This window comes from Mycobacterium sp. NGS40, assembly GCF_059812735.1.
The window spans coordinates 221,454-277,391 of the sequence record NZ_JCALDG010000007.1; the positions used below are offsets into that span (position 1 = coordinate 221,454).

Here is a 55,938-nt window from a genome sequence, read left to right on the forward strand (position 1 = left end):
CCATGGTCTTGGGTGACGGCCTCGCCGACGCCGCCCCCGCGCATCGGATCAACCCAAATGAGCCTGGTACCGGATACGTCATCGCCGAAGACGGGTCAACGATGCGAGTACGCGCCGACTTCTGGCCCGATTCGCTAATCCGTTCTGTCGCACAAGAATACGGGCCTACAAGCTCAAGTCGCGCTGGTTCAGCAGAGAACTGAGGACATCGGCATGACAACCCTCGGCATCAAAACCAGCGCCACCGCGACAGCGACCTTTCCAGAGCTTCTAACAGCGGAGCAGGTGGCCGAGCTGCTTGGCGTGTCCGCTGCGACGGTGAGTCGATGGGGCGCATTGCGCGAACACGGCGCAGACGTGGGACCGCCCTGCTACACGCTATCTGATCGCGTAAGACGTTGGGACGCAGCTGAAGTCCGCGCATGGCTTCGTAAGGTGCGTCGCTAAGTGGCCGGATCGGTCCCGCGCGGTATCCGAAAGCGGATCAATTCGGCCGGTCTGCCGCGCTATCAAGTGCGCTACCTGGTGCGTGATTCAGACTCCCCGTCGGGATGGGCTGAGACGTCGTCGACGTTCGCCACCTTGCGAGAAGCGCGGGCATTCAAGGCCGACCGGGATGGCGAAGCGGCGATCGGCGCCAGACGCTTCGACCCCCGACTTGGCCGGGCCAAACTCGCCGCTGTCTGGACGCAATACAGCGCGTTGAAACGCCCCGCAGTGTCGCCCAAGACCTGGAGCGGCTACACCCAGCATTGGGAACTACGCATCAGTCCGCGTTTCGGCCACGTCCCGGTTGATGAAATCAGCCGAAAGGATATACAGCAATTCATCGATTCCATGACCGTCGGTCCCTGGGCCAAACTCGCCACGCTGCGGCTGCTGCGGTCGATTCTCGACATGGCGCGCGAGGACGGTCGAATCCACAGCAACCCGGCTGACGGGGTGTCATCCGGGCGGATACCCACCCGAGAACGCCACCGCTATCTGACCGCCACCGAAGTCGCCGCCCTGGCAGCCGCATGCGGCGACCACGGCGACGTGGTGATCATCCTCGCCTTCACCGGCCTGCGCTGGTCCGAACTCGTCGGCCTGCGGGTCGGCGACATCGACCTAACTGCGCGTCGGCTCTATGTCCGCCAGGCCGCGCCAGAAGTGGAAGGCCGGATCATCGTCGGGCCGCCAAAAACTCGCGCCGCCGCCCGAACCGTCCCACTCCCCCAAATCGTCATCGACGCGCTCAAACCAAGGATCGATAATCGCGCGCCCACAGAACATGCAATCACCTCGCCAAATGGCGGGTTCCTCAGATCAAACAACTGGCGCCGGCATACCGACTGGAACGAAGCCCTAAAGAAAACCGGACTGGTGCCGCTGACGATTCACGACCTGCGCCACACCTACGCCAGCCTGGCCCGGGCCTCCGGCGCCGACCTCCGCTACGTCCAGAAGACGATGGGGCACTCGACGCCGACCGTCACCGCGAACATCTACAGCGACCTCTATTCAGACGAACTCGACCACGTAGCCACGAATCTCGACCGGCTTCAGGACGTCGCCAAAAACCGGGCGAACGGACAGGAACCGGACACACCGAACCATCCATAGAGTGCCATCACCGCGTCCGTGCAGCTCAAGACTGGTGGCCAGGGGCGGGATCGAACCGCCGACCTTCCGCTTTTCAGGCGGACGCTCGTACCAACTGAGCTACCTGGCCCGGAAGGCACCGATAACGTGCCTCGCCTTAAGGGCGACCCTGACGGGACTCGAACCCGCGACCTCCGCCGTGACAGGGCGGCGCGCTAACCAACTGCGCCACAGGGCCTTGCTGTACTGCTCGCTCCGACGTTACCGCCGTTGCGTGTACCCCCAACGGGATTCGAACCCGTGCTACCGCCGTGAAAGGGCGGCGTCCTAGGCCACTAGACGATGGGGGCCCGAACCGAATCACTCCGGGGTACTCGCAACGCAACTACCGTTGGAAGCCACGCTAGCTTAGGTCACCGCAGGCCTAATCCTCAAACGAGCGCCGTTCGAGTCGCGTTTCGAGCCCAAGTATCCTGAACGTTCGCCGCCCCTATAGCTCAGTTGGTAGAGCTACGGACTTTTAATCCGCAGGTCCTAGGTTCGAGTCCTAGTGGGGGCACAAAAACGCTGTATTACCTCGGCTGATGCGTGACATTTCTCCTTCGGCTGATGCGCGACAGTGTTTCGGCTGATGGTTGACAGTTACTTCGGCTGATCCTGACACTCCCGAGATGAGGGAGTTGAGTCTGGCCGAGCAACGGTATGCGGCCGTGTTGGCGGTGATCGGCGACGGTTTGTCGGTGTCGCAGGCCGCGGAAAAGGTCGGGGTGGCGCGTCAAACGCTGCACCGATCGCTGGCCCGTTACGAGGCTGAGGGCTTGCCGAAGTCCTCGTTTGACCCTGACCCGACTTGGCTATGCTTCGCGGGTGAGTGTCGATCCGGCCTGGCAAAACGCGCCCGCAGCCCTGGTAACGATGGAAATCCGTCACCCCGCAACGGATTCCCTCACCGAATCGTCGAGCCGGGAGCTCAAAAGCCTGCTCGCCGACGACCTGCCCATCGAACGCCAAGCTCAGGACGTCGCCTGGGCGATGGCTCCAGGGGGAGGCCCTGCGCCGACGGCGGAACAGTTCGCCCGCTATGTGAACCGGGACGGCACGCTGGCCGCCTCGATCAAGAACCAGGCAATCGTCATCGAGACCACCGCCTACTCCACCTTCGATGCGCTGTCAGACGTCGCGATGCGCGTCATCGAGGCTCGTTCCCAGGTGTCTTCGATCGTCGGCGTGGAACGCATCGGTCTGCGCTATCTGCTGGAGATCCGCGTCCCGCTGGGCGCCGACGGTCGCATCGACTGGGCCGAATGGATCGCCGAGCCGCTGCTCGGCCCGCAACGCATCGCTCCCGGCGGCCTGACCCTCACCGAATGGCAGGGCGCTGCGGTCTACCGCGAACAGCAACCGGGCAAATCGATGATCGTGCGCTACGGACCGGGCATCGGCCAGGCCCTGGACCCCAACTACTACCTGCGCCGCACCCTGCCGGCGCAGCCCGGACCGTTTTTCCAGCTGGACATCGACAGCTTCTGGACCCCGGCCGCCTCGATCCCCGAATACAACCGCGATGCGGTCCGTGCGACGTTCCACAATCTCTACGAGCCGGCCCGTGCGGTGTTTCAGGAAATGCTCACCAGCAGCCTGAAGGATGACCTGCAGGCCTGAGCCCTAGCGGGTACGCACAGCCCTGCTGTAGGTCACATCGGCGAACGCCTGCGCGACGTCGTCGTCGGGGTAGTGAAAGCCGTTGGCCGCGTGCAGTTCCTTGACCGTCTGTGACGACACGTCCCAGCCACGCTGCTTGAGGTGGTCGACGAGGTGGCTGCGGTGCCCGTGGTAGACGAGATCGTTGAAGTCGACTTCGAAGCCGAGTTCGCTCATCCGGTCGTGGTGTGCGCGCCACCGCGGATCCGCGAAAATCGCTGTGTCGGGGACGAATTCGAAAGCCAGCTGGCTGCCCGGGGCGCTGAGCTCGGTGATGTGGTCGAACAACGTGTCCTGAGCCTCGTCGGGCAGGTACACCAGCAAGCCCTCCGCGCTCCACGCCGAGGGCGCCGTCGGGTCGAATCCCGCGGCCTGTAGCGCGCCGGCCCAGTCGTCGCGCAGATCGACCGCGACGGCGCGCCGCTGCGCGGTCGGCTGTGCGCCGAGATCACCCAGAGTCAGGGTCTTGAACTCGATCACGTCGGGCAGGTCGACCTCGTAGACGACGGTGCCCGCCGGCCACGGCAGACGGTAGGCGCGCGCATCCAGACCCGAGGCGAGAATCACCGCCTGCGCGACGCCGCTGCGTGCGGCTGCCAGGAAGTACTGGTCGTAGAACCTGGTGCGACACGCCATCCCCTCGGCCGTGCGGCGAGGGTCGAATTCGGCATCCCCGCCGACCGGAATCTGCCCGTCGACCATGCGGACGTACACATCTATCCCGACTGCCCGCACCAAAGCCGCGGCGTACGGGTCGTCGATCAACTTCTCATCGTGGGACAGCGCCCGGTGGGCGGCAACCATGGTGGCTGTCGCCCCGACGCTCGTCGCGAGGTCCCAGCGATCGCTATCGGTGCGCGCCACAGTGCTCCCCTGAATCCGTATCTCCAACAAACATAGACAAGCTAGTTATTACCACGACGGGCGGCCGCTGCACCGGTCGGGACTACTCTCCGACTTAACTGCCCGCCCGCGCCGGAGGAACCGTGACCGATTTTGCCCGACGGACCATCGAGCTGGCCCGCCGAAACGTCGCCGAGGGCGGCCGGCCGTTCGCGACCGTGATCGTCCAGGACGGCCAGGTGCTCGCCGAGAGCGCCAACAAGGTCGCCCAGTCCAACGATCCGACCGCCCACGCCGAGATCCTCGCGATCCGCGAAGCCTGCATCAAGCTGGGCACCGAGCACCTGGTTGACGCCACCATCTACGTGATGGCCCATCCGTGCCCGATGTGCCTGGGCTCGCTGTACTACTGCTCGCCTGCGGAAGTCGTCTTCTTGATCACCCGCGAGTCCTACGAGCAGTACTACCTCGACGACCGCAAATACTTTGAGGTCTCGACGTTTTACGACGAATTCGCGAAAAGCTGGGACCAGCGGCGGCTACCCATGCGATACCAGCCTCAAGACGCCGCGGTCGAGGTCTACCGGTTGTGGAACGAACGCAATGGCGGCGAGCGTAAATCGACGGTCGTCCCAGCCTCGCCCTAGGAAACGTTGGGGCAGTAGTGCATTGGGTTGTCCCGCTCGTCGACGGGCGGCAGGTTGCGCGCCGGGGTGTGCACCAGCGGCGCGTCGGCCGGGATCCGTCCAGACGCCCGATCCAACCCCGCCCTGGCCCGCGGGTGCTTTCTGAATCGTGCTGGCACACAAGCGAACACCAGACGAACCAGGTCACCGAGGCGCCGGTGCAGCCATTCGTCACGGCGTGACCATTGGTAGCCCATCAGCTGCCGCACCGGCGGGTCGTACAGACCGACGGTGAACCAGACGAAGAACGGCGCCAGCAGTTTGCGTTGCGCCGCCCACAACCAATCCGGAACCTTGCCGGCAAACGGCGGCTTGGGCAGGTCGGTCAGATCCAGCACCGCACGTGCGGCCTCGTGGTCCTCTAATACGTTGCGGCACATGTGATCCCAGTAAACCTGGAAGTCCTCCCAGGACGCCGGGACCGGTCGCATGCTCATGCCGTACATCCGGTACCAGTCGATGTGTTCGGCGAACAGCTGCCGCTTCTGATCCTCGGTCAGCCCGCCGCAGAACCGTTCTGCCACATGGATAGTCCCGACGAAGAAGGTGGCATGCGCCCAGTAGAAGACATCGGGATTCAGCGCGTGATAGCGGCGACCCTGCTCGTCGACACCCTTGATGTTGACGTGATAGTCGCGCACCTCGGCGCCGGTGGCCGGAGCGCGGTCCCCGTCGAAGACGACGCCGCCGATCGGATACAACGACCGCAACAGCCGGGGCCAGCGTTCCCGGAAGAAGGTCGAGTGGTCGCTGACCGCAGCGCCCAGTTGCGGGTGCATGTTCTGCATGGATCCCGCCCACGGCCCCTGCAACATGCCGCGCCAATCCCCGAAGTAGCGCCACGTCAGGGAATCGGGACCCAGTGGTAAAGCGTTATATCCGAATTGTGATACCGGACACCCGCTCGCGACCCCGTCAGAGGCGCGGTCAGACATTGCCAACTCGTCGAGAGTGGTCGCGCCGCTACCAGCTTCGGCGCTGGTCAGTGGGCAGGCTGCGGACGTATGTTGGGTCACTATTGGGTTTCCTATAGCTAGCCGAGATTCTGACTACGTGCGTTGTCATTTTAGAGTTTAGGAGCGATGTGCAGACCGGTCAACGACGGGGCCGTTGGTCAGGCGTTCCCCTGGAAAGTCGCCACGCTCTGCGACGCGACAACCTGATCGCCGCCGGCGTGCAATTACTGGGCAGCGAGCGTGGTCCAGCGCTGACCGTCCGGGCCGTCTGCCGCAAGGCGGCGTTGACCGAACGGTACTTCTACGAGAGTTTCTCCGACCGCGACGAATTCGTGCGCGCGGTCTACGACGATGTTTGCGCCCGGGCCATGACGACCCTTACCTCCGCGGACACCCCACGGGAAGCGGTCGAGCAGTTCGTCGAGCTGATGGTCGATGATCCGGTGCGCGGGCGCGTGCTGCTCTTGGCGCCGGCCGTCGAGCCGATCCTGACGCAATCGGGCGCGGAGTGGATGCCAAGCTTCATCGGCCTACTGCAGAAAAAGCTGTCCAACATCGGCGACCCGGTGCTGCAGAAGATGATCGCCACCAGCCTGGTCGGCGGCCTGACCAGCTTGTTCACTGCCTATCTGAACAGGCAGCTCGGGGCCACTCGCAAACAGTTCATCGACTATTGCGTGAACATGCTCTTCAACACGGCGGCCCCGTATGTTCCGCCCCTGGACGGGGTATCCGAGTAACGCGTTCGCCCGCGAAAAGCCGTCCAGACTAAGTAGCCAAGTTGTTACTCGGCGCGCCCGGGGCGGAACTTGATGCTACTGATCGACACAGATATATTGACTGCAACTATTAGACACAGATAACTGGGGGTGTCATGCCAGCGACAGCCGACCTGACGGACTTGCAGCTTTTGCACGAACTGGAGCCGGTCGTCGAGAAGTACCTGAATCGGCACCTGAGCATGCACAAGCCGTGGAACCCGCACGACTACATCCCGTGGTCGGACGGCAAGAACTTCTACGCGCTCGGCGGGCAGGACTGGGACCCCGAGCAGAGCCAGCTCTCCGACCTCGCCCAGGTGGCGATGGTGCAGAACCTGATGACCGAGGACAATCTGCCTTCCTATCACCGCGAGATCGCGATGAACTTCGGTCTCGACGGCCCCTGGGGTACCTGGGTCAACCGATGGACCGCCGAAGAGAACAGGCACGGCATCGCGCTGCGCGACTATCTTGTCGTGACCCGCGCGGTCGACCCCGTCGAGCTGGAGAAGCTGCGCATCGAGGTCGTCAACCGCGGCTTCAGCCCGGGCCAGAATCACCAGGTCCGTGACGATCTGTTCGCCGAGAGCCTGTTCGACTCGGTCATCTACGTGACCTTCCAGGAGCTGGCGACCAGGATTTCGCACCGCAATACCGGTAGGGCCTGCAACGAGCCCATCGCGGACCAGTTGCTGGGCAAGATCTCGGCCGACGAGAACCTGCACATGATCTTCTATCGCGATGTCAGCGAGGCCGGCTTCGAGATCGACCCCAACCAGGCGACGAGGTCGCTGCACAAGATCCTGCGCAACTTCCAGATGCCCGGCTTCCAGGTGCCCGAGTTCCGCCGCAAGGCCGTCTACATCGCCGTCGGCGGCGTCTACGATCCGCGCATCCACCTCGACGAGGTCGTGATGCCGGTGCTGAAGAAATGGCGCTTCTTCGAGCGCGAGGACATCACCGGTGAGGCGGCCGCACTGCGCGACGACCTCGGCCTGCTGATCAAGGAACTCGAGGATGCCTGCGACAAGTTCGAGGTGTCCAAGCAGCGCCAGCTCGAGCGGGAAGCTCGCACGGGCAAGAAGGTCACCGCGTTCGAGCTGCACCAGACCGCCGGCAAGCTGGCGATGAGCAGGCGGTAACCAAGCAGTGCGCATCGGCTCCATCGAGCTCGCCAGCCCGGTGGTCTTGGCACCGATGGCAGGCGTGACCAACGTGGCATTCCGGACACTGTGCCGGGAGCTGGAGTTGACCCGGGTCGGCACGGTCAGCGGGCTCTACGTCTGCGAGATGGTGACCGCCCGGGCCCTCGTCGAGCGGCATCCGGTCACGATGCACATGACGACGTTCGCCCCGGACGAATCGCCGCGCTCGTTGCAGCTGTATACCGTCGACCCGGCCACCACCTACGCGGCGGCCAAGATGATCGCCGACGAAGGCCTGGCCGACCACATCGACATGAACTTCGGCTGCCCGGTGCCTAAGGTCACCAAGCGCGGCGGGGGTGCGGCACTGCCGTTCAAGCGGCGCCTGTTCGGCCAGATCGTCGCCGCGGCGGTGCGCGCCACCGCAGGCACCGACATCCCGGTGACGGTGAAGTTCCGCATCGGCATTGACGACGACCACCACACCCACCTCGACGCCGGCCGCATCGCCGAAGCCGAGGGCGCGGCCGCGGTCGCGCTGCATGCCCGAACCGCGGCGCAGCGTTACTCCGGCACCGCCGACTGGGAGCAGATCGCTTTGCTCAAGCATCATGTCACGACGATTCCGGTGCTGGGCAACGGCGACATCTACGACGCCAGCGACGCGCTGACGATGATGGCCAGCACCGGATGCGACGGCGTCGTGATCGGCCGCGGTTGCCTGGGCCGGCCCTGGCTGTTCGCCGAACTGTCGGCCGCGTTCACCGGCACCCTGTCCCCCACCCCGCCGACGCTCGGTGAGGTCGCCGACATCGTGCGCCGGCACGGCGAGTTGCTCACCGCGCACTTCGGTGAGGACAAGGGCATGCGGGACATCCGCAAACACGTCGCCTGGTATCTGCACGGTTTCCCGGCCGGATCCGATCTGCGGCGCGCGCTGGCCCTCGTCAACACGCTCGACGAGCTCGACGCGCTGCTGGACCGGCTGGACCGCACCGTCGAGTTCCCGGAGGCGGCGACCGGGCCACGCGGGCGCCAGGGTTCACCGGCCCGCGTCAGTCTGCCCGAAGGGTGGCTGAAGGACCCCGATGACTGCACGGTTCCAGCGGGGGCCGACGTCATGCACTCCGGCGGCTGAGCCGAACCCGCTCGAAATCGCGTCTGCGGCGATAAGTCAGTACGATGTGGACCTTGCTTGATTGCGTTTGGGTAGCGGTCGGTTTAACCCGCTGCCCAGGGGCTGTGGATTACGGCGCGACCCACGGGGTGGCGAAGCTGCAGCGCTATTAGCGTGGCGCGGCGGTGAATTGGCGCACGGACATCACTGACGGCGGCATCAGGGCTTCGGAGGCGGGTAGGACATGAGTGACGGCGAGGTGGACGCCACTCTTGACCATCGCCGTGGCCCCCGCGACCGTCATGCCTCCCCGAGTTCGGCCGGCTCGAGCGCCGCACCGTGGGAGCGATTCTCCGAACCACTCGCCGACGACAGCGTCCACCGATGGCAGATCGAGCCGCCCGCCCAGACATCCGACCAAGAGCCGGCCGAACCTGTCGAGCGGTCGGCCCGCAGCACGGAGCGAGGCGGTGGAAGCCATGCCTCCGGTGCGCTCAGCGTCGCGGACCTGATCGCCAAGGTCGGCGCAACCAACGCCGGCACAAGGCACCGCCGGGCGGCCCTCGACGAGGGAGCCGACGAACCCGAGCCGGACCTGCAGGACACCCAGGTCATTGATACCCCGGCCTACTTGCTCGACGTGGTCTCGGAGGTTCCCGACCTCGGGCTGACGAACTATCCGCATGGCGACGAGACCGAGCTGGAACTCGCGGTCGAGGAACCCAGCGATGCGCGTCCGGTGAAGCCGAAGCGGATCCGCCGACCGAAATCTCCCGCGAACTCGGCGCCGAAACGCAAGTCCCGCCGTCGGCCGATACTGCTGGTCGTTCGATCGATGGCCGCGCTGTGTGCCGGGGTGGCGCTGGCCGTGACCGGCGGTGCTTACCAGTGGAGTGCGTCGAAAAACCATCGCCTCAACGTCGTCAATGCGCTCGACCCGGACTCCGGCGACATCGTCGACCCTGGTGGCCAGTACGGCGATGAAGACTTCCTGATCGTCGGCATGGATTCGCGCTCCGGGGAGAACGCCGACATGGGCGCGGGTGACACCGAGGACGCGGGCGGCGCCCGGTCGGACACCGTGATGCTGGTCAACATCCCGGCGAACCGCAAACGCGTGGTGGCGGTCTCCTTCCCCCGCGACCTGGCGATCACCCCGATGCAGTGCGAAGCGTGGAACCCCGAAACCGGTAAGTACGGCCCCCTCTACGACGAGAAGACGAAGACCTGGGGTCCCAAGATGGTCTACACCGAGACCAAGCTGAACTCGGCGTTCTCCTTCGGCGGCCCGAAATGTCTGGTGAAGGAAATTCAGAAGCTGTCCGGTTTGAGCATCAACCGGTTCATCGCCGTCGACTTCGCCGGGTTCGCCAAGATGGTCGAAGCCCTCGGCGGCGTGGAGGTGTGCAGCAAGACCCCGCTGCACGACTACGAACTCGGTACCGTCCTCGAGCATTCGGGACGCCAGATCATCGATGGCCCAACGGCGCTGAACTACGTGCGGGCCCGCCAGATCACCACGGAATTCAACGGCGACTACGGGCGCATCAAACGCCAGCAATTGTTCTTGTCGTCGCTGCTGCGTTCGCTCATCTCTGAATCCACGCTGACCGACCTCAACAAGCTCAACAACGTCGTCAACATGTTCATCAGCAACAGCCGCGTGGACAACGTCCAGACCAAAGACCTTGTTCAGCTGGGTCAGTCGCTGCAGGGCATGGCCGCCGGGCACTTCACCTTCGTCACGGTGCCCACCGGTGTGACAGACCAGAACGGCGACGAACCGCCGCGGACCGCCGACATGAAGGCCCTGTTCAGCGCGATCATCAACGATGATCCGCTGCCCGAGGAGAACGACCAGAACGCGCAGAACCTGTCGACGACGCCGAGCTCGGGACCGACGACCGCACCCACCACCAAGAAGTCATCGCCGCCGAGCGCCGCACCCGAGGGGCGACGCGAGCAGGTGACGACGACCTCGCCCGACGAGGTCACTGTGCGGGTCTCCAATGCAACCCCGCAGAGCGGACTCGCCGCCACCGCCACCAGCCAACTCAAACGCAACGGGTTCAACGTCATGTCACCCGATGACTATCCGAGTTCGCTGAACGCCACGACGGTGTTCTTCTCGCCCGGCAACGAACAAGCGGCCGCGACGGTGGCATCGGCATTCGCCAACTCGAAGGTTGCCCGCGTTTCCGGCTACGGACAGGTCGTTCAGGTAGTGCTGGGCCCGGACTTCAAGTCGGTGAGCACTCCGGCGCCCAGCGGCTCGTCGTTGTCCGTCCAGATCGACCACAGTCCGAGTAGCACGCCGACCAAATTGCCGGACGACCTGACGGTGACGAACGCCGCCGATACCACCTGTGAATAACCGTATTTCGGCTCAGTAGATCGCCGATTACCACGCTGAGTCAGTAGGCTTGGCGATATGCGGACCGCCTATCATGAGCAACTCTCGGATTTGTCCGAGCGCCTCGGCGAGATGTGCGGGCTGGCGGGGGTAGCTATGGAGCAGGCAACCCAGGCGCTCTTGCAAGCCGATCTCGTCCTGGCCGAACAGGTGATCTCCGGCCACGAAGAGATAGCCCAGTTGAGTGCGCGCGCCGAGGAGAGCGCCTTTGTCCTGCTGGCGTTGCAGGCACCGGTGGCCGGCGATCTGCGGTCCATCGTGAGTGCCATCCAGATGGTGGCCGATATCGACCGGATGGGCGCGCTCGCGCTGCACGTCGCCAAGATCGCTCGTCGACGCCACCCTCAGCATGCTCTGCCCGAAGAGGTCAACGGCTATTTCGCTGAAATGGGCAGGGTCGCAGTCGAATTGGGCAACAGCGCGCAAGAAGTGGTGTTGTCTCGCGATCCGGAGAAGGCCGCCCGTATCCGCGAAGAAGACGACGCGATGGACGATCTGCACCGGCACTTGTTCTCGGTGCTGATGGACCGCGAATGGAAGCACGGTGTGGCGGCCGCCGTCGACGTGACGCTGCTGGGCCGCTTCTACGAACGCTTCGCCGACCATGCGGTCGAGGTGGCCAGGCGGGTGATCTTCCAGGCGACGGGCAAGCTACCCGAAGACGAGGCGGCGCAGACGTCGCCGTAACCCGTTAGCCGAAGCGACCGGAGATGTAGTCCTCGGTGGCCTTCTGTTTGGGGTTGGAGAAGATCTTCTCGGTGTCGTCGATCTCGATGAGCCGGCCGGCCTTGCCCGCGGCTTCCAGGTTGAAGAACGCCGTCTGATCGCTGACACGAGCGGCCTGCTGCATGTTGTGCGTCACGATCACGATCGTGTAGTCCTGCTTCAACTCGCTGATCAGTTCCTCGATCGCCATCGTCGAGATCGGGTCCAGCGCGGAGCACGGCTCGTCCATCAGCAACACATCGGGCTGAACGGCGATCGCGCGCGCGATGCACAACCGCTGCTGCTGTCCGCCGGACAGACCACCACCGGGTTTGTGCAACCGATCCTTGACCTCATCCCACAGGTTGGCCCCGCGCAGCGAGTGTTCGGTGACTTCGTCGAGCAGCTTGCGATTGCGCACGCCCTGCAGCTTCAGCCCCGCCACCACGTTGTCGCGAATAGACATGGCGGGAAACGGGTTTGGCCGCTGGAACACCATGCCGATCGCCCGTCGTACAGCAACCGGGTCGATGCCGGGGGCGTAGATGTTTTCATCGTCAAGCATCACCGCGCCCTGGACCCGCGCACCCGGGATGACCTCGTGCATCCGGTTCAGCGTGCGCAAGACGGTCGTCTTGCCGCAGCCGGATGAGCCGATGAAGGCCGTCACACTCCGCGGAAGAATCGACAGCGTCACGTCGGCGACCGCCTGAAACGACCCGTAGTAGATGTTGACGTCTTTGAGGTCCAACCGCTTGGCCACCGGTACTCCTGCCTAGGACTTCTTGGGAGCAAACATCTTCGAAACCATTCTGGCTCCGACGTTGATCGCGGCAATCATCACGATCAGGGTAAGCCCCGCGCCCCAGAGCCGCTCGGTGGGAACCGGGTTAACGCCTGCGCCCGCTGCTGTCTCGTTGAACATCATGCCAGGCAACGTCCCCATGAATCCCTTGAAGAGATCGAAGTTCATCGCCTGCGAATAACCGACCAAGACAAGCAGCGGCGCCGTCTCGCCCATCACCCGTGCCAGCGCCAACATGATCCCGGTGATAATGCCCGGCAGCCCGGTCGGAATCACCACCCTGACAATGGTTTTCCACTTCGGCACGCCCAACGCGTAGCTGGCCTCGCGGAGATCCATCGGCACGATCCGCAGCATCTCCTCCGTCGATCGCTCGATCACCGGCAGCATCAACAAGACCAGCGCCAACGACACCGCGAACCCGGAACGGCCAAGGCCCAGCGTGGCTACACACGACGCGTAGATGAACAATGCGGCAACAATTGATGGCACACCGGACAAGATGTCCACCATGAATGTGGCCAGTCTGCCAAGCCGTGTTCCGCCCCCGTACTCGACCAGATAGATCGCGAGCATGACCCCGATCGGGACGGAGATCGCGGCGGACATCAATCCCTGCAACAGGGTGCCGGCGATCGCGTGGTAGGCACCCCCTCCGCGCGCAAACGGCGTCGTGCCCGCCTGCGAATGCGTCCACCACGACGTGGACGCGATCGCGTTGAATCCCTTGACGACAACCGCGCCCAGCACCCACAGCAGGGGCGCCAGCGCAATCAGCATCGACAGCGAAACCAACACCGTCGCAACGATGTTCGAAGCCCGGCGGCGCCGTCCGAGTCCGGACAGTGTGCGAGCCTTGAGCGGCCGGTCGTAGATCGAGGTCATCGCGCGCCCTTGCGGATCCCGGCGAGGGCGCCGCGCGCCAGCGCATCGACGATGAAGGTCAGCACGAAAAGCACCAGTCCCGCCGCGATATACGCGCCGGCTTTATATCGGTCGTTGAATTCCCACGCGGTGGCCGCGATCTTTGTCGCGAAGGTCGAGCCGCCGTCGAATAGCGACCAGCCGAACGCCTTTTGAGTGCCGCGCAAGATGATCAGCAGAGCGACCGTCTCGCCCAGGGCGCGGCCCAGCCCGAGCATCGCGCCGCTGATGTACCCCGACCTACCGAACGGCAACACCGTGGTGGTGACGACCTCCCAGCGGGTGGCACCGAGGGCCAGCGCGGCCTCGATCTGCTCGTTCGGCGTCTGCACGAAAACTTCCCGGGTGACCGCGGTGATCAGCGGCAGGATCATCACCGCCAGCACGATCCCGCCGGTGAAGATGGTGCCGCCGCCGGCGGGAGACGCAGTGCCGTCGGCGAACAGGAAGAACCAGCCCAGCGACTGGTTCAGCCAGGTCGCGACCGGCCGCAGCTGCGGCGCCAGCACATACAGGCCCCATACCCCGTAGATGATCGAGGGCACCGCGGCCAGTAGATCGACCGTGTAGGCCAGCGCCCCGGCGAGCCGCCGCGGTGCGTACTGGGTGAGGAAGATGGCGACGCCCAGCGCCACGGGCATCGCCAGGATCAATGCGAACACCGAGATGAACACTGTCACCTGTAGCAGGTCGAGGATGCCGAAGTGCATCGCCGAGGTGTTGGTGGTGACCCAGTTGCCGCGGTAGGTGAAGAAGTCTTCCTGGTTGCGCTTGAACGCCGGTACGGCGCGCATCAGCAGAAACCCGCCGATCGCGATGACGACGGTGGCGACCAGGACCGCCGAGGTCTCCGCGAACTTGCGAAAGACCCGGTCCCCGAACCGGGATTCGACAGCCTTCCAGGAGCGGATGGGCACGACTGGCGCCTCCGGAAAGGACGCGGCGACAACCGCCCCCGAACCCGCCTGGGATGGATCTGGCGTAGTCATTGTCAATCCGTCACTGCTGGTTTTGGTGTGCTCCTGGGGCCCGCGGGCTACTGCATCGCATTGATCGCGGTGATCAGTCGCTCCTTGACCTTATCGGTCAACGGGATGTAGCCGGCCGAGGAAAGGTTGGCCTGGCCGGTGTTCGCCGCCACGCTCAGGAAGGACTTGATCGCCTTGGCGGTCTCGGAGTCATAACCCTTCGAGCAGACGATCTCGTAGGTGGCCAGCACCAACGGGTAGGCGCCCGGCTGCTGGGCGGCATACATCGAATTCAGGTTCAGCACCAGGTCGTTGCCTCCCGTCACGAAGGTGGCCGTGTCGATCGCGGCACTGGCCGTCTCGGTGGTCAGCGGGACCACGCCGGTGGCCGTGGCGAGTTGGGCGTAGGGAAGGCCAGCCTGGTCCGCGAAACCCTTCTCGACGTATCCGATGGCGCCATGGGTGGCTCGCACCGCCTGGATCACACCGGAGGACTTCGTCGCTCCTTCGCCGACACCGCCCAGAAATTCGGTACCGACTCCCTGCGACCAGCTCTCGGGCGCTGCGGCGGTCAGAAACTTCTGCACGTTGTCGGTGGTACCCGACGAGTCCATCCGGTAGATCGGCGCGATCCTGATGTCAGGCAGGGCGACACCGGGATTCAGCGCCGTCAGGACAGGGTCGTTCCAGAAGGTGATCCGGCCGGTCAGAATCCTGGCCAGCGCATCGCTGTTGACGATCAACGTCTTGGCCTCGGGCAGGTTGTAGACCAGCGCCACCGGGCCGAACACCAACGGCAGGTCCCACGCGGGGTTTCCGTTGCAGCGCTTGGTGGCGGGCAGGATCTGGTCGGCGATCAGCGGCGAGTCCGATCCGGCGAAATCGACGTGGCCGGCGATGAATTGCTCGCGGCCCGCTCCCGATCCCGTCGGGTTGTACGACACCGACTTGCGCGGGCAGTACTGGCCCCAGACATGGCCGAACACCGCCATCGCATTCTGTTGGGCGGTCGACCCTTCGGCCGTCAGTTCGTTTTTGCCGCCGCAGGTCGGCGTGCCGGCGGGTCCCGAGGACGCGCCCGAGGCCGGGTCGTGACGGTTGTCATCGCTGCCGCAGGCCGTCAGGCCCGCACTGGTCATCGTGATCGTCAGCACCGCTGCCGCCAGCGCCTTGCCCACGTTGTCCAGGCTCACCGATCTCGCTTTCTGACACTGTTTCGACGCATGCGGCCGCCGCCGCTCGAAACTATGCGCTGACGCACCGTTCACAAGAGTGCCTAGGTGGTGAACGTGCGGTGAATTGTCAGCTGGCACGCCACTTCTGCCTGCGCTTTCTTTCAGCCGGTGGTGGACGCCGGCGCATAGGCGGTGTCGACGCTGTGGGTGGTGAATCCCTGTCGCTGATAGGTCCGAACCGCAGCGACATTGTCCGATTCGACGTAGAGCAACACGGTGACGCCGCCCGAGTCCGGCGACCCGAGGAGCCGGCGCGCCAGCGACTCGATGCCCACGGCCGTTAGCATCTGCCCCAAACCGCGGCCCTGCGCGGACGGGTCGACACCGAGGACGTACACCTCGCCGAGCCGCGGCTGGTCGAGATGCACCTTGGTCCAGTGGAAGCCCAGTAGCGCATCGCTGTCGTCGAACGCCAAGAACAAGCCAGCCGGGTCGAACCACGGCTCGCTGCGCCGCTCGGCCAGGTCGGCCGCGGTCCATCCGCCCTGCTCGGGGTGGTCGACGAACGCGGCGTTGTTGACCCGCAGCAGCTCGGCGTCGTCGTCGGTACCGGCATAGGTACGCACCCGCACGCCGGGCAACGGGCTTACCGGCCCGGGGATCTCGTGCAGCGAGAGCCTCATCTGGACGAGTTCCCGCACCGCGATCAGCCCCAGCGCAGCCGCGGTCGCGGCGGCCGGCGCCAGCGTGCCATGGGCCCAAAAACGGTTATTCCCAAGGGTTTTGGCGATTGCCGCGCGCCCCATCGCGGTGCCGATACCGCGTCGGCGCGCCTGCGGGTGGACTACGAGCTCGGCCATCCCGTCAACGCCGTCACGCGGCGGACTGAGATTCAGGTAGCCCTGGATCGTGTTGTCAGCGGTGACCAGCAGGTGATCCGTGCGGTCCTGCCCGAGTTCGCGAAGTACCTGTTCACCGACGGGTGCTACCCCATCCAATTCGGTTGCCGCAGCGACCAGTTCACGCACCTGCTGCTGCTCTTGCGCGGTCAGTGCGGAGCGCCAGTCAGGCGCGATCACTGACTGCGCAGCGGGTCGGCCAGTGGATCCTGTAGATTTTCGGAGTCGGCCTCGTCGCTTTCGGGCTCGTCGTCGGGTTGGGGAATCGGCGCTCGTCCGCGCGCCGGGCGAACCGCCTTGTAGCCCACGTTGCGAACCGTGCCGATCAGCGCCTCGTACTCGGGTCCGAGTTTGGCCCGCAGCCGGCGCACGTGCACATCGACCGTGCGCGTGCCACCGAAGAAGTCGTATCCCCACACCTCGTGCAGCAGCTGGGCGCGGGTGAACACCCGGCCCGCATGCTGGGCCAGGTACTTCAGCAGCTCGAACTCTTTGTAGGTGAGGTCCAGCGGGCGGCCCCGCAGCCGCGCGGTGTAGGTGCCTTCGTCGATCACCAGCTCGCCCAGGCTGACCTTGCCGGCGCTTTCCTGGTCGGCCAGCCCACCGCGGCGACCCACCACCAGCCGTATCCGGGCGTCAACCTCGGCGGGTCCGGTGCCGGGCAGCAGGATTTCGTCCAGCCCCCAGTCGGCGCTGACCGCGACCAGCCCGCCCTCGGCCACCACCGCCACCACCGGCACCGACCGGCCCGCGGTGCTCAACAGACGGCAAAGCCCGCGCGCGGCCGACAGATCGGTGCGCGCGTCCACGAGCACCGCGTCCGCGGTCCCCGCCTCCAGCAGGGAAGAAGGCTCGGGCGGCGCCGTCCGCACGGTGTGGGGAAGCAAAGACAACGACGGCAGGACTGGGTCCGGGTGCAGCTCAGAGGTGAGTAGTAGTAGCTCCAACAAGCCCCTCCAGCTCGTGGGAAAGGCATCTCCCAGATTCATAAAGCCACGCGGCGTTAGTGGCCAGGCCATCTAACGATAACGTGCTACCTGGCCTTTGTGCGTGTCCTTGCTGACGACTGTGAGCCCCGCCACGAGGCAATCCAGACCGGAATCCGCCGCCGCGCCACGCGGCGAACTACGCCACAATATGCGCATGCACAGGGTGCTGATCAGTGTGATCGCCTCGGTTTCCGTCGTGGCGGCCATCGTCGTCGGCGCCGTCGGCGTGGACTACGGCGCCAGCATTTACGCCGAATACCACCTCTCGCGCACCGTACGCAACGCGGCGGATCTGGGGTCAGACCCCTTCGTGGCCATCCTGGCCTTCCCGTTCATTCCGCAGGCCATTCGCCGCCACTACAACGAGCTGGAGATCAAGGCAAACGGCATCGAGCACGCGCCGACCGGCAAGGCCACGCTGGAAGCCACCATGCACTCGATCGACCTGACCTACGCATCGTGGCTGATCAGACCCGATGCGAAGCTACCGGTGGGCAAGTTGGAGAGCCGCATCATCCTCGACTCGACGCACCTGGGCCGCTACCTCGGCATGGACGACCTGATGGTGGAGGCGCCACCCGCCGAGACCAACGACGCCACCGGCGGCACCACCGAATCGGGTATTTCCGGCAACCACGGGCTGGTGTTCAGCGGCACCCCTAAATCGGCAAACTTCGACCACCGGGTGAGCGTGTCGGTGGACCTGTCGATCGCTGCTGATGACCCGGCGACACTCGTGTTCACCCCGACCGGCATCATGACCGGACCCGATACCGCCAACCAGGCCGTCCCGGACGATAAGCGCGACGCCGTGCTGCGCGTGTTCGCCGCCAGACTGCCCAATCAGCGGCTTCCGTTCGGCGTGGCGCCGCGCACGGTGGGAGCTCGCGGCTCGGACGTCATCATCGAGGGCATCACCACGGGAGTAACCGTGACCCTCGAAGGGTTTAAGCAATCATGACCACCACCGTCGTCGTCGCGATCCTGGCGGCTGTTGCCCTGGCGGCAGTTGCCGGTTGGCTGATGACCCGGCACTCCGGAAGCCTGAAACAGGTTGCTCCCGGACCCGGCGAGAGCGCCGGCGCCGACTCCGCGGACCTGGGCCTGTCCAGTACCGGGCCGACCGTCGTGCATTTCAGCGCACCGTGGTGCGGACCCTGCGATCGTGTCCGCCGGGTGGTCGGCCAGGTGTGCGACAACATGGGCGACGTGGCGCACGTCGAAGTCGACATCGACGCCAACCCCGCAGCCGCACGCCGGTTTTCGGTGTTGTCGCTGCCGACAACCCTGATTTTCGACGTCGACGGACGTCAGCGTTTCCGGGTATCGGGTGTCCCCAAGCCCGCCGACCTGCGCTCCGCGCTCGAACCGCTGTTGGCTTGATCGCGATGTCATTGGGTAAGCTGACCGACGTGTTATCCCGCATGGAGCCCATGCTCACCAGGCGTCGCGCAGTCGATCTGTGCCGCATCGCGGGTTGTTGTTGTCGCTGTTGCTGTAGCTGCTGAGTAGCCGCGCCCGCCCGCGCAGCACTCGGAGCAGCCCGGAACCCCACCGTGGTGTGTCTCTACTTTTCCGTGCAACAGGCGAATAGGAGTCTTTCGTGTCAAGCCCCGATACCACCGCCCAGCTGGACCGCGTCGACGTTCGCGGACCCAGATTCGCCGCCTGGGTCACCACTGCGGTCCTGGTCGTCACCCTGCTCGTCTCCGCGCTGAGCCCGCCGGCGGCCGCGGTCATCCTGGGTTTGCAGGCCGTCATCTTCGGAATCGGCGCTCTGGGCGGCCCGCGCCGCCACCCCTATGGCCGGGTGTTCGCCACGCTGGTGGCACCCCGGCTGGGCCCGGTCAAGGAGCGCGAACCCGTGGCTCCCCTGAAGTTCGCCCAATTGGTAGGCCTGGTCTTCGCGATCGTCGGTACGACCGGATTCGCTGTCGGCGCTCCCCTGGTGGGCGTCGTCGCGACGGCCTTCGCGCTGGTGGCGGCGTTCCTGAATGCGGCCTTCGGCATCTGCCTGGGCTGCCAGCTGTATCCGCTTGTGGTTCGCTTACGACCGACCGCCGGCCCGGCGTAACCCACGTTCATCGCAAGTAATCGAAAGGATCCACCCCATGGCACGCTCTGACGTCCTGGTCTCCGCCGAATGGGCTGAGAAAAACCTCGACACGGCGAACGTCGTGTTCGTCGAGGTCGACGAGGACACCAGTGCCTACGACGCAGGCCACATCGCCGGTGCGGTCAGGCTCGATTGGCGCACCGACCTGCAGGACCCGGTCAAGCGCGACTTCGTCGACGCCCAGCAGTTCTCGAAACTGCTGTCCGACCGCGGCATCGCCAATGACGACACCGTGGTGCTCTACGGCGGCAACAACAACTGGTTCGCCGCCTACGCCTACTGGTACTTCAAGCTCTACGGCCACAACGACGTCAAGCTGCTCGACGGCGGCCGCAAGAAGTGGGAGCTCGACGGGCGCCCGCTGACCGCCGACCCCGTCAGCCGCCCGGCCACCTCATACACCGCGGCGCCGCCGGACAACACCATCCGGGCGTTCCGGGACGAGGTCATCGCGGCCATCAACACCAAAAACCTGGTCGACGTGCGCTCCCCCGACGAGTTCTCCGGCAAGATCCTGGCGCCCGCGCACCTGCCGCAGGAGCAGAGCCAGCGACCCGGACATATTCCGGGAGCGATCAACGTGCCGTGGAGCCGCGCCGCTAACGAGGACGGCACCTTCAAGTCGGACGAGGAGTTGGCCAAGCTGTACGCCGACGCCGGCCTGGACGGCACCAAGGAAACGATTGCCTATTGCCGAATCGGGGAACGTTCGTCGCACACCTGGTTCGTCCTGCAGGAATTACTCGGGCATAAGAACGTCAAGAACTACGACGGCAGTTGGACGGAATACGGCTCCCTGGTGGGCGCCCCGATCGAGTTGGGAAGCTGATATGTGCTCTGCACCTAGGCAAGGACAGACGTTGCCGGCCAGCGTCGACCTGGAGAAGGAAACCGTGATCACCGGCCGCGTCGTCGACCGCGACGGCCAGGCCGTCGGTGGCGCCTTTGTCCGCCTGCTGGACTCGTCGGACGAGTTCACGGCAGAGGTCGTCGCGTCGGCCACCGGCGACTTCCGGTTCTTCGCCGCACCGGGAGCGTGGACGCTGCGTGCGCTGTCCAAGGCGGGCAACGGCGACGCTGTCGTCGCGCCGTCGGGCGCCGGTATCCACGAGGTGGACGTCAAGATCGCATGACCGCCGACGCCGCGACCGGGATCACCCGGGAGCGCGGTTGACGGCGCGAGGCGAATAGACTCGTCAGCGTGGTGCTCTTCTTCGAGATCATGCTGGTCGCGACAGTCGTGGTCATCTCCTGGTTCGCGTTGTACACCCTCTACCGACTCATCACCGACGAGTCGTGACTTACGAGGACCCTGAGGGACCGGCCGGTTCTGCAGGCTCCGGCGACCGCGCGGTGGCTGCCGCAGCCGAACGCGCCAAGGTGACCGCGGCCCGCAACATCCCGGCCTTCGACGATCTGCCGGTCCCGCCCGACACGGCGAACCTGCGTGAAGGCGCCAACCTCAACGACGCGCTGCTGGCGTTGTTGCCGCTGGTAGGCGTCTGGCGGGGCGAGGGCGAGGGCCGCGGACCCGATGGCGACTACCGGTTCGGGCAGCAGATCGTGGTCTCCCACGACGGCGGCGACTACCTGAATTGGGAAGCCCGATCCTGGCGCGTGGACGGCGACGGCAATTACCAGGAACCCGGCCTGCGCGAGACCGGCTTCTGGCGATTCGTCTTCGACCCCGACGACCTGAGCGAATCCCAGGCCATCGAGCTGTTGCTGGCACACTCGTCTGGTTACGTCGAACTCTTCTATGGGCGCCCGCGCAACCAGTCGTCGTGGGAGCTGGTGACCGATGCCCTGGCCCGCAGCCGATCGGGCGTTCTGGTCGGCGGCGCCAAGCGCCTCTACGGCATCGTCGAAGGCGGCGACCTCGCCTACGTGGAGGAGCGGGTGGACGCCGACGGCGGACTGGTCCCGCACCTGTCGGCGCGGCTGTCGCGATTCGTCGGCTAGCGGCCCGCTGCTGTTGCCCGACTAGCTAATTCGCACTCGCACCAAACCATTGCCTTCGCCCAATCTATTGCGTGTACTGTTCGACGTCCGAGCGACCGCGCGAAGGGAGATCGGCGGATGCGTCCCAAGAGGGCACCCTCGCCCATCTTGCGTTGGGCCGTAACCGCGGTCGGCCTGGTGTTGATCACCTACTTGGCCGTCCTGGATGCGCGCCCGTCGGTCGACGACTCATTTCCAGCCTGGCTGGGGTGGTTCGGCCGGCCGGGATCGATGCCGACGCTCGCCGTCGTTGTCGTCGTGCTCATTTGGGCGTCGGTGCTGAATTTCCGCTCGGGTAGCCACCGGGTGGTGGGTGTTTCGTTCACCCTGATTGCAGCCCTGGTCCCGATGACGGCGGTCCTCGGGCTGACTTCCTACTGGGGATGTCACGACGCCAACCATCCGGCCTTCTTCACTCCCCTGATGGCGACGGCGAGTCTGGTCAAGGGCGGTACCGGGGACTTCTCGGTCGGCGGGAAAACCTGCCCGAGCCCCACGCCCGTCGGCCTGGAACTGGCCCGGATCGCCGCGCTGTCGGCCATCTTCACCGGATTGGGCGGTGCCGTGGTCGGGGTCTTCCGATCCCAGGTGGACCGGATACGGGCCAACTGGGCCGAATCCGTTACGGCGGTCGTCGGTATCGACAGTGACACCCAGTCGATGCTCAGCGCCGTCGGGCGCACCTTGGACCGGCGCAGCACCCTGGTCGTCATCACCGGCGCCAGCGACGACCGCGTGCAGCGGGCCCGCCGCCAAGGCGCCCGGGTGGTGCTGGTGGACTTCAACACCCCGTCGACCCTGGTGTCACTTCGGCTGTGGCGCCGCCTTTCTCGGCTCTACCTGATAGCACCGGACCCGGCGCTCAACCTGATGTGGCTCGACCTGATCAGCCGCCGGCTCTCCGAAATCGCGCACAAGCAGCGGTTGCCGCTGATCGTGCGCATGGACGATCCCTGGCTGGCCCAGGCGTGGCGCGCCCAGCAGTTCGGCGGGTCGGACACCCGATGGGCGGCCGACGTGGTCGGCAAATACGAGGTGACCGCGGGCCGGTTACTCAACAGCATTCTGGCGACCGGGCGGACCAAGCAGGTATTCGTCTGCGGCACTTCGCAATTGACACTGGCACTATGCGCCGACCTGACCCAGCGCGCGCTGGAGCGCGACTTCTACACCCCGCCCGGCGCGGTCACGCTGCCCGCGCTGACCCTCGTCGAACGAGACGCCGAAGAGTACCTGCGCGATCACGAGTTCCACCGCCAGCAAGCGGGATTCGCCTCCGAGGGCCCGACGATCGACGCGGTTGCCGAGGCCCCGGCGATACCGACCATGCTGAAGCTGATCGGCGATGTCGACCCTGCCACCAGCGCGGTCATCTTCGTCGACGCGCATGCCGGAACAACCGCGGCCCGGCTGGCCGCCCGCTTCCCCGACATGCCCATCTACGCCTCCGACCTGAACACCAGCATCACCGACGACTCGATCCAGGTCGTCGGCCGACTGCAGTCCTACTCGCTGGTGCTCGACACCCAGGAGGGTCAGGTTCAGGACGCCTGGGAGCGCGCGGCCCGGCTGATCCACGAACGCTATGTCGCCACGATCGACCCGAGCTGGACGCGGGGCCCCGCATCGGTGCCGTGGGCCGAGCTCAACGAGTTCTACCGCGGGTCCAACCGGCGCCAGGTCCGCAACGCGTTATGGATGGTCGAACAAATCGCGGGTCATACCTGGAACACCTGGGGCAGCCCGCCACAACAGCTCTCGGGCAGCGAAATGGCCGAGTTGACGCCGCTGGAACAGCTTGCGCTGATGGGCTTCGACCACGATTCCGCGCTGCGGATGGCCCGGGCAGAGCACGAGGACTGGTGTCGCTACTACCGGCGCAACGGCTGGAAATACGGCTCCCCGCGCGATGACTCACGCAAGATCCACAACAAGCTGGTCGACTGGTCCGCCGTGGAATGCGACCCGGAATTGCTCAACGCCGCGGTGCGCAGTTTGGCGGGAACGCTGTGGAGCCTGCGGCAGCTGGGCTTCCGGTCGCGTCCGCTGTGGCAGTCCTTCACCCGGGTGGGGACGGTCACCGCCGAGCAACGAAGCGCGCCATGGGCATGGACGTCGGACTCCGGGCACCCGATGCGCGCCGACGCGGGCGACTGGGCCATCTCCGAGGACGGCAAGGTCTGGTCGGTGCGTGACGACATTTTCCGGGACACCTACGAGCCCGCGGGCGACGGGCAGTGGCAACGCAAGGGGCGGGTACAAGCCCGCCCGGCGTATCCGGGCGAAACCATCAACACCCTGGAGGGGCCGACGAGTGCCGCCGAAGGCGATTGGGTGGTGCGCGGAGCCAGCGGTGAGCAGTGGCCGGTCCCCGGTGACGAGTTCGCCCGGCGCTACGCCGCGTACCGACCGCCCGAAGAAGCCCATGCCCCAAACGGTGGCGAGGGGTGACCGGTCGTCTGTTTGCGAGTCCGAAATCGCGCTGAAAATTTGCGCATCCTGAAGCGGCCCAACACTGATACGGTATCGGCGCATGTGCGTATGGGTCGCGCAGGCAGGCTTTCGCCCCAGTTGGTTAGCTCCGCTTCACCCTAGGAGAGTGCGATGGCGCTGTTTATCAGCTACTCGAGCCAAGATCGGTCGACGGTCGACGCCCTGACCACCGCCCTTCGCCGCGGACAGAACCAGGTGTGGTTCGACCAAGAGCTCGGCGGCGGCGACTCGTGGTGGGCCAAGATCCTCGAGCAGATCCGCGATTGTGAAGTGTTCATCGTCGCGCTGTCGAGCAACTGGTTGCAATCCAAGCCGAGCCAGGCGGAGCTGCGCTACGCCCAGGCGCTGGGCCGTCCGATCCTTCCCGTCCGGATCGGTGAAGTCGACAGCATGCGCGTGAATCCCCTTGCCGCATTGCAGATCATCGATTACCGCGAACCGACGGTGGACGCCGGCATCCAGTTGGTCACCGCCGTGCACGCGCTTCGCAGCAAGCCCGTGCCGTTGCCCGACCCGCTGCCCGAAGAGCCCCCGGTGCCGTTCGGCTACATCACCCGGCTGGGGAACACCCTGGCCGAAAAAGAGCTGAGCCCGCAGCAGCAGCTCCAGCTGTTGGTCGAACTGCGCTCCGGGTTCGACGAGGACGGCGACGACCCCAGCGCCCGCGGCGACATCGCGCAGCTGTTGCGCATGCTGCGCCTGCGGCACGACGTCACCTACCGCACCCGAAGCGAAATCGACAACGTGCTGGCCGAAATCGAGGCCAAGGACGGTTCGCCCGGAGGCGCCGCCAAGGCCGCGGCTCCGGCTGCTGCCGCTGCGTCGACTCCCGCGGCAGCACCCAGCGGCGCGAACGCTGTCACCGTCCCGACCGCGGTGAGCGGCGGCGCGGCCGGCGGCGGCGGATCGAACAAGCGGCTGCTCATCATCGGCGGTGCCGCGGTCGCGGTCATCGCCGCGATCGCGATCGTCGTGGTGATGACCACGCAGAGCAGCAAGCCCAAGCCTGCTCCGCAGGCGTCGAACTCGAATTCGGCTCCGGCCACGCCGAATTCGGCACCCAATCCGGGCTCGGCGAAGCTGGATTCCTTCCTGATCGGCGCCCCTGAAGTCGGCGCCATCGTAGGTGACCCAACGTTGGTGCCCGGCGAAAAAGTCAGTGGGCTACGCAGCCCGAAGTACACGCTGTCCGATCCCGAGTGCGCCGGCGCTTTCGAGCCCACCATCGCGGCGGTCTATCAGGACGCCGGCGGATTCACCGCCACGAGCACGCTGGTCGTGCACTCGCCTGGACAGGACCCGCCGCTGCGGATCATCGAGGCCGTCTCGGAATTCTCGTCGTCCGAGAAGGCGAGCGCGTTCGTCGCGGCATCCGCCGACAAGTGGAAGGCCTGCGCCGGAAAAACGGTGACGGAGAAGCTCAATGGCAAGAGCTTCGATTACACATTCGCCCAAGTCGACGGGACCGTACCCCGGATCGCGATGCAACGCACCCGTTCGGACAATGCCAAAACCTGCCACCACGTGCTGCACGCGGAGGGCGCCAACGTCATCGAGGTGAATGTGTGCGGCCCGGATGCCGCGCCGGGCCAAGCCGGCAAGATCGCCGAGCAGATCGCCAAGAAGGTGGACGACTAAAGGCCCAAGACATGGAGCGGCCCCCGAGCCATGCTCCCGGTTGGACAGACCGGGAAGCTCGGGGGCCGGGTGGCTACGTGGAATTCGCCAGCGCGCGTATATCGCTAGCTCTTCGGAAGCCATGCAGCTAGCGCGTAGCCACCTCACATGTCCATGAAGCTATCAATTTCGCGGACCACCTCCTTCCTTGTGTACGGCCGACCGTACCCGCCACTGCGCGCGCCGACAACACAATTCAGCGCTCAGCGATCACTGACGATCGCCGCGTCGACCAGCTGGGCGAAGTCCTCGGTCATCGGCGATCGACCCAGCGGACGGCCGTCGATCGTGTGCACGCGAGCGGCCAGGGTCATGCTCGATACCAACCAGACTCCTTGGGCAGCATGCAAATCCGCGACCCGTAGCGCCCGGTAGTCGCAGTCGTAGCCTTTACTGCGTGCCACCTCGAACAACGCCTGCTGGGTGGTGCCGCGCAAAATCGGATACCAGGGCGGCGGCGTCAGCAGGCACAGATTGCGGTCCGGGCCCGCATCGGAATCGGTGGCGATCACCACCGTCGAACGCGGGCCTTCCAGGATGTAGCCGTCGGAGCTGACGAAGATCACGTCGCCGGCGCCCCGCTGGGCGGCGTGGCGCAACGCGGCCATATTCACCGCGTAGGACAGGGTTTTCGCACCGGCCAACAGCCAGGGCATCTCGCCGACACCGATCGCGGGCAGTCCTCGGTCCAGCGTGATCGCCGCCAGGCCATTGTGGCGAACCACGGCAACCCTTTCCGGAACCGCGCTGACCATCACGTACGCGGTGGGCTCGGACCCACTCTCACGCCCGCGGCTGTAGATCAGCCGCAACGCGGCTTCGGCAGACGAGCCCGCCACCCACTCCCGGGTGGCGATGTCGATCGCGGCCCGCCACTTCGGAAGGTCCGGCTCGGGCAGGTCCATGAATTTGGCCGATTGAGTCAGGCGCTGCAAATGCGACCCGACGAGACAGGCACCGCCGTCGCGGACCAGCAGGGTCTCGAAGGCACCGTCACCGCGCACGGCCGCGAGATCGTCGGCGTGCAAGAGCGGGGTATCGGGCGGATGTATCTCGCCGTCGAGGGTGACGATCACACCCGTCTGGGCTGCCATGCCGAAAGAGCCTATCGGGTCGCGTGATTACGCCGGCCGCGAACGGGCGACAGCACGCAGACACTGCCGAATGTGCGGCTGGCCGCGCACTCGTCGCCCAACGTGCGGCTGGCCGCACACTCGTTGGACCAGAGCCCAGATCCGTAGAGTTGACGTGTGACCTGCGCTAGCCACGATGCAGTGGGGGTACCGCCCGCTTGCGGGGGACGAAGCGATGAGGAGGAGCAGCGCACATGACTGCAGCACCCGCCCCCGATTCCGGGCCCGACGCCGGCGCGATCTGGCACTACGGCGACCCGCTCAGCGAGCAGCGCGCGGCCGAAACCGATGCCGTGCTGGTGGACCGCTCGCATCGCGCGGTGCTCACCCTGACCGGCGCGGACCGGCAGAGCTGGCTGCACAACATCTCGACCCAACACGTCAGCGAGCTACCCGACGGGGCCAGCACGCAGAACCTCAGCCTGGACGGGCAGGGCCGGGTGGAGGACCACTGGATGCAGACCGAGCTCGGCGGCGTCAGCTACCTAGACACCGAACCCTGGCGCGGTGAGCCGCTGCTGAACTACCTGAGCAAGATGGTGTTCTGGTCGGACGTCACGCCCGCGGCCGCCGACCTGGCGGTGTTGTCGCTGATCGGACCGCGGCTGGGCGACCGCGCGGTGCTCGAGGTGCTCGGCCTGGACGCCCTGCCCGACGAGGTGGCTGCGATCCCGCTACCCGGCGGCGGCTTCGTGCGGCGGATGCCCACCTCCGGAGCCGGCCAGATCGAACTCGACCTATTGGTACCGCGGGGCGATGCCGCCGACTGGCAACGCCGCTTCGCGCAGGCCGGCGTGCGTCCGGCCGGGGTATGGGCCTACGAAGCCCATCGGGTCGCGGCCGTGCGCCCGCGCCTCGGGGTGGACACCGACGAACGCACGATTCCGCACGAGGTGCGCTGGATCGGTGGTCCGGGTGACGGGGCCGTCCATTTGGACAAGGGCTGCTATCGCGGCCAGGAAACCGTCGCCCGAGTCCACAACCTGGGCAAACCACCCCGAATGCTGGTCTTGTTGCACCTCGACGGCTCGGTGGACCGGCCGTCGACCGGCGACGCGGTGCTCGCGGGCGGGCGGGTGGTGGGACGGCTGGGCACCGTCGTCGATCACGTGGATCTGGGCCCGATCGCGCTGGCGTTGCTCAAGCGCGGGATACCGGCCGACACCGAACTGGCAACCGGCCCGGAGGGCTCGGTAGCGGCGGTCATCGACGCCGATACGCTGCCGCCGAGCGAACAGATCGGGGCGGGACGGCTCGCCGTCGAGCGGTTGCGGGGCGGGACGAGATAATGTCCGTTGAAGTCCAACACGGCGGGCAGGGGGCACCGACGCTCATCCGCGAGGCACGGTAAGCTGTTGGCAGGACAATAACGACACCAGAGATCGGAGCCGCCTACTTGTTAGGCCGCTCCGTTATTGCGCGAGGGGGTTCCCCCATGGGCCGCGGCCGGGCTAAGGCAAAGCAGACCAAGGTTGCTCGAGAACTTAAGTACAGCTCCCCGCAGACCGACTTCGATCGGCTTCAGCGCGAGCTGGCGGGCAGCGGTGGGGACGAATCGGGTCACCTCGATGGCGCCGACGAATCTTCGGATTACGAAGACGACTGGCGCCGCTAGAATCTGCTCCGTGCCGATGCCGCGTGCATCGGCACAGTGTTGTTCCCAGCTAGGCGCGGGCTCTCAGAATCTCGGGTGCTGCCCCACGAGTTTCGCGCGCGGGCCATCTTTTCCGCCCTTGCAAATCGTCCCCAACACCCAGCAGTCCAAATGGCGTGCGGTCAAAATCGCCAGGGCGCGGTCGGTGTCTTCGGGTGCGACGACGGCGATCATGCCGACGCCCATGTTGAAGGTCTTCTCCATCTCCTCGCGGACGATGCGGCCGCGCTGGGCGATCATCGCGAACACCGGCGCCGGCGTCCAGGTGCCACGGTCGACCTCGGCGGTCAACCCGTGCGGGATGACGCGCTGCAGGTTGCCCGCCAGCCCGCCACCGGTGACATGGCAGAACGTGCGCACCTGGGTTTCGGCGGCCAGCGCCAGGCAGTCCTTGGCGTAGATCCGGGTGGGTTCCAGCAACTCTTCACCCAGCGTGCGGCCGAACTCCTCGACGTAGCCGGCCAGGTTCATCCGGTCGATCTCCAGCAGGACGCTGCGAGCCAGGGAATATCCGTTGGAATGCAGACCGGAGGACCCCATCGCGATGATGACGTCGCCGGGTTTGACCCGATCGGGCCCCAGGATGTCGTCGGCTTCGACCACGCCGACGCCGGTGGCCGAGATGTCGTAGTGGTCGGGTTCCATCAGCCCGGGGTGCTCGGCGGTCTCGCCACCCAGCAGCGCGCACCCCGCGCGCACACATCCCTCGGCAATACCCGCGACGATGGCCGCCACCCGTTCGGGCACCGTGCGCCCGACGGCGATGTAGTCCTGCAGGAAAAGTGGCTCGGCGCCGCAGACAACGAGGTCGTCGACGACCATGGCCACCAGGTCGAGGCCGACGGTGTCGTGCTTGTCCATCGCCTGCGCGACCGCCAGCTTGGTCCCGACGCCGTCGCTGGAGGCCGCCAGCACCGGCTCGCGGTAGTCACCACGCAGCGCGAACAGTCCGGCGAATCCGCCGAGCCCGCCGAGTACCTCGGGCCTGGTGGCTTTCGCAGCCAGCGGCTTGAACAGATCGACCGCGCGGTCACCGGCTTCGATATCCACCCCGGCCGATGCGTAAGTAATGCCCTGGCTGCCCGGTTCTTCTCCGGGGCTTTTTCCGGGATCCGTCATCGCGATAAAGGCTACCGGTAGGCGCTTCGCGCCGGTATCAAACGTCTTGAAGGATTCCGTCAGTGGTTGACAGGAACCTCGTCGGCCGCGACATCGCCGAGCTCCGCGCCGCGCGCGGCGTTGGCGAGCATGTGCTCAATGACGTTCTTACCCAGCGCTGTCTCGCTGGGCAGCTCGATCGGGTACTTACCGTCGAAGCAGGCGGTGCACAGCCGGGAGGCCGGCTGCTCGGTCGCGGCGATCATGCCGCGCAGCGAGATGTAGCCCAGCGTGTCGGCGCCGATCGCATGCCGCACCGCCTCGAGCATCTCTTCCTCGTCCTCGACGGCGTTGGCGATCAACTCGGCCGGTGACGGGAAGTCGATGCCGTAGAAGCACGGCCACTTCACCGGAGGCGAGGCAATCCGCACGTGCACCTCGACGGCGCCGGCCTCGCGCAGCATGCGCAACAAGGCACGCTGGGTGTTACCCCGCACGATCGAGTCGTCGACGACGATGAGCCGCTTGCCGCGGATCACCTCTTTGAGCGGGTTGAGCTTCAACCGGATGCCCAACTGACGGATGGTCTGGGACGGCTGAATGAATGTCCGCCCGACGTAGGCGTTCTTCATCAGGCCCTGCCCGTAGGGAATGCCGGACTCCTGCGCGTATCCCACCGCGGCCGGGGTGCCCGATTCCGGCACACCGATCACCAGGTCGGCGTCCACCGGGCGTTCGCGGGCCAGCCGGCGGCCGATCTCCACCCGGGCGCCGTGCACCGATCGACCGCCGATCGTGCTGTCCGGCCGGGCCAGGTAGACGTATTCGAAAACGCAACCCTTGGGAGTCGGGTTGGCGAAGCGGGTGGAGCGCACGCCGTCGGCGTCGATGGCCAGCAGTTCGCCCGGCTCGATGTCGCGGACGAACGAAGCGCCGACGATGTCGAGCGCGGCGGTTTCGGAGGCCACCACCCAGCCGCGGTCGAGGCGTCCGAGCGAAAGCGGCCGCACCCCATGGGGATCGCGGGCCGCATACAGCGTGTTCTCGTCCATGAACGTCAAGCAGAAGGCGCCGCGCACGGTCGGCAACAGTTGCAGCGCAGACTGTTCCAGAGTGGAGTCGGCCGCACCATGGGCGAGCAGCGCGCCCAGGATGTCGGAGTCGGTCGTCGCCGGGGCCGGGGCGCGCTTGGCGATCAGCCCGGCGTCACGGGCCTGGCCGGCAAGCTCAGCGGTGTTGACCAGGTTCCCGTTGTGCCCCAAGGCAACCCCGGTACCGGCCGCGGTGTTGCGGAACACCGGCTGGGCGTTTTCCCAGGTGGTGTCGCCGGTGGTGGAGTATCGGCAGTGCCCGATCGCGACGTGGCCCGGCATGGCGGCCAGCGTCTGCTCGTCGAACACCTGACTGACCAGGCCGAGGTCTTTGAAGACCAATACCTGAGATCCATCCGCGACGGCGATGCCGGCGGCTTCCTGACCGCGATGCTGCAGCGCGTAGAGGCCGTAGTAGGTGAGTTTGGCAACTTCCTCGCCCGGGGCCCATACCCCGAATACACCGCACTCTTCACGGGGCGAGTTCAGGTCCTGCTCGGATACATCTGATCCAGCGACGGTCACGGTGGGCGGCTCCCTAGCGAGGGGTAGTGACTCCTCGGAGTTTACGGGCACGTAAGCCCAGCGGACGAATCCGTTGGGCGTGTTGAGCACGAATGTTCTCGGCGTGTCACCCTAAACCTGCAGTTCAGAGTTATATTCAGCTCACATCGAATAAGGGCAACCAGTGGTCAATTTCACCCGCACGCGACCCGGAGAGCGTTAATAATCCGTTCGCTTTTGCGTCGGCGAGTGTCAACATCCCGGTGGCCAGCAGCAGCCAGGTGCGCGGATCGGTCTCGACGATGTTGGGCGGTGTGCCGCGGGTGTGCTTCGGCCCCGCCACGCACTGCACCGCCACGAACGGCGGGATCCGGACCTCGACGCTGGCACCGGGGGCCAGCGCGGCCAGAGTGCGCGCGGTGAGCCGGACAGCGGCCGCCAGGGTGGCGCGATCGGGTGGCGGGCCGGTTTGGTCGCGCAGCCAGTCCGCGACGGTCATCAGGACCTGACGCGTCTTGGCCGGATCGGCAGTATCGCGGGCGGCCATGCCTTAGGGTCTCAGAACCATGGATCCGCGCCGCGGGCCACCGTATAAAACCGTCGGCCTCGTGACGATCGTGGTCATGGGGCTCATCGGGCTGGTCCTGTATTCGCAGTTTCGCGGTGATTTCACACCCAAGACGAAGTTGACCCTGGTAGCCCCCCGGGCGGGATTGGTGATGGATCCCGGCTCGAAGGTCACCTACAACGGTGTCGAGATCGGCCGGGTGGCCGGCATTTCCGAGATCACCCGAGACGGCAAGCCGGCCGCCAAGGTGGTGCTGGACGTGACTCCCAAGTACGTCAACATGATTCCGGCCAACGTGGCGGCCGAAGTGAAGGCGAGCACGGTGTTCGGCAACAAATACGTTGCGCTGAGCTCACCGAAGAACCCTGCGCCACAATCGATTACACCTTCGATGGTGATCGACGCTACGACGGTCACGACCGAGTTCAACACTGTCTTCGAGACGCTGACGTCGATCACCGAGAAGATCGACCCCGTCAAGGTGAACCTGACGCTGTCCGCGACGGCACAGGCGCTGGCCGGGCTGGGCGAAAAATTCGGCGCATCGTTACTCAACGGCAACGCGATCCTCGACGACGTGAACCCTCGGATGCCGATGATCCACTTCGACATTGCGCGGCTGGCGGCGCTGGGTGACACCTACGCCGACGCCGCGCCGGACTTGTGGAATGCGCTCGAGCACGCGATGACCACCGCGCGAACCATCGACCGCCAGCTTGGAGATCTGGATGTGGCGTTGCTGGCGGCGGCGGGATTGGGCAACGGCGGCGCCGACGTGTTCGGCCGGGGTGGACCCTATCTGGCACGCGGTGCGGCCGATCTCGTTCCCAGCGCCCAACTGCTGGACGAGTACAGCCCCGAGATCTTCTGCACCATCCGCAATTTCAACCAGGTCGCACCCAAGATCCACGTCGCGCTCGGCGACAACGGGTACGCGCTGGGCGCCCACTCGTCGGGCTCGATCGCGGGAGCGCCCAACCCGTACACCTACCCGGAGAACCTGCCGCGCACCAACGCCCGGGGCGGGCCCGGCGGCCGGCCAGGATGCTGGCAGTCGATTACCCGCGAACTGTGGCCCGCTCCCTTGCTCGTCATGGACACCGGCGCCAGCGTGGCCCCATACAACCACTTCGAGGTCGGTTCACCGGTTGCCGTGGAGTATGTGTGGGGCCGCCAACTGGGCGACTACACCATCAACCCCTGAAGAGAGGTCCGAACAGAGGCGATGACAATCGCACGCTTGGCTGCTCACCGGGCGGCGTCGCTCGCTCGTCGGCTCACGGCATTGACGATCACCGCGGCAACGCTGTCGGTGTCGGGTTGCGGCGACTCCGGCGACCATCGCGAAGGCGACGCCAGCGACAACGGCTGCCGCACGCTGGCCGCCGATCCTGGTTGGTATGGCGACAACCGGGACCGGCTCAACGCGATGGTCAGCCACCTCGGCACCTGCGGCAAGCTGGAACCCGAGACCGACGACCCTCCGCTGGCGTTGTTCGACTGGGACGGCACCATGGTGAAGAACGACATCGGCGACGCGACGTTCTTCTGGATGGTGCGCAATTCCAAGGTGCGCCAGCCCGCCGACGGGAATTGGCGCACCACAAGCTCGTACCTCACCGCTACCGCCGCGGCGGCGCTGGCCTCCGCGTGCGGCGCGCTGGCACCTGCAGGCCAGCCGTTGCCGACGGGAACCAACCCCGGATGCGCTGACGAACTGGTTTCGGTGTACAGCACTCGCCAGACACGTACGGGGTCAGCGGCATTCGACGGATACAACCATCGGCGCATGGCTCCCGCTGCCGCCTGGGCGGTGCAACTGCTCGCCGGCTGGACGGAGGCCGACGTCACCGGATTCGCCGAAACGGCCCGGAAGGAGAACCTGGACGCCCCCGAGGGCACCGAGCAGGCGGTCGGCAGTGGCCGGCAGGCCGGGTGGGTTCGCTACTACGCCCAGATGCGCGATCTGGTTGCGACCCTGCAGGCCAACGGATTTGACGTGCGGATCATCTCGGCCTCACCGGAGCCCGTGGTGCGGGTGTGGGCCGGCGACCTCGGAATCTCCGCCGACCGGGTGATGGGCACCCGCACCGAGCACGACGGCGACCTGCTCACCGCGCGGTTGACGTCCTGCGGTGGGGAGACCTCGATTCCGTTCAACGAGGGCAAACGCTGCCGGGTCAACGAGCAGGTGTTCGGCGTCGGGGGTCCGGCGGCGTTCGAGCAACGACCCGAGGATCGGCGCCAGGTGTTCGGGGCCGGCGACTCCGACGGCGACGCCACGTTCACCGCGGACGCGACCGCGCTGCGCCTGGTGATCAATCGCAACCAGATCGAGTTGATGTGTTTGGCCTATGCCAATCTCGACGGGCGATGGCTGGTCAACCCGATGTTCACCACCCCGTTGGGCGCCAGCCCGCCCTACCCTTGTGCGACACAGGGTTTCGATGCACCCAACGGCGGCCAGGCGCCCTTGCTGCGCCCTGATGGCAGCCCCGTGCCCGACCAGCAGGACCGCGTGCACGCGGGATAGCTCCGGTCAGCCGAAGAACCGCGGCAGCACCGCTTCGGACGTCGCACGCAGTTCGGCCAGTGACACCGTGAACAGGCCCTGAAATTCGACCGCGTCCGAGTCCTGGTCGACCACGCCGATGCGGACGGCGGGAAGTCCGCGCGCCTCGCACATCGAGCGAAACCGGCTCTCCTCGGTGCGCGGCACCGCCACCAGTATGCGTCCCGCCGTCTCGGAGAACAACGTCACGAACGGATCGCTGCCCTCGGGAAGCACTATGCGGCAACCGGTTTCACCCGCCAGAGCCGACTCCACAATGGCCTGGGCCAAGCCGCCCTCGGACAGGTCATGGGCCGCGGTCACCAGCCCGTCGCGAGCTGCCGCGTTGAGCACCTCGGCCAGCAGCTTCTCCCGCTGCAGGTCGACCGCGGGCGGCAAGCCACCGAGATGGTCGCCGGTCACCTGGGCCCAGATCGACCCGTCGAACTCGTCGCGGGTGTCGCCGAGCAGCAACAGGGACTCTCCCGCGTCGGTGCCCAGGGCCGTCGGGATACGCTGGTCGACATCGTCGATTACGCCCAGCACCCCCACCACCGGCGTGGGCAGAATCGCGATCGACCCGGTCTGGTTGTAGAAGCTGACGTTGCCGCCGGTCACTGGAATCCCCAAGGCCACACAGCCATCGGCGAGCCCCCGGACCGCCTGGGAGAACTGCCACATCACCCCCGGATCTTCGGGCGAGCCGAAGTTGAGGCAGTTGGTCACCGCGACCGGGACGGCCCCGGTGGCCGCGACATTGCGGTAGGCCTCGGCCAGCGCCAGCTGGGCTCCGGTGTAGGGGTCCAGCTTGGTGTAGCGCCCCGACGCGTCGGTCGACAGCGCGATGCCACGGCCGGTGGACTCGTCGATGCGCAACACCCCACCGTCGGCGTGCTCGGCCAGCACGGTGTTGCCGCGCACATAGCGGTCGTACTGCTCGGTGATGAATGCCCGGCTGCACAGGTGCGGGCTGCCCAGCAGCGCAAGCAAAGTCGCGCGCAGCTCCTCACCGGTGGCCGGCCGGGGCAGGCTGGCCGAGGTGTCGGCATTCAGCGCGTCCTGCGATTCCGGGCGAGCCACCGGGCGTTCGTATACCGGCCCTTGATGCGCCACGGTGCGCGGCGGCACGTCGACGACGGTCTCGCCGTGCCAGGTGATGCGCAACCGGTCGCCGTCGGTGACCTCACCGATGACCGTCGCCAGCACCTCCCACTTGCGGCACACCGCCAGGAAAGCCTCGACGTTCTCCGGAGCGACGACCGCGCACATCCGCTCCTGCGACTCGCTGGAGAGGATCTCAGCCGGCGTCATGTTGGCCGCCCGCAACGGCACGGTCTCCAGCTCGACCCGCATTCCGCCATCCCCTGCGGATGCGAGTTCTGAAGTCGCACAGGATAATCCGGCGCCGCCGAGGTCCTGAATGCCGATCACCAACCCGGCCGCGTACAACTCCAGGCAGCACTCGATGAGCACCTTCTCGGTGAACGGGTCACCAACCTGCACCGAGGGCAGCTTCTTGCGGCCGGTGGTGCCGCCCTCGTCGCCGCCGAAGGTCTCCGACGCCAGTACGGATACGCCGCCGATCCCGTCCAGGCCGGTGCGCGCGCCGAACAGGATGATCTTGTTGCCGGTTCCCGAGGCGAAAGCCAGGTGCAGGTCCTCCTTGCGCAGCACCCCGACGCACAACGCGTTCACCAACGGGTTGCCCGCATACGACGCGTCGAAGACGGTCTCGCCGCCGATGTTGGGCAGGCCGAGTGAGTTGCCGTAGCCGCCGATACCGCGGACCACGCCGTCGAGCACGCGGCGGGTGTCGGGCGCGTCGGCGGCGCCGAACCGCAGCTGGTCCATCACGGCGACCGGCCGGGCACCCATGGCCATGATGTCGCGCACGATGCCGCCCACACCGGTGGCCGCACCCTGGTAGGGCTCCACGTAAGACGGGTGGTTGTGCGACTCCACCTTGAACGTGACGGCCCACCCGTCGCCGATGTCGACGACACCCGCGTTCTCGCCGATGCCGGCCAGCATGCCCGCGCGCATCTGCTCGGTGGTGGTCTCACCGAAGTAGCGCAGATGGACCTTGGACGACTTGTAGGAGCAGTGTTCGCTCCACATCACCGAGTACATCGCCAACTCGGTGTCGGTGGGCCTGCGGCCCAGAATCGCGCGAATCCGCTGGTACTCGTCGTCTTTAAGGCCCAGTTCGCCGAAGGGCTGCGGCTGGTCGGGGGTGGCGGCCGCATGTTCGACGGTGTCGGCCACGTGAGTACGGGCGCCCGCTCCGGAGACAGTCACGCACACAGTCTAAAGAGCTAGCCGCCGCGCAGCAGGCGGGCGCTTTCGGCGTCGGCCGGATAGAACAATTCGACGGCCAATTCGGCGAGCGTCACGTCGAGCGGAGTGCCGAACGTCGTCAGCGTGGTGAACATCGACAGCCGTTGACCGGCGCCGGCATCGAGCACGAACGGAACGAGCAGCGACGTGGCCTCCGATGGCGTGCCCCACGGGTTCGCGGTTGTTGCGACGCCGGGGTATCCGCGCACTTCGTCGCACAGCGCCTGCAACGCCGGGTCGCCCGTCAGCGCAATCGTCCGCTGCAGCTGGTGCAGCAGGTAGCCGGCCCATTCTCCGAAATTCAGCGTCCGCCCGGCCAGCCCGTCGGGATGCAGGCACAGCCGGTAGACGTTGATCGGCGGGCCGAGCAGCTCCCCGGGCAGGCCTGCGGTCAGCGCGGACGCGGCAACGTTGGCCCCCACGATGTTCCAGCACCGATCGATGACCACACCGGGGTAAGGGTCGTGCGCATCGAGGAGCCGCTGGATCGCGTCGCGAGCCGGGGACAGCGCGGCGTCGTCGAGTGGGCGCGACCGGTAGCGCGGGGCGAACCCGGCGGCCAGCAGCAGCGCGTTGCGCTCGCGCAAGGGAATGTCGAGGCCCTCGGCCAGCGTCAGCACCATCTCCGGGCTCGGACGCGAGCGCCCGGTCTCGATAAAGCTCAGATGTCGCGCCGACACACCCACACTCGACGACAGGTCAAGCTGGCTGACCCGCCGGCGCGTGCGCCATTCGCGCAACAGAACACCGACCGGCGCGTTACTCACGCACTCACGGTAGCCACGATGCGTACCCGAGGCGATGACCTCGGAGGTAATTGTGCTGCCGCAGGGCACGCGGACACGCTTGCCTGCAACGCGCTCATTCGGAGCGTCGACCCCTGGAGGAAATCATGACCGACATCGCTTCCGCTGCGCCCAAGTTCAGCGCCGAGCTGTTCGCGGAGTTTTGGGCCGCTCCCGACTTGTCGCGTGGATTGCACATTTTGGCCGACGACATCGTCGGTTATTGGCCGGGCGACACTGAGCCGGTCCGCGGGATTGCGGCTTACACGGCTAAGATCGCCGAAATACTCGATGCCGCACCGGATTTGCAGCTCCACGTCGTCGACAGCGCGACGGTCGCCGGGTCCGCCGCGGGTGAACAGCTGGTGTTCTTGCACTACACCGGCCGGGGCACCGGGCCGGACGGCCCGTTCCAGATCCGCGGCCTCGACCGGGTGCGGACTCGCGACGGCCTGGTCGTGGAGAACGTGATCCGTTACGACCCGCTGTTTCTGGGGCAGGGCTGAACTCAGCCCACGATCTCGGCGAGCGCCGACCGGCACGCTGCTCCTCCACGCGCTGACGTGACCGACCGCGGGCGCCGGATTCGACGGGCTCGTCGACGCGCTGTTCGACGGCGTATCGAGCTACTGACGGGTCACGCAGAACACGTTGCCCTCGGGGTCGGCCAGTACTACCCAGCGAAAATCATCTCCGAAGCTGTGCCGACCCACCTCGGTGGCTCCCGCGGCCGTCAGCCGCGACACCTCTTCGTCCACGTCCGCAGCACCGAAATCCAGGTGCACGCGGTTTTTGCCGGGAGTGGGATCTGGCACCTTCTGAAACCCGAGCTGCAGCCCCTCAGACAAGGTCACCACCGTGAATTCGTCGGCGAGCAAGTCGTGCGTCGTGCCGCCGAATTGGTCCGCCCACCAACCGGCCAACGTCGACGGATCGCTGCAGTCGATGGTGATCATTTCCACGTGGAGTGCCATACGCGAAACCCTACGTCGCCGGCGACAAAAACGCTTGCAGCGCAGCGGAATACGCGGCCACATCGTGAGCACCCATCAATTCCCGCGCGGAGTGCATCGCGAGCTGAGGCGCGCCGACGTCGACGGTGGGGATGCCGGTTCGCGCCGAGGCCAGCGGCCCGATCGTCGAACCGCACGGCAGGTCGGCGCGATGCTCGTAACGCTGCAGCGCCACCCCGGCCTGCTCACACGCCAGCGCGAACGCCGCCGCCGTTCGTCCGTCGGTGGCGTACCGCAGATTGGGATGCACCTTGAGTACCGGTCCGCCGTTGATGGCGATCAGGTGGCCGGGCTCGTGACGCTCCGGGTAGTTCGGGTGAGTGGCATGCGCCATGTCCGCCGAGGCCAGCAGCGATACCGGCAGCCGCCGCAGGAAGTCTTCCCGGCTGCCGCCGGCCGCCAGCACGATGCGTTCCAGAATCGTGCTCAGCAGGTTGGACTGTGCACCGTGGTCCGACGACGACCCGACCTCTTCGTGGTCGAACAGCACCAAGACCGCCACGTTGCCCCGCGGTTCGGCACCCAGCAACGCCTCCAAGCCCGCGTAACAACTGGCCTGGTTGTCCAGCCGGGGTGCGCTGAGCAGACTCGCGTCGGCGCCGAGCACCGTGGACGGGGTCAGGTCGTGCGTCATCAGGTCGGCGGCCAGCACATCGGTCGGTGCGACCCCGGCGCGCTCGGCCACGTAGTCCACGAATCCACGTGCTTGGTCGGCTTGTGCGTTCGAGCCCCAGACCGCGTTGACGTGGCGCTGCGGGTCCAGGGTCACCGACTTGCGGTCCTCGGCCAGATGGATGGCCAGTTGCGGCACGCGCAGGATCGGGTCGTCGATCCGGACGAGCCGATGGTCGACCGCCGAGCCGTCCCGCACCGACAATCGGCCGCTGAGTCCCAGATCGCGGTCCAGCCACGAGTTCAGCCACGCCCCGCCATAAGGCTCCAGCGCCACCACCTGCCAGCCCGCGACGACCCGGTCGGGATGTTGCTTGACCCGCAGGTTCGGGCTGTCGGTGTGCGCCCCGACGATCCGGAACGCACCGTCGGGGCCGGGTGTGTTCCAGGCGACCAGTGACCCGGCGCGGACGGTGAAGAAGCGCCCCGGATCTGCGGGCCAGGGGTCGGCTTCGCGGAGTTCGGTGTAGCCGGCGGCGAGCAACCGGTTCGCGGCCGTCGCGCAGGCATGGAACGGGGACGGAGAGGCGTCGATGAATTCGCAGAGGCCTGCGGCGCTGGCCGACATGTTCAACATCATGGCTGTTCGTTGCCGCGCAGTTCACGCTAGGGTCGGCAGAGTGCCGACGGTCCAGCCCCAGCCCATCCTCGCTCCGTTGACACCTGCCGCGATTTTTCTGGTGGTCACCATCGACGACGGCGGCGAAGCGACCGTCCACGACGCGCTGCCCGACATCTCGGGGCTGGTGCGCGCCATCGGCTTTCGCGACCCGACCAAACGCCTGTCGGTGATCACCTCGATCGGCTCGGCGGCCTGGGATAGGTTGTTCGGCGGGTCACGGCCCGCCGAACTGCATCCGTTCATCGAGCTGAACGGACCGCGGCATACCGCGCCTGCCACCGCCGGCGACCTGTTGTTCCACATTCGAGCCGAGACGATGGACGTGTGTTTCGAACTGGCCGGCCGCATCCTCAAGTCGATGGCGGACGCGGTCACCGTCGTCGACGAAGTGCACGGTTTCAAATTCTTCGACAACCGCGACCTGCTGGGGTTTGTAGACGGCACCGAAAACCCCGACGGCGCAATCGCTGTCAGCGCAAGCACGATCGGCGATGAGGACCCCGGCTTCGCCGGCTCCTGCTATGTCCACGTGCAGAAGTACCTACACGACATGACGGCATGGGAATCGCTGTCGGTGACCGAGCAGGAACGGGTGATCGGCCGGACCAAACTGGAGGACATCGAACTCGACGACGATGTGAAGCCGTCCGACTCGCATGTCGCGCTCAACGTCATCGAAGACGACGACGGCAACGAGCTGAAGATCATCCGGCACAACATGCCATTCGGCGAACTCGGCGCCGGCGAATTCGGCACCTACTACATCGGGTATTCGCGCACACCGGAGGTCACCGAACGGATGCTGCGCAATATGTTCATCGGCGACCCGCCCGGCAACACCGACCGCATCCTGGACTTCTCGACCGCCGTCACCGGCGGGTTGTTCTTCTCCCCGACCGTCGACTTCCTCGACGATCCACCTCCCCTTCCCGCGCCACTCGAGACCGTGCGACCGGAACCGTCCCCCGCCCCTGAGGGCACACTCGCGATCGGCAGTCTGAAAGGAACCAGTCCATGACGAACAATCTGTACCGCAATCTGGCACCGGTAACCGATGCCGCCTGGGCGGAAATCGAATTGGAGGCGACGCGAACGTTCAAGCGACACATCGCCGGGCGCCGCGTGGTCGACGTGAGCGAGCCGGGCGGTCCGGTCACCGCCGCGGTCAGCACGGGGCGTCTGGTCGACGTTCAGGCACCAACCGATGGTGTGGTCGCACACCTGAGGGCCAGTAATCCCCTTGTCCGACTTCGGGTTCCGTTTACCCTGTCCCGTACCGAGATCGACAATGTCGAGCGCGGTGCGCAGGACTCGGATTGGGATCCGGTCAAGGAAGCCGCCAAGAAGTTGGCATTCGTCGAGGACCGGGCCATCTTCGAGGGCTACCCCGCCGCGCAGATCGAGGGCATTCGCGCCGCCAGCTCGAACAAACCGCTGACGTTACCGGCGGATCCGCGTGAGATCCCGGACGTCATCACCCAAGCCATCACCGAGCTGCGGCTGGCCGGCGTGGACGGCCCGTATTCGGTGTTGCTGGCCGCCGATGTGTACACCAGGGTCAGCGAGACCACCGAGCACGGGTATCCGATCCTCGAGCACATCGACCGGCTGGTTCCCGGTGACATCATCTGGGCGCCCGCCATCGACGGCGCGTTCGTCCTGACCACTCGGGGCGGTGACTTCGATCTGCAGCTGGGCACTGATGTGTCGATCGGCTACACCAGCCATGACGCCGACTCCGTACAGCTGTATCTGCAGGAAACCCTGACGTTCCTGTGCTACACCGCCGAGGCATCGGTCGCGCTGGGCGCCTAGAACAGGCTCAGCGCAACGACTTTCGCGCTGACTTCCCGAGCCTGTCATTCTGCAGGCAAAGTGCAAGTGGAGGCCTGCGAAATTACGGGCTCGACGGGCGCGGGCGATCAGAGGTCGAGCACCAGGTCGCTGTCGGGAGCCGCGGAGCAGACCAGCACCGTGCCCGGCCCGGGCGGCTCCAGCGGCGCTTGGACGTATTTCGTGGTACCTGTCACGACCCCCGTCTCGCAGATATGGCACACACCGCTTCGGCAGGAGAAGCGAGTCGGCACGTCGCAAGCCTCGGCGAAATCGAGGATGGTGCCGTAGTCGGCCGACCAGTTGGCGGTAAGTCCGCTGCGGGCGAAGGTAATTGACGGCCCGGTTCCCGGCGGGCCGGCCGGCGGGTGTGGGGGCGTCCGTGCAGCTCCGCCGACGACACCGGGATTGATCGGCGGCAGTGCACCGAACAGCTCGCTGTGGATACGCGTCGTGTCCAGACCCGCGGCAGCCAGCGCCTCGCGCATATCGGCCATGAATTGGGTAGGGCCGCAGAGATACGCCGCGGCGTCGGCCGGCAGTCCGAGCGCCGCGATGGCCCGCTGATCCAATCGCCCCCGCGTCTCGGTGTAGGACACCTGCTGGCGAGCATGCGGCAACGACTCGATCAGGATCGTGACTTCGGTTGCAAAGGCTTGAGTTTCGCGATTGCGGCTGGTGTGCAGCCACCAGATGTCGCGGGCACTGTGGGCCGCCGCGAGTGCGTGCAGCATCGCCAAGACCGGGGTGATGCCGATTCCCGCCGACATCAATACCACCGGCCGGTCGTCGTCGGCGAGGTAGAAATCGCCGCGCGGCGCCGCCGCTTCTAGAACCAATCCGGGTTCGATGTGCGCGTGCAACCACCGACTGGCCAAGCCATGCTCTTCCCGTTTGACGCTGATGCGGTAATGATCGCCCACGGCGGGATTGCCCGAGAGCGAATAGCTGCGCAGCGGTACGGGATCGCCGGCCCCGGGAATGCGAATGGTGAGGTATTGCCCCGGCAGTGCCGCGGGCAGCGAGGCGCCGTCGTCGGCCGCAAGGCGGATCGACAGCACCGAGGGACTCTCGCGGTGCGTTGCCGTGACCCGCAACGGCCGAAACCCGTTCCACCCGGGCTCGACTCCGATGGCAGGACCCGCCTGCGTCTGTAAGGCGAGCATGTCGTTGAAGGATTGCTGCCATCCGGGACTCAGTGCCGGGACGTCGACAATCTTGCGCAGCGTATCGCCATCTTTGTTCGGCAGGTACAGCAGTGCGTCGACATCGGCGACACTGAGCTCGTGGCGGCCGCGGCGGGTTCGCACGATGTCGTCGCCGGCTTGGACATGGCCCTCGGTGATCACGCGGAAGTAGAACCCTGGACGATGTTGGGCGACAAGGAGGTTGGGCATCTCCGGTTCGTCGAGCCTTAGCCCAATTCTGAAGCAGGTGACCCGTGGTTGGGTAACTTCGAATTCGGCATCGCCGATGCGGTAGCGGTCGCCGATGCAAACGTCGAAGTCGGATAGCCCGGTGATGGTGAAATTTTCGCCGAAATTGCCCGGAACCAGATCGTTACGCTGGAGGTAGTTCTTCCAAAAGTCGTACGACTCGGTCTGGTAGACCATGACCGCGCGCTGCTCGCCGCCGTGGCCGCCGAGATCACCCTGTCCGTCGCCGTCGAGGTTGAGGCGTCGCGCCATGACCGGGCCCTGGACCGGCGACTTCCAGATCCCGGTATAGACGGTGTTGTCGCGCCACTGCACGTTTTTGGGCATGCCCACATTCACCGACACGAGCCTGCCCACGGTTGTCTCCTCTGGCTTTGAGTGAGCCTAGATCAGCGGCTCGCCGCCGTCGACTTTCGACGTCATATCGGCCATGAAAGTCTTGTTCACGCGAACAGCTCCTCAACGCGGTTAGATTGGGATGCCCAACCCAGAATATTCCCGGAGCGCCCCGACCGTCAACTGTTCCGGAACTATTGCGGGGTGGTGGCTTTGGTGCATACTGGGATATATATCCCAAAATCCGGAAGGTCGGGCAGGAGGAATCCCATGCCGGCTGTTCATCATCGTTACGCGACCGTCGACGGCCATCGGCTGTTCTACCGTGAGGCAGGGGACGTGGGTAAGCCGGCGCTGGTTCTGTTGCACGGGTTTCCGTCCAGCTCCCACATGTTCCGGCACCTGATTCCGGCGCTGGCCGACCGCTACCACGTGATCGCCACCGACCACCTGGGCTTTGGATTCTCCGACGCCCCGGCCGTCACCGAGTTCGACTACACCTTCGATGCGCTGACCGACCTGACCGCGGGCCTGCTGCGCAGCCTCGGGCTCGATCGGTACGCGATCTACGTGCAGGACTACGGAGCCCCGATCGGATGGCGGTTGGCGCTGCGTGAGCCGTCCTCAGTTACCGCGATCATCAGCCAGAACGGCAATGGCTACGACGCCGGCTTCGTGGAGAGTTTCTGGAAGACCGTGTGGGCCTACCAGGCCAACCCGACCGCGCAGACCGAGGCCCCGGTACGCCAATTTCTCACGTTGGACGCGACCCGCTGGCAATACGTCACCGGCGTGGCCGACGAGACGCTCGTCGATCCCGAGTGCTGGCATCACGACTTCGCGCTGCTGTCGCGGCCCGGCAACGACCTGGTGCAGCTGAAGCTGTTTCGCGACTATGCCACCAACGCTGCGATGTATCCCCGGGTGCACGAGTATTTTCGCACCACCGGGGTTCCGCTGCTCGCGGTGTGGGGCCGCGGCGACGAGATCTTCGGGCCCGCCGGCGCCGAAGCGTTCGCCGACGACCTGCCCGACGCGCAGATTCATCTGCTCGACGGCGGGCATTTCCTGCTGGAGTCCGCCCTCGACGAAGTCACCGGGCTGATCCGCAACTTCCTCGAGGCTCGCGTGCCCGCCTAACCGGGCCCGCGGGCGGCGCGGATAGCAATGGGCTGCATATCCCATAATCAGCGGCGTTCGCGAGTTAGCCTGACGCGATGGCCCATTCCGATGTTCAGGACGAACAACGGTTGACCGCCAAGGGGCGTGCCACCCGCGATCGGATTGTGCAGGCCGCGGCCCAGCTCATCGTCACCGAAGGCTTGTCGGCCTCCAACATGGAGAATGTGCGCAAGGCCGCGTCGGTCAGCGGCTCTCAGCTCGCCCACTATTTCGCCGACAAGGGCGCATTGATTCGCGCGGTGATCAGACGCCAGATCGGCGTCGTTCTGGACTTCCATCGCCAGCCCCTGCTCGGCGACCTGGACTCGTTCGACGACTTCGAGCGATGGATCGATCTGAACATGCGTTACCTGCGTCGTATCGGAACCTCCGGTGGCACACCGACCTACCATGCGCTGACCGCCCAGCTGGCCAAGTCCGACGACGAGACCCGCGCCACCTTGGCGACGGGTTACTGGCAGTGGGTAGATCTGCTCGAGCACGCCATCCAACGGATGAAAGACACCAGGGTCCTGGTCGCCGGCGCCAATCCACGGGAACTGGCGCTCGCCATCGTCTGTGCGCACCAGGGCGGCGGCACGTTGGCCTTCACTTACCGGGCGGCGTGGCCGCATGCCGATGCCACCCGGTTCGCGGTCAACTACCTGCGAATGTTTGCCGCCCATGCCGGCGAACGCACGCCCCGGCCCCCGCGACGTCCCCGCGGGCGGCACGGAAAGCATAGGGCGGCAACGTGACTGAGGGAAAGTCTCCGTTCACCCGCAAAGGACAGGCAACACGGGCGCGCATCGTCGAGGCCGCCGCCCGGCTGATGTTCCAGCGCGGCGTGGCCAACACCAGCATCGACGAGGTACGTAGCTCCGCCGGGGTGGGCGGGTCGCAGATGTCGCACTACTTCCGCGACAAACGTGACCTGACCCGTGAGGTCATCGCCGCGCGCCGCAATGACGTCATCGAGTTTCATACCCAACCCCGACTCGGGGGCCTCGACAGCATCGCGGCGCTGCAGGCCTGGGCCGACGCCTGCGTCGACAACATCGACACCGTGTATCGGCTGAACGGATGCGTCTACGGGTCACTGGCCGGAGAACTGATCGAGGCCGACGACGAAGTTCGTGACGACCTTGCGCACGGCTACGACCGGTGGCTCGAACTGTTCCGCCATGGCATCGACGCGATGCGCCGCCGCGGCGATCTGCGCGCCGACGCCGACCCACGGCATCTGGCCGTCTCGCTGGTCGTCGCGCATCAAGGCGGCGCGATGATCACGCACGCCACCGGTGAGGCCGAACCACTGCGGGTCGCCGTCAACGCCGCCGTAGATTATGTACGTTCCTTCGAGGTCAATGCCCGAAGCCGAAAGAACCTGGCGCGCAAGAGAAAAGTCTGAGCACCGCATCCTGACCCATTTACCGATCGGCCCGGGCTGGACAATTTTGGGCTGAGCGGCCCATAATAATGGGTTATACGACCCATTATTATGGCGCGCCGACGTCCAAGTCTGACCGAAGATTGCAAAGAGGCATGTCATGACCACCACCAGCCATGCGACCGCGCTGCCGACCGCTCCGGCAGTGGTACGCGAGCAGCCCGGCGGGGACACGATGCGGGCGATCATTCTGACCGGGTTCGGGGGTCTGGACCGGCTGGTCCATACGGAGATCCCCAAACCACTGCCCAAGGCGGGCGAAGTAGTAATCGAAGTCAAGGCCTTCGGTGTCAACCACGCCGAAATACACATGCGCCGCGGCGAGTGGGCCGAAGCGGCCGAAGTCAGCGGCATCGAATGCGTCGGCATCGTCGACTCGTGCCCGGGCGGCGAGTTCCCGGTCGGCGCCAAGGTCGCCGCACTGATGGGTGGCCTGGGCCGAACTGTCAACGGAAGCTATGCGGAGTACACCCGGGTACGCGCGGCGAACGTCACCCTGATGGAATCCGACCTGCCGTGGTCGCAACTGGCGGCCTTGCCGGAAACGTATGCGACGTCCTGGACTTGCCTGTTTCGCAACCTCAAGCTGACAGCCGGACAGACACTCGTGATCCGTGGCGCGACGTCGGCGCTGGGCCAGGCCGCGTTGAAGATGGCGGTCATCACCGGAGCCAACATCATCGCCACCGCCCGCAGCGAGAAGCGCTTTCCCATGCTGGAGCAACTCGGCGCCGCTCGCGTCGAATTGGAACGGCCCGACCTCGCCGCTCACATCGCCGAGGCCAAGCACATCGATGCGGTGCTCGACCTGGTCGGCAACAGCACCATCCTCGATTCCCTGGACATGCTGCGCGTGGGCGGCACCGCCTGCCTCGCCGGCTGGCTGGGCGGACTCGCGCCTATTGGTGACTTCAACCCGTTGGCACGCATGGCCAGCGGCGTGAGCTTCTCCTTCTTCGCCAGTCCCGTCTTTGGAAATCCGGGCTTCGAGGTGTCGAACATACCGCTGAGCGAGATCGCCCAAGAAATCGCCGACGGCAAGCTCGCCGCGAAGCCGGCGCGAGTCTTCTCATTCAGCGAGATTCGCGAGGCGCACCGGGTGGCGGAGTCGGGCGAGGCCGGCGGAAAGATCGTCGTGGTGCTGGATTAGCCGCGGACTGGACACCGATCAGGAGTTGGGAAAACATTAGGCATGCCGACGACGCCGTCTGTCCTCATTTTCGACGTGAATGAAACGTTGATCGATATCGATTCTCTTGCACCGCTTTTCGGCGAGCTGTTCGGCGACCAGCGGATGCTTCGTGAGTGGTTCGGCCAGCTCGTCACATACTCGATGACGGCCACGATGGCCGATTGCTATGTCGACTTCTTCACCCTCGGTCGCAGTGTACTGCACATGCTGGCCGACGCCTACGGGGTGCAGGTCACCGACGCCGACGCGGGCCGCCTGCAAGAGCAGATGCGCACCATGCCTGCGCACCCCGATGCAGCAGGATCGCTGGCCACGCTGCGCGACAACGGTTTTCGATTGGTGACGCTGACGAACTCACCACACCGGGCCGGCGTCGCTACGCCGCTGGACAATGCCGGGCTGGCACCCCTTTTCGATCGACAGCTCAGCGTGGAATCGTGTCGCGCCTTCAAGCCATCGCCCGTGGTCTACCGGCACGCCTGCGAGGCACTCGGTGTGGCGCCGGCGGATTGCATGATGGTGGCCGCCCACGTATGGGATCTACTCGGCGCGCAGAACGTGGGTTTGAGCGCCGCGCTCGTCGCCCGCCCGGGCAATTCCCCGCTGCGGGCCGAGGGGCTGCCGCAACCGACGATGGTGGTCGACGACCTGCACCAATTGGCCGACCGGCTCATCGCCGGGCCGGGCTGAGTCCGCCACCATGCACCCATCCGGCACCCCCAATGTCCCGCGTCATTCTTTTGCCCCACAACGTCATTCACCATGTCGCCGGGTAATCACCACATTGCTCCCAGCCGTTTTGGGCAACTGAGCGCCATGCAACACCACCGCGACCAACCGAACGAGAGGCGATTTCAACGATGGCATCCGATGCAGAATTCGACGTGGTGATCCTTGGGGCCGGACCCATTGGGCAGAATGCCGCGGAGCGCGCCCGGGCCGCGGGCCTGCAGGTCGCGATGGTGGAGCGCGAACTCGTCGGAGGCGAATGTTCTTACTGGGCCTGTGTACCCAGCAAAGCATTGTTACGCCCGGTCCTGGCCCTGGCCGATGTCCGGCGCGTCGACGGAGCCCGCGAGGCGGTGACGGGGCCGATCGACCCGCCTGGCGTGTTCGGGCGACGCAACCGCTATGTGACCAACTGGGACGACAGCGCCCAGGCCGACTGGGTGGCCGGAATCGGTGCCACACTGGTGCGCGGGCACGGCCGGTTGAGCGGGGCGCGAGCAGTCACCGTGTCCAAGTCCAGCGGCGAGGACGTCACGCTGCGTGCTCGGCACGCGGTCGTGGTGTGTACCGGAAGCCGGTCCGCACTGCCCGAGCTTCCCGGCATCGTCGAGGCCCGGCCATGGACAAACCGTCATGCGACGGACAGCAGCCACGTCCCTGGGCGCCTCGCGGTCGTCGGCGGCGGCGGAGTCGGGGTCGAGATGGCAACCGCGTGGCGTGGCTTGGGTGCCTCGGTGACGCTGTTGGCTCGGGGATCGGGACTGCTGCCGAGGATGGAACCCTTCGTGGGCGAGTTGATCGGCCGGGGGCTGCAAGACGCGGGTGTGGATCTGCGCCTGGGTGTATCAGTGCGGACACTTCACCGGTCCGACCCGGCCGGACCGGTGACCCTCGAACTCGACGACAACACCGAATTGACGGTCGACGAGGTCCTTTTCGCCACGGGCCGCGCACCGCTCACCGACGACATCGGTCTGGATACGGTGGGCCTCGAGCCGGGAAGCTGGCTCGAGGTCGACGACACCTGCAGAGTGAAAGCCGTGTCCGAAGGCTGGCTCTACGCGGCGGGTGACGTCAACCATCGCGCCTTGCTGACGCATCAGGGCAAGTACCAAGGACGCATCGCCGGCGCGGCGATCGGGGCCCGTGCCGCGGGCACACCGCTGGATACCACGCCCTGGGGGACCCATGCCACGACGGCCGATCATTTTGCGGTACCGCAAGCCTTCTTCACCGATCCCGAGGCAGCCGCCGTCGGCCTGACGGCTGAGCAGGCCGTGCAGGCCGGTCATCGGGTACGCACTGTCGACATCGAAATCGGTGAAGTCGTCATGGGCGCCAAACTTCACGCCGACGGCTACCGTGGCCGAGCGCGTATGGTGGTCGAGGAGGATCAGCGTTATTTGCTCGGGGTGACTTTGGTCGGTCCGGGTGCCACCGAATTGTTGCACTCTGCCACCATCGCCGTCGCGGGCCAGGTTCCTATCGCCCGGCTCTGGCACGCGGTGCCATGCTTTCCGACGATCAGCGAACTGTGGCTGAGACTCCTTGAGGCTTACCGGGATGCGGATAACCGAGAGTAGCGACAGGAGCGCAGATGGCCACCGCTGACGGATTTCACCCGGACTTCGACGACACCGGGCGGCAGGTCCCGCACGGCCGGGTGCACCACATCAAAGCCTCGGACATCAGTTCTGACACCGCGCAATCGGAAGGGCTGCGGCGCTTCGCGGCGCTGTCCGGCAAGTCGGTCGGCGCCGAGAAGCTGTGGATGGGCGAGACTCACGCGCTACCCGAGACCGTCTCCTCCAACCATCATCACGGCGAGTCCGAGACCGCCATTTATGTGCGAAGCGGCCACCCCGAGTTCGTCTTTCACGACGGCGTTGACGAGGTGCGCATCACGGCCGCGCCCGGCGACTACGTCTTCATCCCGCCGTATCTGCCGCACCGCGAAGAGAATCCCGACCTGAACACCATCGCGGAGGTGGTGATCGCGCGCAGCAGCCAGGAGGCGATCGTGGTCAATCTGCCCGCGCTCTACCCGCTCGAAAGCGATCAGTAGACCGCGATCTCGACGAGATTCCCGTCGATGTCCCGGCAGTAGTGTGAGGTCATCGGCCCCAGCGCACCGCTCTTGGTGACCGGTCCCGCGGTGATCTCGACACCGCATGCCTGCAGGTGCGCACGCACCTCGCAGGGGCTGGAATCGGTGATGAAGCACAGGTCTTCGGAGCCCGCCGCTTCGACCGCCCCGGTCACCCAGTCCGGATCGTCGGCGAGCGCGCCGATGGGCCGCAGGTTGATCTTCTGATTTCCGAATCTCAGCGCGGTGCGCCCGGCCAGCCCGAACGTCTCACGCGTCATGCCGAGCACTCGCTCGTACCACGCCGCGGTCGCCTCAATATCGTTGCAGTTGACCACAATATGGTCGAACCGTTGCACCGCGAACCCCATCTTCAACCCTCCTGGCGCGAACTGAGAACGAGACTACTTCACCGACGCCGACGAATTCGACATCGACCGCGTGGCCGGCTGGTCGAACCTTTCGGTCCGTGTCCTGCCCTGAACGCTTCGGTCGTATTCCGTTGCAGGGCAGTTCACTTCGCGTGACCGGTTCGTTACAAACTCAGCAAATTCTCACCAGTTTCTTTGCCGACACATCGCTCGACTCAAAGGATCCGTAAAGCCGCAGGCCTCACCATTAATCTCATGACGACTGAGGCGTTGTCCGCCGACTTGATCGAACGCTACCTGTGCACCCGTGGCAGCCGCTACTTCCGCGGCCAGCACGACGGTGAATTCTTCTACGTCGCAAACACCCGTCCGCGACGGCTGCATGTCCACCTCGGGATCTCTCGTTGGCACCGCGACGAGTTCACGATTCAGGTCACGCCCGGCTGCTTCTTCCCCGCCGCCGACGGTGACGAGCTGGCAGAGCTTGCCGACTCGTGGAACCGGCGCAGCCGCGACGTCGTGGTGACCGTCCACGGATCCTCTGACCCACAGCGGGTCGGCGTCCTCGCGCGCAGCTCCCGCAAGGTTCGGGAACCCGTCGACTTCGACGACTTCGCGACCTACATCGACCACACCATCGCCGCCGCGATCGAGTTCTTCGCCGGTGTGGACTCGGTCGCCGAGTGCCCCTCGCAGCCGTTGGTGTTAGACGCCGGCTGAGCCGTCCCCGATGCGTGGAACCCGCAGCAAACGGATATGACATTCTCCCAAAAAGAGAGTAACCTATGTCAAACGCGGTGTGCCCTGGGGTAACGGCCTCGCGCTGGCAACTACTGGTAGGAACACAACCGCGGGGGAATCGCGATGGGCAACGCCGAGGAAGACAGCCTCGAAACCGCCAAATGGGATCCGGCGTTCACGCAACAGGTGCGCAACACCGTCGGCCCGGTGGTCAATCGCTGGTTTCGGGCCGAAGTCCGAAACCTCGACAACGTTCCGCCGGCCGGTGGGGCGCTGGTGGTGTCCAACCACTCCGGCGGCATCTTCACGCCCGACGTGCTGATCTTCTCGTCAGCGTTCTACGACAAATTCGGTTACGGCCGCCCGGTGTACACCCTGGCTCACTACGGGGTATTCCTGGGACCGTTGGACGGCTGGCTACGCCGGGTGGGCGTTATCGAAGCCAGCCGCGAAAACGCGGCCACCGCGCTGCATTCGGGCGCGGTCGTGTTGGTCTTTCCGGGCGGTGACTACGACTCCTACCGGCCCACGCTGAGCGCGAACACCATCGACTTCAACGGGCGCACCGGCTATGTGCGAACCGCCATCGAAGCCGGAGTGCCGATCGTGCCCACTGTCTCGATCGGGGCTCAAGAGACCCAGCTGTTCCTGACCCGCGGCAACTGGCTAGCCCGCAAGCTGGGAATCACCAAGGCCCGCATGGACATTCTGCCCGTCAGCTTCGGCTTCCCGTTCGGGCTGAGCGTCATCTTTCCGCCGAACCTGCCGTTGCCGTCCAAGATCGTCACCGAGGTGCTCGAGCCGATCGACGTGATCGCCGAGTTCGGCAAGGACCCCGACATCGACGAGGTCGACGCCCACGTGCGTTCGGTGATGGAAGCCGCGCTCAAGCGGCTGGCCGCCCAGCGCCGCTTCCCCATCCTGGGCTAGCCGGCTAATGCTTCAGGTGGCCGCGATCCACGACGACCTGACTGCCCGAGATATTCGCGGACCCGTCTCCGGCAAGCCAGGCGACGACGACATCGAGTCTGCCGAATTGATCGATCGCATCGGCAATCAGCTGTTGTTGGTCGGCCAGATTGCGGATATCGATTTCGCGAACCAGTGCCTTGCATCCCGAATTCTTTACTGCCCGAGCCGTTTCCACCAGTTCGTCGGAAGTAGCGGCCGGGTAGCGGATGGTGGGGGAAACGGCGGCGCACACATCTACTGCGACGATATCCGCGCCTTCGTCGGCAAGTCGAAGGGCATGCGCGCGTCCTTGCCCACGCGCCGCCCCGGTGACCAGCGCGACGCGGCCCTGCAGGCTAGTGGTCACTGGCTTCCTCCCCAGAGTGCTGAGACCTCCCACCTTCGATCGTGCGCCCCACATGCAGCATCGACAATGACGCGTCTCCTAGCACGCAAGAGGCGCCGTCTCCTACCGCCGATCATTGGCGGCCGGCGACCCACATCAAACCCGGAAGCATTACGACATAGTTGTTTTCAGGTCGCATCGACACGGCGAGGTGACGTGTGAAAAGACTCAACGGCATGGACGCCATGCTGCTCTACAGCGAGACGCCGAACCTACACACGCACACACTGAAAGTCGCGATACTCGACCCGTCCGACTTCCACGGCGAATTCGACTTCGAGACCTTCCGTCAGCACGTGCGCCGCCGGCTGCACCTGTTGGAACCGTTGCGCTACAAGCTCGTCGACATCCCCGGGCAGCTTCACCACCCGATGTGGCAGGAGAACTGCGACGTCGACCTTGCCTACCACTTGCGCCGCGTGCAGGTGCCCGACCCGGGCGGCCGGCGAGAACTGGACGAGGTCATCGGGCGGGTGGCGTCCACGCCGCTGGACCGCAGCCGTCCGCTGTGGGAGTTCCATTTCGCCGAGGGGCTTGCCGACGGCCGATTCGCCTTGATCGGAAAGGTGCACCATGCGTTGGCCGACGGCGTCGCCTCGGTCAATCTGCTGGCGCGTGCGATGGACCTCAAGGGCACGGTGCCCGACGAGCGCGACAACGACGAGGCAGGCATCACCGCGACCAAGGGTGATCTGCTGCGGGCGGCCGCCAGAGACCATGTCCGCCAGATCGCGGAACTGCCCGGACTGATCAAGGACGCCGCGGTGGGCATGAGCCGGGTGCGGCGCCGGTCCAAAGAGCGCGGGGATCACCCGGATCTGGCCGATGCCTTCGCCGCACCGGCGACCTTCCTCAACCACGTGGTGTCACCGCAGCGCCGCTTCGCCAGCGCGACGCTGCCCTTGGCCGAGGTGAAAGCGACCGCCAAGGCATTGGGCATCACCGTCAACGACATGGTGCTGGCCATAGCCACCGGCGGATTGCGCACGCTGCTGTTGAGCTACGACGGCCAGGCGCAGCGTCCGATCATTGCTTCGGTGCCCACCGCCACCGACAAGTCGGACCGCATCACCGGTAACGAGATCAGCGGTCTGATGATTTCGCTGCCGGTCCACATCGCCGATCCCGCCGAGCGGGCGCGGCTGGTCTCACTGGCGACGCGGATCGCCAAGGAAGACCACGAAATCATGGGTCCCGAACTCTACGGCCGGATGATGGCCTATCTGCCGACGGCATTCGCCCCGGCCGCGTTCCGGTGGCTCGGCCGCCACGACGTGCCCAACAAGCTGATGAACGTGGCGGTCTCGAGCGTGGTGGGGCCGCGTGAACGCGGTCATTTCGGTGGCGCCGCCGTCGCGGAGATCTACTCCACCGGGGTGCTCTCGCCGGGCGCACCGGTCAATATCACCGTGTGGAGCTATGTCGACGGGCTCGGGATCGCGGTACTCACCGACGACCAGACGTTCAACGACCCGCATGAAGCGACCGACGCCATGGCACGGGCCTTCCTCGAATTACGCAGTGCCGCAGGGCTTCCCGGGCCGAATATGTCAAGCGGCGAGCACGGCGTCCAGCGCTGAATAGAACAAGCCCAGGCCGTCATCGGAGGGACCGGTCAGTGCTTCGATGGCATGTTCGGGGTGTGGCATCAGCCCGACCACGCGGCCGTTGGCCGAGCTGATGCCGGCGATGCCACGCATCGAGCCGTTGATGTTGTCGTGGTACCGAAACACCACCCGTCCCTCGCCCTCGAGCTCGTCGAGCACGTTCTCCGGCGCCACGTAGCGGCCCTCGCCCGATTTCAGCGGGACCAGCAGATCGGCGTCGGGCTCGAAGCGCGACGTCCACGCCGTCGAGTTGGAGGCCACCCGAAGCCACACGTCGCGGCAGATGAAGTGCAGACCCGCGTTGCGTGTCAACACCCCGGGCAGCAGCCGGGTCTCACACAGCACCTGAAAACCGTTGCAAATTCCCAATACCGGCATACCGCGACCCGCCGCGTAGACCACTTCCGACATCACCGGGGCGAAGCGAGCGATCGCGCCGGCCCGCAGATAGTCGCCGTAGGAGAACCCGCCCGGGACCACGACCGCATCGACCGATTTGAGGTCGGCGTCGGCGTGCCACAGGCTCACCGCCTCCGCACCGACCCGGCGCACCGCACGAGCGGCGTCCACGTCGTCCAGCGTGCCGGGGAAGGTGATGACGCCGATCCGCGCCGTCACAGCACTTCCCGGCTGATCGTCCAGTCCTCGATCACGGTGTTGGCCAACAGTGATTCTGCGATCTCGGCGAGCGCGGAATCGTCGACGGTATCGTCGACCTCGAGCTCAAACCGCTTGCCCTGACGGACATCTGAGATCCCGTGATGTCCGAGTCGGCCCAGCGCGCCGACAATCGCCTGACCCTGCGGGTCGAGAATCTCCGCTTTGGGCATCACATGAACGATCACCCGCGCCACCGGCGTTCCTCCTGACGAGTCGCTGTCGGCGCCAACTCTACCGGCGGCCGTTGCCGGACGCGGCTCACGGGCACGAGGCGATATACGCCTCGCACAGCGGGGCCGTCATGGAGTCCAGTACCTGGTTGTCCGCCATCGAGGGCCACGGCGCCTGCGGCGGCGCGGTAGACCACAGCGTCAGCTCGCTGATCGTGCTGCTCGCGACGTGCGCGACCAGGTAGGTATGCATCACCACGGGCCCGCTGATCACCGCGGCCATCCGGTTGGGTTCGTCGGTCGTGATCGAGGGCGACTGCAGCGGCGCGCCCAGCTGGCAGCCGCGCAGCACCGCGACGGCATTGCCGAACACCGAGGAGGCGATCGCACCGCCACGGGCGGTATCACCGCGCCAGTGCACGATCTGGGCCTTGAGCTGCCACTGGCCGCCCGGATGGTCGACACTCGCGCGGGCCGCCACCGCCGAGGCGCGGGGGTCCTGCGCCAACGGCTGCGCGGCGCACAGCTCCTCGAACCCGAACCTCGGCCCGTTGCCCGCCCCGGTCACCTGCACCGCCAGGCCCGCCAGCGCGGGCCAGTTGTAGGTGGAGTTCAGCGGCACGGCGCGCTGCTGTATCCACGCGGTGGCCGGGATCTGGTCACAGGTGGGCGGACAGGCCTCCGGCTCGGCCGGGGCCGGAACCACGAAGATGAGGGCGGCCACCAGGCCGCCGGCGACCAGTATCGTCGCGAAAACTACCCGCACACGACCACCCCCGTCAGGGCACAATCGTAGGCATGCAACTGACGCATTTCGGGCATT

The 55,938-nt window shown here is 66.0% G+C and carries 58 protein-coding genes, 4 tRNA genes and 3 pseudogenes (2 of these 65 running past the window's edge); 40 read left to right on the forward strand and 25 right to left on the reverse strand.

Annotated elements, in window-relative coordinates; genetic code table 11:
- The 3 genes in view from AC5Y5O_RS13575 to AC5Y5O_RS13585 are tightly spaced (at most 10 nt apart) and all read left to right on the forward strand, a layout consistent with a single transcriptional unit that may run on beyond the window.
- A protein-coding gene (locus AC5Y5O_RS13575; RefSeq protein ID WP_020821580.1) for a hypothetical protein crosses the window boundary here: on the forward strand, positions 1–203 show its 3' portion. It extends 1,144 nt beyond the left edge of the window; only the last 203 of its 1,347 coding nucleotides appear in the window; its start codon lies off the left edge, out of view; its stop codon occupies positions 201–203.
- Between the two features lie 10 nt (positions 204–213).
- Complete coding sequence (locus AC5Y5O_RS13580) at positions 214–447, forward strand: helix-turn-helix transcriptional regulator (protein ID WP_008263943.1); 234 nt, start codon at positions 214–216, stop codon at positions 445–447.
- Positions 448–1,605 (forward strand): tyrosine-type recombinase/integrase, encoded by a 1,158-nt coding sequence (locus tag AC5Y5O_RS13585; protein WP_008263933.1) that lies wholly within the window; start codon positions 448–450, stop codon positions 1,603–1,605.
- 32 nt (positions 1,606–1,637) lie between these two features.
- Here the strand turns inward: AC5Y5O_RS13585 and AC5Y5O_RS13590 are convergent.
- The 3 genes from AC5Y5O_RS13590 to AC5Y5O_RS13600 form a co-directional block, all read right to left on the reverse strand.
- Positions 1,638–1,714 (reverse strand) — tRNA-Phe (locus AC5Y5O_RS13590).
- Positions 1,715–1,748: 34 nt separating this feature from the next.
- Positions 1,749–1,822: transfer RNA gene (locus AC5Y5O_RS13595), tRNA-Asp, on the reverse strand.
- A 39-nt stretch (positions 1,823–1,861) separates the two neighbouring features.
- Positions 1,862–1,934, reverse strand: a tRNA-Glu gene (locus AC5Y5O_RS13600).
- A 136-nt stretch (positions 1,935–2,070) separates the two neighbouring features.
- On the opposite strand from AC5Y5O_RS13600, the gene AC5Y5O_RS13605 reads away from it, so the two are divergent.
- The 3 genes and pseudogenes from AC5Y5O_RS13605 (at position 2,071) to AC5Y5O_RS13615 (ending at position 3,246) form a co-directional block, all read left to right on the forward strand.
- Positions 2,071–2,143 (forward strand) — tRNA-Lys (locus AC5Y5O_RS13605).
- Between the two features lie 112 nt (positions 2,144–2,255).
- Positions 2,256–2,405 (forward strand): annotated as a pseudogene (locus AC5Y5O_RS13610) (helix-turn-helix domain-containing protein); the annotation flags it as partial.
- Positions 2,406–2,424: 19 nt separating this feature from the next.
- Entirely contained in the window at positions 2,425–3,246 is an 822-nt protein-coding gene (locus tag AC5Y5O_RS13615; protein WP_423790954.1) for a TIGR04255 family protein, read from the forward strand.
- A gap of 3 nt (positions 3,247–3,249) precedes the next feature.
- Here AC5Y5O_RS13615 and AC5Y5O_RS13620 read toward each other — a convergent pair whose 3' ends face one another.
- Complete coding sequence (locus AC5Y5O_RS13620; RefSeq protein WP_096290147.1) at positions 3,250–4,149, reverse strand: class I SAM-dependent methyltransferase; 900 nt, start codon at positions 4,147–4,149, stop codon at positions 3,250–3,252.
- A gap of 122 nt (positions 4,150–4,271) precedes the next feature.
- Between AC5Y5O_RS13620 and AC5Y5O_RS13625 the strand changes: the two genes are divergently transcribed.
- The gene (locus AC5Y5O_RS13625; RefSeq protein WP_096290148.1) at positions 4,272–4,775 is read left to right on the forward strand and encodes a nucleoside deaminase; all 504 of its coding nucleotides are present in this window, start codon (positions 4,272–4,274) and stop codon (positions 4,773–4,775) included.
- On the opposite strand, the gene AC5Y5O_RS13630 is transcribed toward AC5Y5O_RS13625, so the two are convergent.
- Entirely contained in the window at positions 4,772–5,830 is a 1,059-nt protein-coding gene (locus AC5Y5O_RS13630; RefSeq protein WP_423790939.1) for an oxygenase MpaB family protein, read from the reverse strand. The two genes, AC5Y5O_RS13625 and AC5Y5O_RS13630, sit on opposite strands and share 4 nt — an antisense overlap.
- Before the next feature lie 68 nt (positions 5,831–5,898).
- On the opposite strand from AC5Y5O_RS13630, the gene AC5Y5O_RS13635 reads away from it, so the two are divergent.
- The 5 genes from AC5Y5O_RS13635 (at position 5,899) to phoU (ending at position 11,893) form a co-directional block, all read left to right on the forward strand.
- The gene (locus AC5Y5O_RS13635) at positions 5,899–6,510 is read left to right on the forward strand and encodes a TetR/AcrR family transcriptional regulator (protein ID WP_096290150.1); all 612 of its coding nucleotides are present in this window, start codon (positions 5,899–5,901) and stop codon (positions 6,508–6,510) included.
- Between the two features lie 134 nt (positions 6,511–6,644).
- On the forward strand, positions 6,645–7,673 hold the full coding sequence (locus tag AC5Y5O_RS13640) for an acyl-ACP desaturase (RefSeq protein WP_096290151.1): 1,029 nt from the start codon (positions 6,645–6,647) through the stop codon (positions 7,671–7,673).
- Between the two features lie 7 nt (positions 7,674–7,680).
- The gene (gene dusB, locus AC5Y5O_RS13645; protein WP_500025579.1) at positions 7,681–8,814 is read left to right on the forward strand and encodes a tRNA dihydrouridine synthase DusB; all 1,134 of its coding nucleotides are present in this window, start codon (positions 7,681–7,683) and stop codon (positions 8,812–8,814) included.
- A 223-nt stretch (positions 8,815–9,037) separates the two neighbouring features.
- A complete protein-coding gene (locus tag AC5Y5O_RS13650; protein ID WP_096290153.1) occupies positions 9,038–11,167 on the forward strand; it encodes an LCP family protein in 2,130 nt (709 codons plus the stop codon).
- Between the two features lie 57 nt (positions 11,168–11,224).
- Positions 11,225–11,893: a phosphate signaling complex protein PhoU gene (gene phoU / locus AC5Y5O_RS13655; protein ID WP_096290154.1), complete on the forward strand. Its 669-nt coding sequence runs from the start codon at positions 11,225–11,227 to the stop codon at positions 11,891–11,893.
- Between the two features lie 4 nt (positions 11,894–11,897).
- On the opposite strand, the gene pstB is transcribed toward phoU, so the two are convergent.
- From pstB to AC5Y5O_RS13685, 6 genes are all read right to left on the reverse strand, one after another.
- Complete coding sequence (gene pstB, locus AC5Y5O_RS13660; protein WP_096290155.1) at positions 11,898–12,674, reverse strand: phosphate ABC transporter ATP-binding protein PstB; 777 nt, start codon at positions 12,672–12,674, stop codon at positions 11,898–11,900.
- A 12-nt stretch (positions 12,675–12,686) separates the two neighbouring features.
- On the reverse strand, positions 12,687–13,601 hold the full coding sequence (gene pstA, locus AC5Y5O_RS13665) for a phosphate ABC transporter permease PstA (protein ID WP_096290156.1): 915 nt from the start codon (positions 13,599–13,601) through the stop codon (positions 12,687–12,689).
- Positions 13,598–14,629, reverse strand: a complete 1,032-nt coding sequence (pstC, locus tag AC5Y5O_RS13670) for a phosphate ABC transporter permease subunit PstC (RefSeq protein ID WP_500025580.1) — start codon at positions 14,627–14,629, stop codon at positions 13,598–13,600. The genes pstA and pstC overlap by 4 nt, the downstream gene beginning before the upstream one ends.
- 47 nt (positions 14,630–14,676) lie before the next feature.
- Positions 14,677–15,801 (reverse strand): phosphate ABC transporter substrate-binding protein PstS, encoded by a 1,125-nt coding sequence (pstS, locus tag AC5Y5O_RS13675; RefSeq protein WP_423790940.1) that lies wholly within the window; start codon positions 15,799–15,801, stop codon positions 14,677–14,679.
- A gap of 143 nt (positions 15,802–15,944) precedes the next feature.
- A complete protein-coding gene (mshD, locus tag AC5Y5O_RS13680; protein ID WP_096290158.1) occupies positions 15,945–16,862 on the reverse strand; it encodes a mycothiol synthase in 918 nt (305 codons plus the stop codon).
- Positions 16,859–17,632: a winged helix-turn-helix transcriptional regulator gene (locus AC5Y5O_RS13685; protein ID WP_096291376.1), complete on the reverse strand. Its 774-nt coding sequence runs from the start codon at positions 17,630–17,632 to the stop codon at positions 16,859–16,861. The genes mshD and AC5Y5O_RS13685 overlap by 4 nt, the downstream gene beginning before the upstream one ends.
- A 187-nt stretch (positions 17,633–17,819) precedes the next feature.
- On the opposite strand from AC5Y5O_RS13685, the gene lmeA reads away from it, so the two are divergent.
- The 9 genes from lmeA (at position 17,820) to AC5Y5O_RS13730 (ending at position 25,919) form a co-directional block, all read left to right on the forward strand.
- The gene (gene lmeA / locus AC5Y5O_RS13690; RefSeq protein ID WP_500025581.1) at positions 17,820–18,632 is read left to right on the forward strand and encodes a mannan chain length control protein LmeA; all 813 of its coding nucleotides are present in this window, start codon (positions 17,820–17,822) and stop codon (positions 18,630–18,632) included.
- Complete coding sequence (locus AC5Y5O_RS13695) at positions 18,629–19,054, forward strand: thioredoxin family protein (RefSeq protein WP_096290160.1); 426 nt, start codon at positions 18,629–18,631, stop codon at positions 19,052–19,054. Before lmeA ends, AC5Y5O_RS13695 begins: the two co-directional genes overlap by 4 nt.
- A gap of 41 nt (positions 19,055–19,095) precedes the next feature.
- Positions 19,096–19,179: an Ms5788A family Cys-rich leader peptide gene (locus tag AC5Y5O_RS13700; RefSeq protein WP_372513296.1), complete on the forward strand. Its 84-nt coding sequence runs from the start codon at positions 19,096–19,098 to the stop codon at positions 19,177–19,179.
- Positions 19,180–19,274: 95 nt separating this feature from the next.
- Positions 19,275–19,745, forward strand: a complete 471-nt coding sequence (locus AC5Y5O_RS13705) for a DUF4395 domain-containing protein (protein WP_500025582.1) — start codon at positions 19,275–19,277, stop codon at positions 19,743–19,745.
- A gap of 37 nt (positions 19,746–19,782) precedes the next feature.
- Positions 19,783–20,616 carry a sulfurtransferase gene (locus AC5Y5O_RS13710; RefSeq protein WP_096290162.1) on the forward strand — a complete coding sequence of 278 codons (834 nt, stop codon included), beginning with the start codon at positions 19,783–19,785 and terminating at the stop codon, positions 20,614–20,616.
- 1 nt (position 20,617) lies between these two features.
- Entirely contained in the window at positions 20,618–20,920 is a 303-nt protein-coding gene (locus AC5Y5O_RS13715) for a DUF1416 domain-containing protein (RefSeq protein ID WP_036471607.1), read from the forward strand.
- A 163-nt stretch (positions 20,921–21,083) separates the two neighbouring features.
- Entirely contained in the window at positions 21,084–21,749 is a 666-nt protein-coding gene (locus AC5Y5O_RS13720; RefSeq protein ID WP_096290164.1) for a heme-binding beta-barrel domain-containing protein, read from the forward strand.
- 147 nt (positions 21,750–21,896) lie between these two features.
- Positions 21,897–24,239: a hypothetical protein gene (locus AC5Y5O_RS13725; protein ID WP_500025583.1), complete on the forward strand. Its 2,343-nt coding sequence runs from the start codon at positions 21,897–21,899 to the stop codon at positions 24,237–24,239.
- Between the two features lie 153 nt (positions 24,240–24,392).
- Positions 24,393–25,919, forward strand: a complete 1,527-nt coding sequence (locus tag AC5Y5O_RS13730; RefSeq protein WP_500025584.1) for a sensor domain-containing protein — start codon at positions 24,393–24,395, stop codon at positions 25,917–25,919.
- 242 nt (positions 25,920–26,161) lie between these two features.
- Here the strand turns inward: AC5Y5O_RS13730 and AC5Y5O_RS13735 are convergent, their stop codons facing one another.
- The gene (locus tag AC5Y5O_RS13735; protein ID WP_096291377.1) at positions 26,162–27,034 is read right to left on the reverse strand and encodes an aminodeoxychorismate lyase; all 873 of its coding nucleotides are present in this window, start codon (positions 27,032–27,034) and stop codon (positions 26,162–26,164) included.
- A 183-nt stretch (positions 27,035–27,217) separates the two neighbouring features.
- On the opposite strand from AC5Y5O_RS13735, the pseudogene AC5Y5O_RS13740 reads away from it, so the two are divergent.
- The 3 genes and pseudogenes from AC5Y5O_RS13740 to AC5Y5O_RS13750 form a co-directional block, all read left to right on the forward strand.
- A pseudogene (locus tag AC5Y5O_RS13740) lies at positions 27,218–27,289 on the forward strand (16S rRNA (guanine(966)-N(2))-methyltransferase RsmD); the annotation flags it as partial.
- Complete coding sequence (gene ygfZ / locus AC5Y5O_RS13745) at positions 27,286–28,380, forward strand: CAF17-like 4Fe-4S cluster assembly/insertion protein YgfZ (RefSeq protein ID WP_096290167.1); 1,095 nt, start codon at positions 27,286–27,288, stop codon at positions 28,378–28,380. The pseudogene AC5Y5O_RS13740 and the gene ygfZ, both read left to right, overlap by 4 nt.
- Positions 28,381–28,526: 146 nt before the next feature.
- Positions 28,527–28,706 (forward strand): DUF3073 domain-containing protein, encoded by a 180-nt coding sequence (locus AC5Y5O_RS13750; RefSeq protein ID WP_096290168.1) that lies wholly within the window; start codon positions 28,527–28,529, stop codon positions 28,704–28,706.
- Positions 28,707–28,769: 63 nt separating this feature from the next.
- Here AC5Y5O_RS13750 and purM read toward each other — a convergent pair whose 3' ends face one another.
- The 3 genes from purM to AC5Y5O_RS13765 form a co-directional block, all read right to left on the reverse strand.
- Positions 28,770–29,864 (reverse strand): phosphoribosylformylglycinamidine cyclo-ligase, encoded by a 1,095-nt coding sequence (purM, locus tag AC5Y5O_RS13755; RefSeq protein ID WP_096290169.1) that lies wholly within the window; start codon positions 29,862–29,864, stop codon positions 28,770–28,772.
- 59 nt (positions 29,865–29,923) lie between these two features.
- Positions 29,924–31,459 carry an amidophosphoribosyltransferase gene (gene purF, locus AC5Y5O_RS13760; RefSeq protein ID WP_096290170.1) on the reverse strand — a complete coding sequence of 512 codons (1,536 nt, stop codon included), beginning with the start codon at positions 31,457–31,459 and terminating at the stop codon, positions 29,924–29,926.
- 136 nt (positions 31,460–31,595) lie between these two features.
- On the reverse strand, positions 31,596–31,985 hold the full coding sequence (locus AC5Y5O_RS13765; protein WP_096290171.1) for a sterol carrier family protein: 390 nt from the start codon (positions 31,983–31,985) through the stop codon (positions 31,596–31,598).
- A 19-nt stretch (positions 31,986–32,004) separates the two neighbouring features.
- Between AC5Y5O_RS13765 and AC5Y5O_RS13770 the strand changes: the two genes are divergently transcribed.
- Both AC5Y5O_RS13770 and AC5Y5O_RS13775 read left to right on the forward strand, forming a co-directional pair.
- Positions 32,005–33,210, forward strand: coding sequence for an MCE family protein (locus tag AC5Y5O_RS13770; RefSeq protein WP_096290172.1), 1,206 nt, complete (start codon positions 32,005–32,007; stop codon positions 33,208–33,210).
- A gap of 36 nt (positions 33,211–33,246) precedes the next feature.
- Complete coding sequence (locus tag AC5Y5O_RS13775) at positions 33,247–34,539, forward strand: HAD family hydrolase (protein ID WP_500025585.1); 1,293 nt, start codon at positions 33,247–33,249, stop codon at positions 34,537–34,539.
- A 6-nt stretch (positions 34,540–34,545) separates the two neighbouring features.
- Here AC5Y5O_RS13775 and purL read toward each other — a convergent pair whose 3' ends face one another.
- Together purL and AC5Y5O_RS13785 are read right to left on the reverse strand one after the other, a co-directional pair.
- Positions 34,546–36,822, reverse strand: a complete 2,277-nt coding sequence (gene purL / locus AC5Y5O_RS13780) for a phosphoribosylformylglycinamidine synthase subunit PurL (protein ID WP_500025605.1) — start codon at positions 36,820–36,822, stop codon at positions 34,546–34,548.
- Positions 36,823–36,872: 50 nt separating this feature from the next.
- Positions 36,873–37,661: a helix-turn-helix domain-containing protein gene (locus tag AC5Y5O_RS13785; protein ID WP_096290175.1), complete on the reverse strand. Its 789-nt coding sequence runs from the start codon at positions 37,659–37,661 to the stop codon at positions 36,873–36,875.
- Positions 37,662–37,786: 125 nt separating this feature from the next.
- Between AC5Y5O_RS13785 and AC5Y5O_RS13790 the strand changes: the two genes are divergently transcribed.
- Positions 37,787–38,185: a nuclear transport factor 2 family protein gene (locus AC5Y5O_RS13790; protein WP_096290176.1), complete on the forward strand. Its 399-nt coding sequence runs from the start codon at positions 37,787–37,789 to the stop codon at positions 38,183–38,185.
- A gap of 120 nt (positions 38,186–38,305) precedes the next feature.
- Here the strand turns inward: AC5Y5O_RS13790 and AC5Y5O_RS13795 are convergent, their stop codons facing one another.
- Positions 38,306–38,653 (reverse strand): VOC family protein, encoded by a 348-nt coding sequence (locus AC5Y5O_RS13795; RefSeq protein ID WP_500025586.1) that lies wholly within the window; start codon positions 38,651–38,653, stop codon positions 38,306–38,308.
- Positions 38,654–38,663: 10 nt separating this feature from the next.
- On the reverse strand, positions 38,664–39,932 hold the full coding sequence (locus AC5Y5O_RS13800) for a M18 family aminopeptidase (RefSeq protein WP_096291378.1): 1,269 nt from the start codon (positions 39,930–39,932) through the stop codon (positions 38,664–38,666).
- Between the two features lie 10 nt (positions 39,933–39,942).
- Here AC5Y5O_RS13800 and AC5Y5O_RS13805 point away from each other — a divergent pair, with 10 nt between their 5' ends.
- Positions 39,943–41,004, forward strand: a complete 1,062-nt coding sequence (locus AC5Y5O_RS13805; protein WP_207768627.1) for a Dyp-type peroxidase — start codon at positions 39,943–39,945, stop codon at positions 41,002–41,004.
- Positions 41,001–41,801: a family 1 encapsulin nanocompartment shell protein gene (locus AC5Y5O_RS13810; RefSeq protein WP_096290179.1), complete on the forward strand. Its 801-nt coding sequence runs from the start codon at positions 41,001–41,003 to the stop codon at positions 41,799–41,801. Before AC5Y5O_RS13805 ends, AC5Y5O_RS13810 begins: the two co-directional genes overlap by 4 nt.
- A 107-nt stretch (positions 41,802–41,908) precedes the next feature.
- On the opposite strand, the gene AC5Y5O_RS13815 is transcribed toward AC5Y5O_RS13810, so the two are convergent.
- On the reverse strand, positions 41,909–43,612 hold the full coding sequence (locus AC5Y5O_RS13815) for an MOSC domain-containing protein (RefSeq protein ID WP_500025587.1): 1,704 nt from the start codon (positions 43,610–43,612) through the stop codon (positions 41,909–41,911).
- Between the two features lie 249 nt (positions 43,613–43,861).
- On the opposite strand from AC5Y5O_RS13815, the gene AC5Y5O_RS13820 reads away from it, so the two are divergent.
- The 7 genes from AC5Y5O_RS13820 (at position 43,862) to AC5Y5O_RS13850 (ending at position 50,188) form a co-directional block, all read left to right on the forward strand.
- Positions 43,862–44,731: an alpha/beta fold hydrolase gene (locus AC5Y5O_RS13820; RefSeq protein ID WP_096290181.1), complete on the forward strand. Its 870-nt coding sequence runs from the start codon at positions 43,862–43,864 to the stop codon at positions 44,729–44,731.
- A 77-nt stretch (positions 44,732–44,808) separates the two neighbouring features.
- Entirely contained in the window at positions 44,809–45,510 is a 702-nt protein-coding gene (locus AC5Y5O_RS13825; RefSeq protein ID WP_096290182.1) for a TetR/AcrR family transcriptional regulator, read from the forward strand.
- Complete coding sequence (locus tag AC5Y5O_RS13830) at positions 45,507–46,163, forward strand: TetR/AcrR family transcriptional regulator (protein ID WP_165796483.1); 657 nt, start codon at positions 45,507–45,509, stop codon at positions 46,161–46,163. Before AC5Y5O_RS13825 ends, AC5Y5O_RS13830 begins: the two co-directional genes overlap by 4 nt.
- A 139-nt stretch (positions 46,164–46,302) precedes the next feature.
- Positions 46,303–47,352 (forward strand): zinc-binding dehydrogenase, encoded by a 1,050-nt coding sequence (locus tag AC5Y5O_RS13835; protein WP_500025588.1) that lies wholly within the window; start codon positions 46,303–46,305, stop codon positions 47,350–47,352.
- A 42-nt stretch (positions 47,353–47,394) separates the two neighbouring features.
- A complete protein-coding gene (locus AC5Y5O_RS13840) occupies positions 47,395–48,084 on the forward strand; it encodes a haloacid dehalogenase type II (protein ID WP_500025589.1) in 690 nt (229 codons plus the stop codon).
- 170 nt (positions 48,085–48,254) lie between these two features.
- Positions 48,255–49,706: a dihydrolipoyl dehydrogenase family protein gene (locus AC5Y5O_RS13845; protein ID WP_500025590.1), complete on the forward strand. Its 1,452-nt coding sequence runs from the start codon at positions 48,255–48,257 to the stop codon at positions 49,704–49,706.
- Positions 49,707–49,720: 14 nt separating this feature from the next.
- Positions 49,721–50,188, forward strand: a complete 468-nt coding sequence (locus AC5Y5O_RS13850; RefSeq protein WP_500025591.1) for a cupin domain-containing protein — start codon at positions 49,721–49,723, stop codon at positions 50,186–50,188.
- On the opposite strand, the gene AC5Y5O_RS13855 is transcribed toward AC5Y5O_RS13850, so the two are convergent.
- Complete coding sequence (locus AC5Y5O_RS13855; RefSeq protein WP_096290186.1) at positions 50,182–50,580, reverse strand: VOC family protein; 399 nt, start codon at positions 50,578–50,580, stop codon at positions 50,182–50,184. The two genes, AC5Y5O_RS13850 and AC5Y5O_RS13855, sit on opposite strands and share 7 nt — an antisense overlap.
- A 255-nt stretch (positions 50,581–50,835) precedes the next feature.
- Here AC5Y5O_RS13855 and AC5Y5O_RS13860 point away from each other — a divergent pair, with 255 nt between their 5' ends.
- Together AC5Y5O_RS13860 and AC5Y5O_RS13865 are read left to right on the forward strand one after the other, a co-directional pair.
- Entirely contained in the window at positions 50,836–51,300 is a 465-nt protein-coding gene (locus AC5Y5O_RS13860; RefSeq protein ID WP_500025592.1) for a YbjN domain-containing protein, read from the forward strand.
- Positions 51,301–51,444: 144 nt separating this feature from the next.
- Positions 51,445–52,251, forward strand: a complete 807-nt coding sequence (locus AC5Y5O_RS13865) for a lysophospholipid acyltransferase family protein (protein ID WP_096290188.1) — start codon at positions 51,445–51,447, stop codon at positions 52,249–52,251.
- A 79-nt stretch (positions 52,252–52,330) separates the two neighbouring features.
- Here AC5Y5O_RS13865 and AC5Y5O_RS13870 read toward each other — a convergent pair.
- Positions 52,331–52,627: pseudogene (locus AC5Y5O_RS13870) on the reverse strand (SDR family NAD(P)-dependent oxidoreductase); the annotation flags it as partial.
- A gap of 209 nt (positions 52,628–52,836) precedes the next feature.
- On the opposite strand from AC5Y5O_RS13870, the gene AC5Y5O_RS13875 reads away from it, so the two are divergent.
- A complete protein-coding gene (locus AC5Y5O_RS13875) occupies positions 52,837–54,258 on the forward strand; it encodes a WS/DGAT/MGAT family O-acyltransferase (RefSeq protein WP_207768605.1) in 1,422 nt (473 codons plus the stop codon).
- On the opposite strand, the gene purQ is transcribed toward AC5Y5O_RS13875, so the two are convergent.
- From purQ to AC5Y5O_RS13890, 3 genes are all read right to left on the reverse strand, one after another.
- Positions 54,229–54,903, reverse strand: coding sequence for a phosphoribosylformylglycinamidine synthase subunit PurQ (purQ, locus tag AC5Y5O_RS13880; protein WP_096290191.1), 675 nt, complete (start codon positions 54,901–54,903; stop codon positions 54,229–54,231). The genes AC5Y5O_RS13875 and purQ overlap by 30 nt on opposite strands.
- Positions 54,900–55,139, reverse strand: a complete 240-nt coding sequence (purS, locus tag AC5Y5O_RS13885; RefSeq protein ID WP_096290192.1) for a phosphoribosylformylglycinamidine synthase subunit PurS — start codon at positions 55,137–55,139, stop codon at positions 54,900–54,902. Before purS ends, purQ begins: the two co-directional genes overlap by 4 nt.
- Positions 55,140–55,203: 64 nt before the next feature.
- Positions 55,204–55,881: an ATPase gene (locus AC5Y5O_RS13890; protein WP_500025593.1), complete on the reverse strand. Its 678-nt coding sequence runs from the start codon at positions 55,879–55,881 to the stop codon at positions 55,204–55,206.
- Between the two features lie 32 nt (positions 55,882–55,913).
- Between AC5Y5O_RS13890 and AC5Y5O_RS13895 the strand changes: the two genes are divergently transcribed.
- A protein-coding gene (locus AC5Y5O_RS13895) for an MBL fold metallo-hydrolase (RefSeq protein ID WP_096290194.1) crosses the window boundary here: on the forward strand, positions 55,914–55,938 show its start. Its footprint extends 614 nt past the window's final position; the window shows 25 of its 639 coding nt (coding positions 1–25); it begins with the start codon at positions 55,914–55,916; the stop codon falls past the right edge of the window.

Excerpts from the sequence above, each read along its gene's own strand:
- ygfZ (WP_096290167.1), top strand. The coding sequence starts at position 27,286 with ATGACTGCAGCACCCGCCCCCGATTCCGGGCCCGACGCCGGCGCGATC.
- AC5Y5O_RS13865 (WP_096290188.1), top strand. The coding sequence starts at position 51,445 with ATGGGCAACGCCGAGGAAGACAGCCTCGAAACCGCCAAATGGGATCCG.
- AC5Y5O_RS13650 (WP_096290153.1), top strand. The coding sequence starts at position 9,038 with ATGAGTGACGGCGAGGTGGACGCCACTCTTGACCATCGCCGTGGCCCC.
- AC5Y5O_RS13695 (WP_096290160.1), top strand. The coding sequence starts at position 18,629 with ATGACCACCACCGTCGTCGTCGCGATCCTGGCGGCTGTTGCCCTGGCG.
- AC5Y5O_RS13835 (WP_500025588.1), top strand. The coding sequence starts at position 46,303 with ATGACCACCACCAGCCATGCGACCGCGCTGCCGACCGCTCCGGCAGTG.
- AC5Y5O_RS13825 (WP_096290182.1), top strand. The coding sequence starts at position 44,809 with ATGGCCCATTCCGATGTTCAGGACGAACAACGGTTGACCGCCAAGGGG.
- AC5Y5O_RS13710 (WP_096290162.1), top strand. The coding sequence starts at position 19,783 with ATGGCACGCTCTGACGTCCTGGTCTCCGCCGAATGGGCTGAGAAAAAC.
- AC5Y5O_RS13765 (WP_096290171.1), bottom strand. The coding sequence starts at position 31,985 with ATGGCCGCCCGCGATACTGCCGATCCGGCCAAGACGCGTCAGGTCCTG.
- purM (WP_096290169.1), bottom strand. The coding sequence starts at position 29,864 with ATGACGGATCCCGGAAAAAGCCCCGGAGAAGAACCGGGCAGCCAGGGC.
- AC5Y5O_RS13730 (WP_500025584.1), top strand. The coding sequence starts at position 24,393 with ATGGCGCTGTTTATCAGCTACTCGAGCCAAGATCGGTCGACGGTCGAC.
- AC5Y5O_RS13840 (WP_500025589.1), top strand. The coding sequence starts at position 47,395 with ATGCCGACGACGCCGTCTGTCCTCATTTTCGACGTGAATGAAACGTTG.
- AC5Y5O_RS13715 (WP_036471607.1), top strand. The coding sequence starts at position 20,618 with ATGTGCTCTGCACCTAGGCAAGGACAGACGTTGCCGGCCAGCGTCGAC.
- AC5Y5O_RS13805 (WP_207768627.1), top strand. The coding sequence starts at position 39,943 with ATGGCTGTTCGTTGCCGCGCAGTTCACGCTAGGGTCGGCAGAGTGCCG.
- AC5Y5O_RS13700 (WP_372513296.1), top strand. The coding sequence starts at position 19,096 with ATGGAGCCCATGCTCACCAGGCGTCGCGCAGTCGATCTGTGCCGCATC.
- AC5Y5O_RS13795 (WP_500025586.1), bottom strand. The coding sequence starts at position 38,653 with ATGGCACTCCACGTGGAAATGATCACCATCGACTGCAGCGATCCGTCG.
- lmeA (WP_500025581.1), top strand. The coding sequence starts at position 17,820 with ATGCGCATGCACAGGGTGCTGATCAGTGTGATCGCCTCGGTTTCCGTC.
- AC5Y5O_RS13850 (WP_500025591.1), top strand. The coding sequence starts at position 49,721 with ATGGCCACCGCTGACGGATTTCACCCGGACTTCGACGACACCGGGCGG.
- AC5Y5O_RS13845 (WP_500025590.1), top strand. The coding sequence starts at position 48,255 with ATGGCATCCGATGCAGAATTCGACGTGGTGATCCTTGGGGCCGGACCC.
- AC5Y5O_RS13855 (WP_096290186.1), bottom strand. The coding sequence starts at position 50,580 with ATGGGGTTCGCGGTGCAACGGTTCGACCATATTGTGGTCAACTGCAAC.
- AC5Y5O_RS13790 (WP_096290176.1), top strand. The coding sequence starts at position 37,787 with ATGACCGACATCGCTTCCGCTGCGCCCAAGTTCAGCGCCGAGCTGTTC.
- AC5Y5O_RS13810 (WP_096290179.1), top strand. The coding sequence starts at position 41,001 with ATGACGAACAATCTGTACCGCAATCTGGCACCGGTAACCGATGCCGCC.
- pstA (WP_096290156.1), bottom strand. The coding sequence starts at position 13,601 with ATGACCTCGATCTACGACCGGCCGCTCAAGGCTCGCACACTGTCCGGA.
- AC5Y5O_RS13860 (WP_500025592.1), top strand. The coding sequence starts at position 50,836 with ATGACGACTGAGGCGTTGTCCGCCGACTTGATCGAACGCTACCTGTGC.
- AC5Y5O_RS13580 (WP_008263943.1), top strand. The coding sequence starts at position 214 with ATGACAACCCTCGGCATCAAAACCAGCGCCACCGCGACAGCGACCTTT.
- AC5Y5O_RS13750 (WP_096290168.1), top strand. The coding sequence starts at position 28,527 with ATGGGCCGCGGCCGGGCTAAGGCAAAGCAGACCAAGGTTGCTCGAGAA.
- AC5Y5O_RS13640 (WP_096290151.1), top strand. The coding sequence starts at position 6,645 with ATGCCAGCGACAGCCGACCTGACGGACTTGCAGCTTTTGCACGAACTG.
- AC5Y5O_RS13800 (WP_096291378.1), bottom strand. The coding sequence starts at position 39,932 with ATGTCGGCCAGCGCCGCAGGCCTCTGCGAATTCATCGACGCCTCTCCG.
- pstC (WP_500025580.1), bottom strand. The coding sequence starts at position 14,629 with ATGACTACGCCAGATCCATCCCAGGCGGGTTCGGGGGCGGTTGTCGCC.
- AC5Y5O_RS13770 (WP_096290172.1), top strand. The coding sequence starts at position 32,005 with ATGGATCCGCGCCGCGGGCCACCGTATAAAACCGTCGGCCTCGTGACG.
- phoU (WP_096290154.1), top strand. The coding sequence starts at position 11,225 with ATGCGGACCGCCTATCATGAGCAACTCTCGGATTTGTCCGAGCGCCTC.
- AC5Y5O_RS13820 (WP_096290181.1), top strand. The coding sequence starts at position 43,862 with ATGCCGGCTGTTCATCATCGTTACGCGACCGTCGACGGCCATCGGCTG.